The organism is Flavobacterium circumlabens (assembly GCF_004345565.1).
Lineage (GTDB): Bacteria > Bacteroidota > Bacteroidia > Flavobacteriales > Flavobacteriaceae > Flavobacterium > Flavobacterium circumlabens.
On the sequence record NZ_SLWA01000004.1, the window covers coordinates 1 to 57,671 of the forward strand.

Genomic DNA, 57,671 nt, shown 5'->3' on the forward strand with positions numbered 1-57,671 from the left:
ATTTGTTCTTTTGATAAAAGTCCGTCCGGAACATGAGCGTTTTCAGGTAAAATATCGACGTGGTCAAACAACAATTCTTTCATAAAACGAACATAGCTGTTGATGGAATTGGGTTGCATCGGATAGTATTCATCCAGATTGAAACTGATGACATTTTTGAAACTCAGTCCTTCTTCCTTGTGCAAACGAACGAGTTCCGCATATAATCCTTTTGGGGAAGATCCTGTTGCAAGTCCTAAAATACAAGGCTTATTTTCTTTTTGTTTTGCCTGAATTAAAGCTGCAATTTCCCGGGCTACTGCTTTTGAAGCTTCATTTGAATTTTCAAAAACAACCGTATTGATGTTTTCGAATCGTTTCTCAAAACCTGTCGCTTTGTCTATTTTACTTTTTAACATGATATAGTTTTTTTACTTTTCTAATTATAATTTTCAAATAAAAATTTTATTTTTCACTGGCAAAATTTCACATCAATACATCGCTAAAAAATTAGCAAGCAGAATTATACAAAGATAAAATCTTTATAAAAGGAATTCAGTAAAATTTAAAATTATTGATTTGAAGCAGAATTTGGAAAACCTTTTTTTATCCTCCTATAAAAAAAATCCAAAATAAATATTGAAAACAGAATCTCATTTCAGCTTCAATATATTGCGTTATTTTTGCATTAAACTGCATTTTTTTTGCAAAACAAAGATACTACATTATATTTTTACTGACCAAAATTAGGTATGAATATTTTGTTAATTTTTTAGTACTATTAAAAAAATGCAAAAAAAAAGCCGTCAAAATAATGACGGCTTTCCATTTTATTTTATAAAATTACTTCCAGTTAAACGTAATTTTCTTTTCTATATCTGCATTCAGACTCAAAAAAACCGGGCAGGTCATAGCAGCACGTTCCAGAATGGTTCTGTTTTTTTCATCTTCAGTACCTTTCATTTCAAAAACAATTTCAATAGCACCAATTCGTCTTGGTTCAGCATTCATTATTTTAGTTACATCGGCTGTTGAGTCGTTAATATTGATTGCCATATCACGGGCTTTGATTCCCATAATAGTCATCATACAGCTTGCCAAAGCATTGGCAACGGTATCTGTTGGGGAAAATGCTTCTCCTTTTCCGTTATTGTCTAATGGTGCATCAGAAATGATTTCACTTCCTGACTGCACATGAATTGATTTTGTTCTTAAATCCCCTAAATAGGTTACTTTTGATGTCATTAGTTGGCTACTTTTAAAGTTAAGTCTGAATCGTAATATAAGATGTACACTCCTTTATTGGCGTGTCCTCCATCTTCTTTTTTGTAGTATTGAAATTTATTATCAACCTGTTCTGTTGTGATTAAATCTGTTGTTTCCTGATATGTTTTTCCCTGAACCAAACGCATCATGGTATCAAAAGTTACATCAAAACCACGGGTAGCGTACGTATTTGGATTCACTTTATTTTTCAGTCTGTATTCTTTTTCAAATATTAATACTGCTGGCTCATTACTCTCACGAGTTACTGATGGGTACATTAATTTCAGTTTCACCAGGCTTTCAAAACTAATTTCATCTGTATCCAGCGTACTGTTCGGTTCTAAAATCACCAGCTGCACCTGACACGTTTTTTGTGCATCTAACAAAGCTTTTATGGTTGTTTTCACCATGGCGGTATTACCGGTTTCCATGACTACATAATTCATTCTGTTAGGCAACAAAAGGCTTTTTAAATTGGCAACATCCAAGCCTCCCGTTTCCGATAAGGCAGCAAAAACAACTCCTTTTTGGTTTTGCTTTATGTAATTGATCACCGATTCTTTTTTCTTGTCTACAACCGCAACGATGTTTCCGTTTTTCGAACGCATATAATCAAAAACAGCACTTTTGATCACATCATTTGTTGGAATGGTCTGATACAAGTTATCGATTGGGTTAGCGGTATCTTTTGATAGTGGAGAAATCACAGGTATATTGTATAAACGAAGCGAATTCGCTGTACTCTCGGCATTACTTTGGTAAAACGGGCCGATCACAGCATTAGCTCCCTGTAATTTATTCTGAGAAATTAAACTAGAAACATTTGAGGTACTTTTTGTTTCCTGCGAATCAAAAATACTGACATCAATTGGTAATTTCAAGACTTTTGCCGAGTCAATTGCCATCATGGCCCCTGAATAAAAATCAAGCGTCATATTCAAAAACTTATCATTTTTAATTCGATTGGCCGAACTTATGGTATCCGATTGCATTTTTGCCAGATTAAAAGGCAGCAATAAAGCCAGTTTTTTACGCTCGTTTTGCCCTCTTACTTTTGTCAGTTCCACCACTTCCGGATCTGCAGAAACGGTTTCTGATTTTACTTTTTCAAGAATTTTAATCCCGCCCGAAGCTGAATTATCAACTGGTTTTTCTGCCGGTTTTTCAACCTGTTGTGGCTGTTGCTGGGCAATAATCGGAGCAGGTGCCAGGAATCCGGACGGAACTTTCAAAACCATTCCTTCTTTTACGCCTTCAGAAAGTGACGGATTCAACTCTGTTAATTCTGCCTGCGTTAACTGAAATGTTCTGGACAAACTGTACAAAGTTTCTTTTGGCTTCACCTGATAGTCCATATAAGTAGTACCTTTTTTTACAGCTTCATCCGCTTTTTTAATTTCGGCAGGTTTAGAAACATTGGCAGCAACAGCAGTAGTTGTATCTGTTTTGGGAGCCGTTCCTTTAATGGTTACGCGATATCCTACAGGCAAACTGGAAACAATTTCCGGATTGCGTTTTTCTAAATCTTCGACGGTCGTTTTATACTCTTTTGCAATTGAATATTTTGTTTCTTTTGCTTGTACATCGTGATATACATACTTTTCAGGACCAGCAGTTTTAACAGCTTTACCGGCTGTCGATGCAGCACCTTTTACGGCCGCTCCTTTTGAAGGAATGGTAAGCGTCTGACCTATTTGTAAACCATTAGTCACCAAAAACGGATTTGCCGCTTTTAATGCTTCATCAGAAATGCCATATTTTTTCTCTATGCCAAAAAGTGTTTCTTTTGGCTGCACTTCATGTGTAGTTGCTTTTCCGGAAGCAGTATTTTTTGTTGCTGCAACTTCTTTTTTTACGGCACTGGCTTTTCCTCCAGTTGGAATTAGTAAAACTGTATTAGGCACTAATCCAGTTCGCGCATCAGGATTTAAAGAGTAAATATCATAAGGCGTAACCTTAAATTTCTCTGCAATCTGATTGATGGTTTCTCCACTTGAAACTTTATACTTAACTACTTTTTCCTGGGCAAAAGCAGAACAAGTAAAAAAAACAAGAGATAATAATGCTAAATAATATTTCATAATAGGGCTTAAAACAATTAATTTTCAATTCAAAAACAAGTTACTAATTTTTGTCAAAGCAAGATTCAGTCCACTTGTTATTTTTTCGATTATTATCTCAGATCAATTTCAACCTTTGCAATAATAATGTTCTTATATAACTCATCTTCTTCATTTTTCTTGCCTTTATATAAAACTTCTTCCATATTTTGATACTTATCCGAGTAAACGTAGTACGAAAGACTGTTTATATTAAAGAAAAAACTAGCGTTAAAATCACCAGAATCAATAAGTTTCATAATCAGCTTATCCCTTGGTACCGCATCGGTAAATATACCTAAAACTAAGTAATAGCCGTTTGAAACTTCTTTAAGATTATCATAAACTTCTATCTTGACATTCTTTTCATTTTTAAACGGATTTTCTTTCAGTTCGCGTTTCATTTCTTCCGGCGAAACCAATTTTGAAGTGGCATCCGGATCTGTTTTTTGATTTTTAATCGCTTCGTCCTGGTATTTTTTTAATTTCATCAAAGCCACTTTATCATCAAATTTTCTGGCTTCCATACTGTAATAAGATGCCTTACTGATATGGCGTTTGATTTCGATGGTTTTCTGTGTATCCAGAGAATCAATTTTAGCAATTAACAATTGATTTTGCGCATCGCCTTGTTCCTGCTCGATTTTGTACCTTTTTATTTCGTCAAGCGAAAGACGCTGTTGCAGGGAAGTGACATTATTATTCTTTTCGCTTTCGCGGATTTTCTTCTTGTATTCCTGATTTTCCTCGACTGCAATTCGCTCTACTTTGTTCATTAAACCGGCATAAGCTTTTCGGTTTTCAGCCAGTTCTTTCTTGAGTTGGGAAGACAAATCACTGGTTTTGCTGATGCTTTCATACGATTTTTTTTCTAATCGTTTGGATTCATCCACATTCAAAACATCCATTCTTTTTAATTCTACTAAATCATTGTTCATCGTGTTGACTAACGAATCTAATTTGGCCATTAAAATATCCTGAACATTTTTATTGGCTTCCAGAACCAATCGTAATTTTTCAACCGAATTCTCTTTGGAACCATTCATATCATTCAGATTGACTTTCAGAGCATTGATCTTTATAATCTTCTGATTCATTTCTTTCTGAATAACCAATCGGTCTTTTAAATCTTCCAGTTCAACGGTTTTGGCTTTTCCTTTTTCAACTACAACTTGTTTTTCCGCCAGCGCCAGCATCAGTTCTTCCCTCTCGTTTGTTGGTTTAACTTCCTTTGTATTAATGGCCAGTTTATTGCCGACAATTAATCCGTTTACGATTTCAGGGTTTTGAGATTCCAGTTGCTCAATTGAAATGCCGTATTTTTTGGCAATCGAAAATTTGGTTTCTTTGGGTTCCACCACATGAAAAACAGTTTCCTGATTGATGACACGAACTCTTCCGTCTAATGTTTTTCTTTTGTTTGGAATTGAAATGGTCTGACCAATCTGCAATCCGTTTTGAAGCAGCTCTTTATTCAGATTTTCCAGATCCTGAACCGAAACATTATATTGTCTCGCAATACTGAATAAAGATTCTTTGGCCACTACCTCGTGGGTTACTTTTGAAGAAGCTGAAATTTCAGTTTTAGGAAGATTGGCAGTATGCTGCGGGATACTTAATTCCTGACCGATCTGAAGTCCGCCGGCAAGAATTGGGTTGGCATTCTGAAGCGCTTCAACCGAAACATTATATTGTTTCGATAAACCGAACAGTGTTTCTTTTGGACCAACAATATGGGTAATTTGCGGGTTTGATTTTTGCTGTTCTGCGGAGTGAACGGGAATCTTAATAATTTGATTGTCTTTGATTCCGTTCTGCGATTCGGGGTTGAGTTTGTAAATTTCTTCAACAGAGACCTTATATTTCTGGGCAATAAAATAAGCAGTTTCTCCTTTTTGAATTTTGTGTTCAATAATTGAATCTTGCGCAGTTATTCTGTTAAAAGACAAAATAAAGACAAGAGAAATCGTTAAAAGTTCTCTCATAAATAGTAGGTTATAAAAATTAAGGCGTTACAAATGTAACGCCTTAATTTGAAAAATAGTACTATTCCCATTCAATTGTTGCGGGTGGTTTTGAACTTATATCGTAAACCACACGATTCACGCCTTTTACTTTGTTTATAATGTCGTTTGAGACTTTCATTAAGAAATCATAAGGTAAATGAACCCAGTCAGCAGTCATACCATCTGTAGATTCAACTGCTCTAAGCGCTACTACTTTTTCGTACGTACGCTCATCGCCCATCACACCAACACTGTTTACCGGAAGCAGAATTGCTCCTGCCTGCCAAACTTTGTCGTATAATCCCCATGATTTTAATCCGTCGATAAAGACAGCATCAACATCTTGTAGTATTTGAACTTTCTCCGGAGTAATATCCCCTAAAATTCTGATCGATAATCCTGGTCCCGGGAAAGGGTGTCTGCCTAACAACTCAGGATCTATTCCTAAAGTAGCACCCACTCTGCGAACTTCGTCTTTAAACAACATTCGAAGCGGTTCTACAATTTTTAATTTCATATAATCCGGCAATCCGCCCACATTGTGGTGTGATTTAATCGTTGCCGATGGTCCTTTTACAGAAACCGATTCGATTACATCAGGGTAAATAGTTCCCTGCGCCAGCCATTTTACGTCTTCTATTAAATGTGATTCATCATCAAAAACTTCAATAAATACACGTCCGATTGTTTTACGTTTGGTTTCAGGATCACTGATTCCGGCTAATTCACCTAAGAAACGATCTCCGGCATCTACTCCTTTTACGTTCAATCCCATTCCTTTGTACTGATCCAGTACGTTTTGGAATTCGTTTTTACGAAGCAATCCGTTATTTACGAAGATACAGTATAGGTTTTTACCGATAGCCTGGTGTAATAAAACTGCGGCTACAGTAGAATCTACTCCTCCGGACAATCCTAAAACAACTTTATCATTCCCTAATTTCTCTTTCAATTCTCCTACCATTTCTTCTACGAAAGCACCTGGTGTAAAGTTTTGAGGCACTTCGGCAATGTTTACTAAAAAGTTCTCCAGCATTTTTGATCCATCCGTAGAATGGAAAACCTCCGGGTGATACTGAATCGCATACGTAGTCTCGCCTTCAATTTTGTAAGCTGCATATTCTACGTCATGCGTGCTTGCTAATTTTACCGCATTGGTTGGCAAAGCCTTGATACTATCGCTGTGACTCATCCAAACCTGACTGTTTTCTGAAACTCCGTTAAAGAAAACTTCATCCTCTTTAATATAGGATAAATTAGCCCTGCCGTATTCTCTGGTGTTTGAAGCCGCAACTTCTCCGCCACTAAAGTGTGCTAAATATTGTGCTCCGTAACAAACTGCCAGCATAGGAAGTTTACCTCGAATTTGAGATAAATCAGGATGTGGCGCATCTTCTGCACGAACAGAAAAAGGGCTTCCTCCTAAAATTACGGCTTTATAAGGTGATAAATCACTAGGAAAGTGATTGTAAGGGAAAATTTCGCAGAATATATTTAATTCGCGAACTCTACGCGCAATAAGCTGTGTATATTGCGATCCGAAATCTAAAATAAGTACGTTGTGTTGCATGCGCAAAAATACTTTTTATATTCGAATTTGAAAAATCAGAACACTGAAAAAAAAAATTTTTTTTCAGTGTTCTGATTTTAGCTGCAAAGGCTCAGAGGTACAAAGATGCAAAGGTGTGAAAATAGAGATACATTATTTTTCCCTTACATCTTTGAAACTTTGTACCTTTGTAGCTTTGTAGCTTTGTACCTTGAAAGAAAAAACCAAATCCCTCAAAAAATCGTATTTATACAAAACCCATATTATGAAATCAAAATTAATTGCCTTTTCTTTTTTCCTGTGTTTATTTTTAACATCTTGTAATGCTGTTGATGATTTACTGACTTTTACCATTTCGAATAATGCGTCAATTCAGATAAAAAGTACTTCACCTATTAATTTACCGTCGGAAATTATAACACCCGATGTGACTACAAATTCCTCAGCTGAATTTAAAAACAACAATACTCAGGCGAGTCTGGTAAAAGATGTAAAATTAAAATCGCTAAAATTGACAATTACAGATCCTGAGGGAGAAACATTTACGTTTTTAAAATCGATTCATTTATATATCTCGACAACTGATTCAGATGAAATAGAATTGGCCTATCAGGATAATATTAATTCAACCAGTAATACGATTGATCTGATTAGCACAGATGCCCGATTAGATCAATACATCAAAGCTGATAAATATAAAATCAGAACAAAAGTTACGTTAAAAGAAACACTTACAAGAGATGTAACGGTAAAGGCAGATATGAAGTTTAATGTTACTGCTGATCCGTTTTAATTTTTCTAAAAAGATTCTGAGGTGCTGAGTTACTAAGATTCTGAGATTTTTGAGCTCCAAAAAACATTAGTTCCTCAGCACCTTAGCAACTCAGAATCTGAATAAGAATTACTCTTTCGTCACTACGATTGAAGCTTTGAAACCGGCTGCAAGATTGTTCCAGTAATCATTTGTGATTAAAACACCTTTGTCATCATAAACGCGGATTTCAGCAGTATTTCCACCTAATGCACCAATATTTAAGGCTTCGAAATCCAATTTATTAAAACCGGGTGCCAGGTTAATTTTTACTTCCTGAAATTCGGAATCTAATAATACCTGATTTCTAACCACCGTATTATTATTGGAAACCTTTACCAAATCGCCATCAATAGCCCCAAAATCACGGAATTTCACTATAAAGAAATTCGACTTGGTTTTGAAATCACCTAAAGAAATATTTTTCTTGACCAATTCCCCCCTGCCTTCTCTAAGTCCTTCCGCTTTTAAGGCTTTATCAAGATCTTTTTCCATTTTCGCAACGTAGCGGTCTCCCGGATTAGCAAAATCAGTTTCCGTAGACATTGTAAAAGTACTTTTCTGCTCTCCTATCTGAAGTTTGGATTTTTGAGTTATAGTGGTGTTATCAAAAACATTGGGTGTTTTGATACTTGGAATATCTGAAGTGTTAGCTTTTGGATCTTTAACTTCCGGAATGGAAAGTTTTTTAGGTTTTGAGCTAAATTTAGGGGCCGGAATGGCCTTGAATTTTGTACTAAATTCAGTTTGGGCGGATACTGTTATAGCAGTAAAAAATAGTATGAAAAATAAAATGTGCTTCATTGAAAAAGTATTATCGAATGGGCATTTATAATTATTACAGAATTAAAGTATAGCTTCACAAAAATAGCATAATTTAAACAGGCGCTACAACTTTAAGAGTTTTATAACAATATATTAGGCTAATTTTTGGAAAACAAAAAACCTGCCAGAAATTAAAACCCATTTTTAAAGTTTTACGAAATTCTACATTTCAGAAATATAGCGTTTTGATAATTAGTAACTTATTCCTAACTTCAGTATTTTAATTTTCATTTAGTAAAAACCGGAAAAATGGATTATATAAACTACTACAAGATCTTAGAAATTACAAAAACTGCCACTGAAGCCGAAATAAAAAAAGCCTATCGAAAAGCAGCCCGTAAATATCATCCTGATTTGAATCCGAATGATAAAGAGGCGGAGAAGAAATTCAAGGAAATAAATGAAGCCAATGAAGTTTTAAGTAATCCTGAAAATCGAAAGAAATACGACAAATACGGCAAAGACTGGAAACATGCTGACGAATTTGAAAAAGCAGGCTACGACCCTAATCAACAGCAATCTTCAAGACAACAGCAAGGCAGTCAAAGTTATACTGATTTTGGCGGAGGAGATTTCTCAGATGGCGATTTTTCTGATTTCTTTAATTCCATGTACGGTTCTTCGGGAAGAAGTTCGAGAAGTCAGGCGAAATACAGAGGCCAGGATTTCAATGCCGAATTACAACTGGACCTTGCTTCTGCGTATACGACGCACAAACAAAACCTTACCGTTAATGGTAAAAACATCAGGATCACCATTCCTGCCGGAGTCGAAAACGGACAGATTATAAAAATTCCAAATCATGGGGCTCCCGGTGTAAACGGTGGACCGAATGGAGATTTATACCTTACTTTTTCAATCGATAACAATTCCGATTTCAAACGGGAAGGCCATAATTTGTATGCAGATGCCGATCTGGATTTATATACGGCAATTTTAGGCGGAGAAATTCATGTGACTACTTTTGATGGAAAAGTAAAAATAAAAGTACCCGCCGAAACCCAGCCCGGAACCAAAGTAAAACTGAAAGGAAAAGGGTTTCCGGTGTATAAAAAAGACAATCAGTTTGGAGATTTGTACATTACGTATACTTTAAAAATTCCAACGAACTTGTCCGCAAAAGAAAAAGAATTATTCCAAGAATTAGCTAAATTAAGAAATCATGAATAGTAAAGACTTAATTCAAATAAAACAGTTTTGTGTATACCACGAAATTGAAAATACCTTTATAACCGAGCTGCACAATTATGGTTTAGTACAGATCATCATGCTCGAAGAAGACGAATACCTGCAGCCGGAACAACTGCCTGCTGTCGAAAAAATGATTCGCCTGCATTATGATCTTAAAATTAATCTGGAAGGGATTGATGCGATTGCCAACCTGTTAAACAAAATCGAAGTATTACAGCAAAACCTTACTGCTGCTCAAAACAAACTTCGTCTTTATGAGCAGCATCAAATTGAACCATAAAAAATCCGATGAATCATAATATCACAAAAAAGAATGATTTTCTGCGGGATTTCAAATGAATAATTGGTTTTGTCAACCGTATATTTTATAAATTGCAGCGAAATTAACTAACCCGAATTTGATTTAAAAAAAATAAACAAATTCGATAAAACAGAAGAAATGAAAAGAGAAAACATCTTAACAGGATCTCCCTGGGAGGACAAAATGGGATATTGTCGTGCCGTACGAATTGGCAATATCATTGAAGTTTCGGGAACTGTTGCGATTGTTGACGGTGAAAAAGTAAAAGCCGACGATGCCTATGCGCAGACCTACAATATCCTGGAACGTGTTGAAAAAGTTTTGCAAGATTTGAATGTTGGAATGAAAGATGTTATCAGAACCCGGATTTTCACCACTGACATTACAACTTTTGAAGAGGTAGCAAGAGCGCACTCTTTCTTTTTTAAGGATGTTAAACCTACAACGGGTTTTTATGAAATCAGCAAATTGGTTGCTCCTGAATATTTAGTTGAAATTGAATTTACAGCTGTTGTGCAATAAGTTTTTTTGCCACTAATTTCACTAATTTTGCTAATTTTTTTTTGCCACTGATTAAGGGATTAAAACGATTATTTCATTTTTCTGTATTATTAACGATCTAATTCGTGAAAATTAGTGAAATTCGTGGCTAAAAACCTTTCCGAACTTATTAATGGACTTTCAAAACCCAAAACAAATACTTTTCACACTATTCAAATGGATTCTCATTTGCCTTTTGATTGGTGTTTTGTCCGGATCTGCCTCAGCATTTTTTCTGGTTGCTCTGGAATGGGTTACACAATTTAGAATCCACCACGATTGGATTGTATGGCTATTGCCCCTGGGCGGATTACTTGTAGGTTTGAGTTATCATTATTGGGGCGAATCTGTCGTAAAAGGCAATAACCTATTGTTGGAAGAATACGAAAATCCTAAAAAAACAATTCCGTTTAAAATGGCTCCTTTGGTTCTTTTAGGAACCTTAATCACCCATTTATTTGGAGGTTCTGCAGGTCGTGAAGGCACGGCAGTACAAATGGGAGGCGCCATTGCCGATCAGTTTACAACGCTTTTTAAGTTCGATAATTCGGAACGGAAAATTTTAATTATCCTCGGAATCAGCGCGGGATTCGCCTCTGTTTTCGGAACACCGCTGGCAGGTGCCATTTTTGCCCTGGAGGTTGTTTATTTTAGTCGAATCAATTTAAAAAGTGTTTTTCTGTCTTTTTTAGTTGCCTATTCCGGTTATTTTACGGTTGAATTCTGGCAGGTTAAACATACCCATTACAGCATTCCTGAAGTCCCTGAAATCAATCTGACCAACCTTTCTTATACCATCGTAATAAGCGTATTGTTCGGATTTGCTGCCTTATTGTTTTCCAGAACGACTCATTTTTGGGGTTCCCTTTTTTCAAAATATATAAAATTCCCGCCGTTGCGTCCGTTTGTGGGAGGAATTATTTTAGCCATTGCCATTGCAGGTTTCGGATTCACAAAATTCTCCGGACTGGGCGTTCCTGTTATTGTGGATTCTTTTTCGAATGTAAATCCGTGGTATGACTTTTTACTGAAAATTTTATTTACCGGTTTTACGTTGGGTGCGGGTTTTAAAGGCGGTGAAGTAACTCCGTTATTTTTTGTCGGTGCTACTTTAGGAAGCGCTTTATCACTTGTTGTACCTATGCCAATTGCGCTTCTCGCCGGAATGGGTTTTGTAGCCGTATTTTCAGGAGCTACCCACACTCCTATCGCCTGTACCATTATGGGATTAGAATTATTCGGCATGCAACCCGGACTTTTTATCGCGATTGCCTGTAGTATCGCTTACTTTTCTTCCGGTTCTGTAGGAATTTATAAATCTCAAATCGTAAAAGGTGCTAAGTATAAACTGTATCGAAAATTAAATTCCAATTTTTAAAATCCAAATTCCAAATACATATTTTCAACGGATTAAAATATGTTACTACAAAATAAATCGTTCCTCCAGAACTAAAAAAAACCGAATAAATCCGCATTTTGCTTTAGCGAGCCTGTTTCATCCGTGTATTAATTTAAATTCCCGGAATAAAATTCCAAATTCCAGAATAAAAACTCATAACTCATAACCCATAACTCATAACTTTATAAAACTGTGTTAATCTCGAAAATGTTTTCAGGTTTACATTAAAAAAATGTAAATTCGCACACTATGAAAATACAAGATATTCAGGCGATACAATTGTTACTCGCAACCCCAAAGAAAATCGCTATAATTCCGCATAGAGGTCCTGACGGTGATGCTATGGGCTCTACCTTAGGTTTATACCATTTTTTATTAAAAAACAACCACCTGCCAACGGTGATTGCACCTAATGATTTTCCTGATTTTCTGGCCTGGCTGCCAGGTTCCGAAACCGTAAAAATATTTGAAAAAGACACCGAAAACTGTACTAAAATATTAGAAGAAGCTGAAATAATATTTACACTTGATTTTAATGCTTTTCACCGTACCGGAGAAATGGAACATACTTTAGCAAAGCTAAAAGCTCCTTTTATTATGATTGATCATCATCAGAAACCTGATGATTATGCCACCTACATGTATTCCGACACTTCGTTTGGTTCTACCTGCGAAATGGTTTACAATTTCATTTCGTTTTTAGGCAAAAAAGAAGATTTAGACAAAACCATTGCAACGTGTATTTATACGGGAATATTAACCGATTCAGGTTCTTTCCGATTTCCGAAAACAACCGGAAATACGCATCGTATTGTGGCTGATTTAATAGATTTAGGCGTCGAAAATACGGAAATTCCCATTTTATTATTTGATAACAGCTCCTACAGCCGTTTACAATTATTAGGTCGTGCATTACAGAATATGAAAGTATTTGAAGAGCATAAAACTTCTTATACAACACTGACTCAAAGCGAACTGGATGCCTTTAATTATATAAAAGGCGATACCGAAGGAATCGTTAATTACGGATTAAGTATAAAAGGAATTGATTTTACTGCTATTTTTATAGAAAATAAAGACGAGAAAATCATCAAAATTTCCTTCCGTTCACAAGGAGGATTTGATGTGAATCAGTTTGCAAGAGATCATTTTAACGGTGGAGGACATACCAATGCCGCCGGCGGAAGATCGGAAGTTTCAATGGAAGAAACCATTAAAAAGTTTGAAGATTTAGTAACTAAACTAAAAATATAACCTACTATGAACTACTTAAAACTAAGCATTTCTGCCCTGCTGTTTGCTGTTTTATGTGTTGGCTGTAAACATCATGAAGAAGCCAGAAGACCTATTTCAAGAGCTTCGGGAACCTTCATGAAAAAATCGGCTGACCGGAATAAAAAACTGGTTGCGAGTGAAGAAGATGTCATTAAAAACATCATCAAAAGCAATCCGAAAATAAAGTATTTTGCGTCGCAGAAAGGATACTGGTATTCTTATGAAGAACAAAATCTGACTGATACTTTAAAACCGAAAAGAGGCGATATCGCTTATTATAATTTAGAAGTAAAAGACATCAAAGGCAAAGTTATTTATGCAGAAGCCGAACTGGGCCCGCAAACCTACCATGTCGACAAACAAGAGATCATGATGGGATTACGTGACGGTATTAAACTGATGCACAAAAACGAAACCGTAAACTTTTTATTTCCATCTCATATTGCATATGGTTATCACGGAGACAATAATAAAATAGGAACCAATGAATCCCTGATCTGTACGGTTACCCTTCGCAATTTTGTTCCCGAAGAAGCACCTAAGACAGCCGTTCCGGGAACACCAACTTCAAAACCGGCAGCTACAAAGCCGGCAGTTCAAACTAAAAAAGACACTTTAAACCCATAAAACAACATTTAAAAAAATGAAAAAGAGTATTTTAATATTATTATTAGCCGCTACCTCGTTTTATTCTTGTAAAGACAAACACAGTGACCTTCCGGATGGTCTGTATGCCGAAATTGAAACGAATAAAGGAAGTATTATTGTTGAACTGGATTATAAAAAAGCTCCCGTTACAGTTGCCAATTTTGTAACACTGGCTGAAGGTAAAAGTGAATTTGTAACGAACGAAGATCTTAAAAACAAACCCTTCTATAACGGATTGAAATTTCACAGGGTTATTGAAGATTTTATGATTCAGAGCGGTGATCCTTTAGGAACAGGTTCCGGTGATACAGGATACAAATTTAAAGATGAAATTACTGATTTAAAATTTGATAAAGGCGGCGTATTAGCCATGGCCAATAACGGTCCCGGAACAAATAGCAGCCAGTTTTTTATTACTCATGTTGAAACACCCTGGTTAGACGGAAAACATACTATTTTCGGTCATGTAGTCGATAAAGGAATGGAAGTAGTAAACAAAGTAGTGCAAGGTGACAACATTGTATCGGTAACGATTATCAGAAATGGTGAAGCCGCTAAAAAGTTTGATGCTGTAAAAGTATTTCACGACTATTTTTCTGAAATAGCAAAAGAAAAAGGGAAGTTTGCAGGAGTTCAAAAAGAAAAAGTAGCCTATTATGCTTCCTTAAAACCAAAAGCTACCAAAACAAGCAGTGGTTTAGAATATGTAATTACTGAAAAAGGGGCAGGTAAAAAACCGGCAACCGGAACTCAATTATACATTCATTATGCAGGATTCCTGGAAGACGGAACTTTATTTGATACGAGTATTGAAGATGTTGCCAAGACTTTTGGAAAATTTGATCAGGCAAGAGCCGAAGCCAAAGCATATCAGCCAATTCCATTTCAGGCTGGTCGTAAAGACGGTATGATTCCCGGATTTATTGAAGGGATCGAGAAACTTTCTTTTGGTGACAAAGCGGTTCTTTTCATTCCATCGCACTTAGCTTATGGAGAAGCGGGAGCCGGAGCAGTTATTCCGCCAAACGCGAATATCATTTTCGAAATTCAATTATTAGAGAAACCACAATAATTAACATAGACTTAAATTCGAAACGCAATGAAATTTAAATTTCTATTCTTATTCTGCCTTGCAGTACTAAACATTCAGGCGCAAACAACAAAGAAGACCACGGCAAAAAAACCGGCCGGAAAATCAACTACAGCTAAAGCAGTTACTAAAACCATAAATCCTGCGGAAGGGATTTTTGCAACCATTTCTACCACCAAAGGCGATATCGTTTTGTCTTTGGAATACGTAAAAGCTCCTGTAACGGTGGCTAACTTTATCTCTTTGGCAGAAGGTAAAAATCCTAATGTAAAAGTGGAGAAACTGAAAGGAAAACCATTTTATGACGGACTTAAATTTCACAGAGTAATCAATGACTTTATGATTCAGGGTGGTGATCCTGACGGAAACGGTTCAGGTGGGCCGGGTTATTCTTTTAAAGATGAATTCGTACCGGAATTAAAATTTGAAAAAGGAGGCGTTTTAGCCATGGCCAATTCAGGTCCGGCTACAAACGGAAGTCAGTTTTTCATCACACATAAAGATACACCGTGGTTAAATGGTAAACATACTATTTTCGGCCATGTGGTTTCAGGAATGGATGTCGTAAATAAGATTGTTCAGGATGATATCATGACCAAAATCACGATTACCCGTAAAGGTGCAGCGGCAAAGAAATTTGACGCTTTAAAAGTGATCAGCGATGATGCCAAAAAAGGAGAAGCTAAAAAAGCGGAAAGTAAAAAAGTAGTTACTGAAAAAGCAGCTTACTTTGCAAGCACTAAAGCAACTGCCACTGCAACCGCATCAGGCTTAAAATATAAAATTACACAAAAAGGATCCGGTACAAAATTACCGGAAGGATCTAACATTTACTTTCACTATGCCGGTTATTTTGAAGATGGAAATCTTTTTGACAGCAGCATTGCCAATGTAGCAAAAGCGTATGGTAAATATGATGCCAACAGAGATGCTCAGAAAGGATATCAGGCTTTTCCTTTTGTAGTAGGTAAAAAAGACGGAATGATTCCTGGTTTTATTGAAGCCTTAGACATGATGACCGATGGCGAAAAAGCCATATTCTTTCTTCCTGCAAATTTAGCCTACGGAGAAAAAGGTGCAGGAGGTGTAATTCCGCCAAACGCCACTTTGGTTTTCGAAATCGAAACGTATAACGCTCAGCCTGTAAAGTAATTATTGCACACTGAATTTTCATACCAAACCATCAGGATTTATTTTCTGGTGGTTTTTTTATTGCAATCTCTCCGTTGTTTTAGGGTTTAATTTTTTAATTTAAATTGAAAGAAAAATCGTATTTTATTTATATCTTGCGCTCTAATACCAAGGAATATTATTGGGAGCATTTCTAATATAAACCCGCAGCAAATTTGTTTTTTACCTAACTTGTATTTTTTTATTCATAATTATTATCTTTGAACTATGAGCACAGCAACAAAACCAAATCATATCGGCCGAAAAATCAGCCGTATTCGCGAACTGAAAGACATGAAACAGGAAGCATTAGCGCAGGCTTTAGGAACCAATCAGCAGGCTGTTTCTATTTTGGAAAACAGCGAAACAGTTGATGAAGAAAAGTTGATTGAAGTGGCAAAAGCTTTGGGTGTAAGTGTAGAAGCAATTAAAAACTTTTCGGAAGAAGGAGTGTTTAATTATTTTAATACTTTCAATAAGAGTCATGGTTACTTTGGTAATTATTGCACTTTCAATCCCCTTGACAAGGTCATTGAACTTTACGAGCGTTTGGTTCAGGCGGAAAAAGATAAAAATGAGTATTTAGAAAAAATTTTAAAGGATAAATAACCTTTATAAAAGCACCGAGAAAATGGCAAAGAGACTTCAAAAAAGTCTCTTTTTTTGTGTGAAAACGAAAATAAAAAGTAAGTTTCACACACTTTCTGTGTGAAACTGAAATAAAAAATAAAATTTCACACAGAAAGTGTGTGAAAATCAAAAAAATGATCAAGTTTCACACAAATTTCGTTGAAAAAAGTTCCTTCAAATTATTTCACAAATCCTTACGAACTCTGCGCTTTATAACCTTGCATTCCTTGCGGTTAAGCAATCTGCTATTTCCTGCCAAATCAATAATTTAAACCTCAAATTATACCTTCACACTATCACTATAACAAGGTTTTTCCAGATTTTATATTAAATCCTAAACAAAATATCTTACCTTTGCCGGCTTGAATTTTTAAAACTAAATGAGTTAGGATGTTACAAAATAATGTATTAAAAGGAGTCTTTTTTGTTGCTTTAGGAGCTACAACTTACGGAATGTTAGCCACTTTTGTAAAAATGGCCTATTCAGAAGGATATACAACTGCCGAAGTAACAACCTCTCAATTTGTACTTGGAATTATAGGTATTTTACTGATCAATGCCTTTCAGAAAATAAAACACAAAGACAACGTAGTAAAAGCTACTCCCAAAAATATATTTAACCTGATGCTGGCTGGTACTTCATTAGGTATGACCAGTATCTTCTATTATTTAGCTGTAAAATTTATTCCGGTTTCCATTGGTATTGTGTTACTGATGCAGACGGTCTGGATGGGTGTTTTGCTTGAAATGATTTTAGAAAAAAAATTACCTTCCAAACAAAAGGTGATCGCCGTATGTATTGTTTTAGTCGGAACTGTTCTGGCCACCAACATCATCCATAACGATATCGCACTGGACTGGAGAGGCCTTGCATGGGGAATTATGGCTGCTGCTTCTTTTACCACTACCATGTTTACTGCAAATCGCGTGGCTACCGAAATTTCATCGGCACAACGCAGCTTGTATATGCTTTTGGGTGGGGCAATAATTGTATTTACATTTGCTTTTTTCACTCAGGTGACTCCCTTCAATCTTGCTATTTTCCTGAAATGGGGAATTGTATTGTCCTTATTCGGAACTATCATCCCGCCTATGTTGATGAATATTGGTTTTCCGCTAACCGGAATTGGCTTGGGAAGTATTGTCTCTGCACTGGAACTTCCGGTTTCTGTAATGATGGCCTACGTTTTATTAGACGAAAAAGTAATTTTTCTGCAATGGGTTGGAATTCTCCTCATCATTCTGGCAATCATTATAATGAACGTAAATTTTAAGCGTAAAAATTAACTTATATTGTATAGTTCTAAAAAAACGAACTTAATAATATATTATTTGTTAATTTTTTTATAAATTCGTGATAAACTATACTATCATGAATTTACCGTGGCATTTATATGTAATGGCTTTTCTTTATATAATTGCCGGAATCAATCATTTTAAAAATCCGGGAATGTACATCAGAATCATTCCTCCCTTTTTTCCAAATCCCAAATTATTAAATATGTTGAGCGGAGTTGCCGAAATCATTCTGGGCATTCTGCTGACGCTTCCTTTTTTTACGCCTTATGCAGCCTGGGGAATTATAGCTTTGTTAATTGCTGTTTTTCCTGCTAATCTGTATATGTTTCAAAAGAAAAAGGGAGGCTTTTCTCTATTAAAATTTATTTTATTAATACGTTTGCCCTTACAGATTGTATTGATTTTATGGGCATACCAATACACTCATTAACAATCAACTATTAATTAAAATTATTTTATCATGAAAAAATTATTTGCTGAGTTCTTCGGAACATATTGGCTGGTTTTTGGAGGTTGTGGAAGCGCCATTTTTGCTGCCGGATTTCCCGAATTAGGCATTGGATTTGCAGGTGTTGCACTTGCATTTGGACTGACCGTTCTGGCAATGGCCTATGCAGTCGGACACATCTCCGGCGGGCATTTCAACCCTGCTGTATCATTTGGCCTTTGGGCCGGAGGTAAATTTCCTGTCAAAGATCTTATACCTTATATTATAGCACAATGCGTTGGAGCCATAGCGGCAGCAGGAACATTATATACTATAGCATCCGGAAAAGCTGGTTTTGTAATTGACAGCACCAAAGCAGGGGCTTTTGCCTCAAACGGATTTGGAGCTTTTTCTCCTGATGGATATACCTTACAATCTGCCTTTATAGCCGAATTTGTACTGACTTTATTTTTCATCCTTATCATTATGGGTGCTACAGACAAGTTTGCAAACAGTAATTTTTGCGGAATTGTAATAGGCCTCACGCTAACCGTTATTCACTTAATCAGTATCCCCATTACCAATACTTCCGTAAATCCCGCGAGATCTTTATCTCAGGCTCTTTTTGTGGGTGGCGAACCCCTATCTCAGGTCTGGCTGTTCTGGGTTGCTCCTGTTTTAGGTGCTGTCTTAGGCGGATTTATCTATAAAAATCTATTACAAAATCATTCTGAAGAATCAAAAATAAACAAATCAACTATTAACCCTTAAAACATAAATTATGGAATTTTTCTATTTCTTACTTATCGGACCAATCTCAGGCGGTTTCGGACCTTCCTGGTAATATTGTTGTTGGTATCATTGGCGGATGCACATGGAATTACAAAAGCATTCTGAAGAATCAAAAACAAACAAATCAACTATTACATAACGCTTAAAAAATAAACTATGGAGTTTTTATATTTCTTACTTATCGGAGCAATCTCAGGCTGGTTAGCTGGTCAATTATGGAAAGGCGGCGGTTTCGGCCTTCTTGGCAATATCGTTGTTGGTATCATTGGCGGAATCTTCGGAGGATGGCTGGCTCCTAAACTTGGCATTGGCGGAGGCGGATTGCTTTGGCAGATTGTTATAGCCGCCGGAGGCGCATGGATTTTGTTGTTTATTATTAGCCTGATCAAAAAGTAATACTAAAAACAGATCGTATTAAGTACGATATCCTATACAAATAGAGGGAAAGTGAAAATAAAATTTCACTTTTCCCTTTTTTTATACTTAATAGCCATAAACAACTCTTAAACAATTACATATCTGTTAAAATTCATACCTTTATTTCATTAAATTAATTAAATTTGATCGAATATACTATACGATCATGAATGAAATAATTGCATATTTTAGTACGATTCCTTCCTCTCATAGAAGTTTAATTCTGGTTGGGGGAATCACTCTTTTTTGGTTGATCGAGAATACGTTTCCCTTATTTCAGATGAATTATAAAAAATGGAATCATGCGGGGATTAATTTCTTTTTCACCTTTACGACCATTGTTGTCAATTTTATCTTGGCTTTTATTTTGATTAAAACGGCTGAATGGACGACTCAAAATCACTTTGGTATTTTAAACTGGCTGCCTGAAATTCCAATTTGGCTGTATACTATTATCGGATTACTGCTGTTAGATCTTATTGGCGCTTATTTAGCCCATTTCACCCAACACAAAGTGAAAATTTTATGGCGTTTCCATCTTATTCACCATACGGATACCTGGATCGATACAACGACGGCCAACAGGCATCATCCGGGAGAAAGTGTGATCCGGTTTTTATTTACTGCTTTTGGAGTACTATTCGTTGGAAGCCCAATGTGGATGGTCTTTTTGTACCAGTCCCTATCGGTTGTAGCGTCTCAGTTTAATCATGCCAATATTTCACTACCTCATAAACTCGATATAATGCTGAGCTATTTTATCGTTTCGCCCAATATGCATAAAGTACACCATCATTATGTTTTGCCTTATACAGACAGTAATTATGGGAATATATTTTCGATTTGGGATCGTCTTTTCGGAACTTTTACAACACTACCGAAGGAAGATTTAATCTATGGCGTAGACACACATATGCTGCCGGATGAAAATAACAAACTGCAAAAATTACTTCATATTCCCTTTCAAAAAACCAGATCTGCAAAAAACAATTAAAAATCATAAAAAAAGTAGCACCGATCGTACCAAGTAGTTATTTTTTTTATTAATATTGATATATAAATTGAAAATCAATCTACTAATCATTAACCCCTATTTTGAATTAATTTTCACGTGATGAAAAAGAGTAACCGCAAAGAATTGAATTGGGAACAAACGGAAAAACTGGTTTCGTTAGCCCTGGAAGAAAAAAATCCATTTGAAATTATAAAAAAAGAGTTTGGATTGGCAGAAAAAGAAGTACTGGAGATCTTGAAGAAGAAAATGCCTCTTGAAAAATTTGAGATGTGGAAAAAGAAAGCTTTAGCAACTAAACCAAAACCAAAACCCGTTAAAATAGATGATTTTGATGAAGATTTGGATGGCAAATATTATATAAAGAACAAATTAGACTAGAAAAAACTCCTGCAATTCAGGAGTTTTTTTTTATTTTTATAAGTTTTATAAGAATTCTGTAACAATTTTACGTTTTGTAAGTCAAACACAAATAACTAAACTCAAGCAAATGAAAAAAATAATTTACACGTTAGCGCTCGCAGTAACATTCTGGAGCTGTAAAACCGGTTCTGCCGGAGCTGCCAAAAAGAATACTGTAGACGTTAACATTAATCTTACTGATGTAAAAGACGATAAAGTTCTGGTAACCGTAACAGCACCGGAAATCAAAACAGATGAAGTAATTTACAGCATTCCAAAAACAGTACCCGGAACATACTCTACCGATAATTACGGTAAATATTCTGATGATTTTAAGGCATACGATGCTAAAGGAACTGCATTGACCGTAAAAAGAATTGACGATAATTCATGGTCGATTTCAAATGCAAAGACATTACAAAAAGTAACCTACCTGGTTGGGGATACTTTTGACACTGAAAAAGGAACCGGATTTGGTAATGATGACGTTTTCTCACCTGCAGGAACCAACATTAATGCCGGAGTTAACTTCATGGTGAACACACACGGTTTTGTAGGTTATTTTCAGGACAAATTAAATGTTCCTTATAAAGTTACCATTACACATCCTGAAACACTTTGGGGAGCGACTTCAATGACAGATGAAGATGCTAGCAAAACCAGCGATGTTTTTACAACACCGCGTTATGCCGTTTTGGTTGAAAATCCAATCATGTATTCTAAACCGGATTACACAACGTTTAACGTAAACGGAATGGATATCCTGATTGCTGTTTATTCTCCAACAGGAAAATTTACCGCAGAAAGCATCACTCCGGAAATGAAAACGATGATGACCGCTCAGAAAAACTTTTTAGGAAAGGTAAACGCTACTAAAAAATATACGGTTTTGTTGTATTTATCAAGCATGGCCAAAGACGATGCACATGGTTTCGGAGCTTTGGAACACCCAACAGCAACAACAGTTGTTTTACCGGAATCTATGCCGAAAGAAAAACTGGTAGAATCTATGAAAGACGTTGTTTCTCACGAGTTCTTCCATATCGTAACCCCATTGACTGTTCACTCCAAAGAAATTCAGTATTTTGATTACAATGCACCAAAAATGTCAGAGCATTTATGGATGTACGAAGGGGTAACGGAATATTTTGCCAATCTTTTCCAGATCAATCAGGGATTAATTAATGAAAGTGAATTTTATACGCGTATCGCAGATAAAATCCAACAGTCAAAAAGCCTGAATGATACTATGTCATTTACAGTAATGAGCGCTAATGTTTTAGAGCAGCCTTATAAAGACCAATACTTAAATGTATATCAAAAAGGAGCTTTAATCGGAATGTGTATCGATATTATCATCAGAGAAAAAAGCAACGGAGAAAGAGGAATTCTTGACCTAATGCACAAATTGTCGAATGAATATGGTATCGAAAAGCCTTTCAATGATAATGAGCTTTTTGCTAAAATCACAGAACTGACTTATCCTGAAGTGGGAGAATTTTTGAAGACTTATGTACAGGGAACAACTCCAATTCCTTACGATGTTTATCTGGCTAAAGTGGGTGTAACAAAATCACTGGAGAAAAAACCAGGTCCAATTTTCTTAAAAGGACAAACACCTTATATTAGTATCGACAAACAGACAAAAGAAATCACTGTTCGTCCTGATATTGAACCAAATGAATTTTTCAGGAATTTAAACTTAAAAGGCGGTGATATCATTGTATCCGTAAACAGTAAACCCTACTCGTTAACAAACATCTATGATTTAATTACAGAAAGTGAAAACTGGAAAGAAAACGATCCAATCACGCTGGAAATTAAACGTGGTGGTGCAGCACAAACGATAAAAGGAACCGTAAAATTACCATCTGAAGAAACAGAAACTTTTAAAGCTACAGATGCTTCAAAAGACAAACTTAGAAATGCATGGTTGAAAGGGTAATCTTTTAATCTTAAACATAAAAAAACCGACAAGTGATTGTCGGTTTTTTTTATGTCTTAATACTTCTGCCTGTCATTTCTACGCAAGGAGAAATCGCATTACGTATTTACAGTTCGTTGCTCTCTGGATGTGATTTCTCCTTACGTCGAAATGACATACATTGAGGATAATTTATTTCTTCACCGGGAACTTCCAGTCAAATTCATCTTTATCATTGATTATGGCTCCAATTTCAAACTTCACCACCTCATCAAACTCAGTCTGAAGAATAAACCAGTTGTCTTCGTTGAAATAATTCTCGAACGTATCAAAAGTCTCCTGAGTGTATTTCGTGATTCCTTTTGTAGCCAGATCTTTCTTTACATCTGCAATTTTTCTTCCGATTAGTTTGTATCCGAAAATTTCCAGATCATTTCCTGAAGCTACCAAATAACCTAATTTCAGGTCTTCTTCCTGATAAAAAGTCAATCTTACTTTTTGGGCATTGTATACGAAAATTACATTATCATCTTCGTCTGTATAATTTTTATCCGGTTTTCCCAAAGCAGCCGTTACATCATTTTGCTTCATTCCGAAAAGCAATTTATCAATTCCCGATTTTAGATTTATTTTCATATGGATTGTCATTTTATTTGAAGTGCAAATTTCGTGAAGTTTTTGGAAACTCTGTTATGTTTACTCTTTTTGTTTGCCACGAATTGCACAAATTTTCTCGAATTTTATCAGAAACCTGACAGGTTTTAAAAACCTTTCAGGTCTAGCTGATCGAACCTAATAATTCTTCTTATTCGGCTTAGCACTCATATAAAAAGTGATCTTACCACCATTTAGTAAATCCGAATGTTTCAGAAAAGGTCTATCTAATTGTTTTCCGTTCAAAAGAACTTTACTCACAAACACATTTTTATCGGACTGATTTACCGTTTCCACTTCGAAATTTTTACCGTTCTCTAAATTAAAGACCGCATTTTTTACCAATGGACTTCCTAAAGCATATTCATCAGAGCCCGGAGCTACAGGATAAAATGCTAAACTACTGAAAATGTACCAGGCACTCATTTGTCCGAAATCATCATTACCGCCCAGACCGTCTGCCCCGTTTCTGTACATTTTTTTCAAAATCATTCTGATCTTATCCTGCGCTTTCCACGGCGAATTAGTCCAGTTGTATAAATACACCACATGATGTGAAGGCTCATTGCCATGAACGTAGTTTCCAATGATTCCGTCTCTGGTAATATCTTCCGTGTTTTCGAAATATTTATCCGGAAGATGCATATTGAACAACGAATCTAATCGTACATTGAATTTGTCATTTCCACCCATCATTTTAATCATTTCTGCAGGATCCTGCGGCACATACAAACTGTAATTCCATGAATTTCCCTCAATGAAACCCTGTCCGTGCGTATCTAAAGGATCAAACTCTTTCTTAAAAGTTCCGTCATTTAATTTCGGGCGCATGAAACCTGTTTTGGCATCATACACATTTTTATAGTTTTTAGCTCTTTCTATGAATTCCTTATAAATTTCGGTTTTACCCAATTTCTTGGCGGCCTGAGCAATCGCCCAGTCATCATACGCATATTCTAAGGTTTTGGAAACTGATGCTCCGTTTTTGTCTTCGGGAACATAGCCCATTTTCATATAATATTCCAAACCATCATAATAAGGCACTTTGGCGGTATTGACGCAAGCCTGAAGCGCTTTTTCAGGGTCAAAACCGGTATTTCCTTTTACGATGGCATCAGCAATTACGGAAACGGAATGATACCCGATCATACACCAGTTTTCATTGGCGTAGTGGGACCAGATGGGCAGCATTTTATGTACACTCTGATCGGAATGCGCCAGCATCGAACTAATCATATCTGAATTTCGACCGGGCTGCACAATATTAAATAAAGGATGCAGAGCCCTGTAGGTATCCCATAACGAATAACTGGTATAGTTTTTAAAGTTTTCGGCTTTGTGAACATTCATATCCAAACCTTTATAGTTTCCGTCGAGATCCATGTATTCTGTAGGGCCTAAAAAGGCATGATACATGGCGGTGTAAAAGTTCACCAGATCTTCTTTCTGAAGGGTTTCGATTTGAATTTTATTCAGTTCTTTGTTCCAGACTTCCTGACTTTGTTTTTTAACACGTTCAAAATCCCAGTCCGGAATTTCTTTTTTCATATTTTCAAGAGCTCCGGCAGAACTTACAGGAGACAAAGCTATTTTTATTTTGATCTTCTCCCCTTCGGCTGTGTCAAAGTCAAAGAACAATTTGAGATTTTGCCCTGCCATCTCCGGAAAATTTTTGGTTTGGTCAAATCTTCCCCAAAAACCCCTGTAAACACTTTTTTCTAAAGCTGCCTGTCCGTAACTTTTAATGGGTTTACTGAAAGACATGGCAAAATAAACGGTTCTGGTTCTTGCCCAGCCATTGGTCTGGCGGTATCCGGTAATCAGGGTATCATTTTCGACACGAACAAAGGTCCAGACATTCTTTTTATCGTAGTTATAAATCCCCGAAGTTAAATCCAGAATAATATGAGCTTCATCTGACTTCGGAAAAGTATATTGATGCATTCCAACGCGCGTGGTGGCAGTAAGTTCCGCTTTAATGTTATGATCTTCCAGCAGTACGCTGTAATACGCCGGCGCTGCTTTTTCTGTAGCATGAGAAAATACGGAACGATATCCGGATAATGGTTTTGAAGCAGTTCCCGGATTCAGTTGCAATTTTCCGGTGGTTGGCATAATTAAAAAATCACCCAGATCAGAATGGCCTGTGCCGCTGAAATGCGTGTGACTGAAACCTACAATGGTTTTATCTTCATATTGATAACCTGCACAGTACTTATAGACTTCTCCATTGTATTTTCCGTTTAAGCCGTACGCGATGGTATCGGTTTCGGGGCTTAATTGTACACTTCCAAACGGAACGGTTGCTCCGGGATACGTATGACCCATTTTGGCCGTACCAATCATAGGATCCACATACTGAATTAAATCTTTAAGTGTATTTGCTTTTTTCTGTGCATGGATCGCAGTTACACCACACATTAAAATTAATGATCCAAAAAGGATTTTTTTACTGTTTACTATATTCATTAAGTAGTTTTTTTAAAGAATAATTATCCGAATTTAAATCAATAGCAATGAAATTACCACCAAAATTTAAATTCAGTTTCATGTTTGAAAATTACAATAAATTATGGCTTTTAAAAAATATAAATATGCTTCAATCTCTATTCCTTTTGAATATCTTTGGTCTGTTAACAAGACCATTCCATTCATGAAAAATTATATTTTAATCGTATTTCTTGCTTTTTCTACCTTCACTTTCTCGCAAAAAACAGACAGTTTCATATTAGATAAAGAGCAGATCATCCAGAGAGAACTCAATGGATTAAGTGATTTTCCTATTTACAGGGCTTACGAGTTTCAGGATAAAAGTGGTGTTTGTGAGTTGGTTTTATTTGAAAACAGGAAGGTTATTTCCAAAAAAGATACTTTAAACACTAAAATCCAGGCTATTTGCGCGATGAATGATCACGGTGGTTTTCGGGAGCGATGGGCTATCAACGATTTGGTTGATGCCGGAGAAACCAATATTTGGTTCTGGACTAAATATTGTTCTGCCAAAGATCTTGACGGGGACGGTTACACAGATCCTGTTATAGTGTATGGAACCAGAGATGAAAATGAGTACATCAAACGCGTTAAAATCATTACGGTTTATAAGGACAAAAAGTATGCGATAAGGGCGGTGGAATCTGATTTGGATTACGGCAGAAGTTTTAAAAAGGATGCCAACTGGAAATTATTACCCCAGAAAATACAAGTCTCTATTACTAAATTGGTGGAGAAAATAAGAAAAGAACAGGGTCTTCTTTTGAAAGACGGGTAAAATAAATTCCAAATTTTAAATTCCAAATTCCAAAATGGGAATGGTAAAAATCAATTGTAATGGCAAGGTAATTCGGTATTTGATTAATCCTGAAATTAACGTTTTACAGTTTTCTTTTTAGGTTTTCTTTTACTTCATCAAACCATTCGTTTCTTAGAATACTGAGAACGATGGAATCGCGGCGGATTTCGCTATTGGCAGTTGGCATGTGACTTCTTAAAACGCCTTCGACTTTGCAGCCGATGCTTTTCATCGCGGCAATACTGCGCTCGTTATTGTTATCGGCACGAAATTCTACACGTTCCATTCCGAGTGTTTCGAAAGCAAATTGCAATAACAGAAATTTACAGTGTTTGTTCAATCCGGTTCCCCTAAATGCAGAGCCGTACCATGTATACCCTAGTTGTACCGTTTTGTAGTCCAGCTGAATATCGTAAAAACGGGTTGAACCGGCATATTTCTGTGCTTTTTTATCGAAAACAATGAATGGGAATTCTTTTTTATCATCCCGGTTTTTTATTGCCGACTGAATGTAATTGATCAGATTTTCTTTCCCATCGGCACCGACTAAGGAATATTTCCAGGTTTCCGGTTCGTTGATCGAGATTTCTACTAAATTATCGACGTCTGTTTCTTGCAAAGGACGCAATAAAACGAAGTCGTCTTCTAAAATGATAGGGTCTGAGAAATTGAAATTTGATGTTGTGCTCATACTTTTTTATTCTTAGTGTAGCGCTATGATATCTTTGTGTGACTTTGTTTTATAGCTATTTCGCAGAGACTAAAGAATATCACGAAGTTTCGCAAAGTTTAATTATTCACTCATTTCATCATAGCGCTCCGGTACCTGCGGATCGTACAACGGACATTTGAATTCTTCCATCAGACTTACGAGCTGATTCATCGTTTTGCCTTCGGTTCCGTAGCAGTCGATTCTAACACTTTGTGGTGTAGTTATAACCTGAAAAGCGCCTTTCCCTGCGGTATTTTTCCAGCTGTTGTCATCTACTTTTTCCCATTGCGAAAATACCGATCTGATTCGGTTCATGATCACATCAACCGGAAGTTTCTCCAGGCCTTCTACCTCCTGTTCTTCTACAAGGGCTTCGTAAACTTCGTGATGGTTTAGGTAAATTTCGTCTAAATATCTCCAAAAAAGTAATTCGTACATATGTTTGTTTTTTTTACCATATTAGTGATTATAAGATAATATAAAGCCATTGGCATTCTAAACGAAGCTTACGTTCTTGTAAATTAAGAATGGGCTTCGACTTCTCTCAGTCTGACAATTGAATTCATTTAGTCTGACTTGCTCAATCCAAATTAAACTTCCATCACTCCTACATTTACCACTGAGCCTAATTCTTAAATGAACTTATAGTCTTATATGTTGAAATAAATTAATATTTAGAGCACTGCTGTGCGCCTCTACAGCGATTAACCTTAGAACCTTTGTGCCTTTGAACCTTTGCCCCTCAAAAAAACTAATATTCAAAAGTACCGTATTCGCTGGTAATGGTCAGCTTTTTAGCATCAGCGGCTTCTACTCTGCCTACGATTTGCGCCTCCACATTGAATGATTTTGAAATCGCAATGATATCCTGAGCAATGTTTTCGGGTACATAAATTTCCATACGGTGTCCACAGTTGAAAACCTGATACATTTCTTTCCAGTCTGTTTTGGACTGCTCCTGAATCAATTTGAACAAGGGTGGAACCGGAAATAAATTGTCTTTTATAATGTGTAAGTTCTGAACGAAATGCAGAATTTTAGTCTGTGCCCCGCCACTGCAGTGCACCATTCCGTGAATTTCGTTTGGAGTATACGTATCTAAAATTTTCTTGATAATCGGTGCGTAAGTTCTCGTTGGTGACAATACCAGCTGACCTGCGTTTATAGGGCTGTTTTCAACTTCATCCGTTAAATTTACCTGACCTGAATAAATTAATTCTTCGGGTACAAGCGCATCGTAACTTTCCGGGTATTTTGTAGCCAGGTATTTTCCGAAAACATCGTGACGTGCAGAAGTAAGTCCGTTGCTTCCCATTCCGCCATTATAGCTTTTTTCGTAAGTTGCCTGACCAAAAGAAGCCAGACCAACGATTACATCACCGGCTTTGATATTGGCATTATCTACTACATCGCTGCGTTTCATGCGGGCGGTTACGGTAGAATCTACAATTATGGTACGAACAACATCACCAACGTCTGCAGTTTCCCCGCCTGTTGAATGAATCGTTACGCCAAAAGATTTTAACTCGTTGATTAATTCCTCGGTTCCGTTAATGATGGCCGAAATCACCTCAGCAGGAATCAGGTTTTTATTTCTTCCGATGGTAGAGGAAAGCAAAATATTATCGGTTGCCCCAACACATAATAAATCATCGATATTCATGATTAAAGCATCCTGAGCGATTCCTTTCCAAACTGAAATATCACCGGTTTCTTTCCAATACATATAGGCCAGAGATGATTTTGTTCCCGCTCCGTCTGCGTGCATAATCAGGCAGTATTCTGAATCCTGAGTTAAATAATCCGGGACAATTTTGCAGAATGCCTGAGGAAATAAACCTTTATCGATATTTTTTATGGCGTTGTGTACGTCTTCTTTTGATGCCGAAACACCTCTTTGTGCGTACCTTTTGCTAGAATCTGAACTCATGAAAATTAGTTTGTGTTGATGTGGTGCAAAGATAATCCCTTTTTTTAATTCTTTGAATGATTCGCAGGTTTGATTAAAAAAAAGTTTTGCCACAAATTACACGAATTTTCACTAATTTTTTTCTTTTCAAAAACAAAAATCATCCTAGGCGGATGATTTTTGAGTATTTAGGATTTCCTTAGAGAATAAAAATAAAATTCGTGGCTTAAAAAAACTATTTCGTAAACAACAATTCCCTGTATTTGGTTAAAGTCCAGCTTTCATCATCGACCAATAATTCTAATTTGTCACAGTGATTGCGGATATCTTCAAAATACGGTTTTACTTTATTGCAATAGGCCTCTGCCATTTTTTGCGCATCCGTGAGCTGATTGGCTGTTCTTCTTTCATCTGTCATGGCCAATACTTTAGAATTGATTCCTTCAATATGACCTGAGATTTCTTTTATTAAAACAATTTGTTCTTTAGCAATCGTTTCAAACTCTTTTCCGAAGATTTCTTTTAATCCTTTTACGTTTTCGATTAGAGTATTCTGGTACCGAATGGCAGTCGGAATGACATGATTTCTGGCAATGTCTCCCAAAACTCGTCCTTCAATCTGGATTTTCTTAGTGTATTCTTCCAGTTCAATTTCATAACGGGCTTCGGCTTCAATATGGTTTAAAATCCCTAACTCTTCAAATAAATCCAAAGCTTGTTTCGAAACTTTAGCTTTAATGGCTTCCGGTGTGGTTTTAAAATTACTTAAGCCTCTTTTTGCCGCTTCTTTTTCCCAGGCATCGCTGTAACCGTCACCTTCAAAAAGTATTTTTTTAGACTGTTTAATGTATTCTCTTAAAACATTAAAGATGGCATCATCTTTTTTCATGTCTTTCGAATCAATCAAATGGTCAACTTCTGTTTTGAAATCTTTCAATTGTTTGGCTACGATGGCATTCAGCGTCGTCATGGCATTCGAACAGTTAGCATTGGAACCCACAGCCCTGAACTCAAATTTATTTCCTGTAAAGGCAAAAGGCGATGTTCTGTTTCTATCGGTATTATCCAGAAGAACGTCCGGAATTTTACCCACTACATTCAGTTTCAAATCTGTTTTTTCTTCAGGAGATAATTTTCCGGTAGTCACGCTTTCCAGCTCTGACAATACTTTTGTCAATTGTGCCCCGATAAAAACCGAAATAATGGCCGGCGGTGCTTCATTAGCCCCTAGCCTGTGATCGTTACTCGCCGTTGCGATCGAAGCTCTTAACAATGTTTCGTAATCATTAACTGCTTTAATAGTATTAATAAAGAACGTTAAAAACTGCAAATTACTCATTGGTGTCTTACTCGGACTTAATAAGTTGACTCCTGTATCGGTTGCCAGCGACCAGTTGTTGTGTTTTCCGGAACCGTTTACGCCTTTAAAAGGTTTTTCGTGAAACAGTACTTTAAAATCATGACGCTCTGCCACTCTTTGCATAACATCCATCAGTAAAGAGTTATGATCTACGGCAAGATTGGTTTCTTCAAAAATCGGAGCCAGCTCAAACTGATTGGGTGCTACTTCGTTATGGCGTGTTTTTACCGGAATTCCCAACAGCATACATTCCTGCTCTAAGTCTCTCATATACGTTAAGGCACGAGTTGGAATAGATCCAAAATAGTGATCGTCTAATTGTTGCCCTTTTGCCGAAGTATGTCCCAATAAGGTTCTTCCGGTCATCATTAGATCGGGACGGGAATTGGCTAATGCTTTATCAATCAAAAAGTATTCTTGTTCCCAGCCTAACGTTGCGGTTACTTTTTTGACATTTTTATCAAAATATTTACACACTTCTGTTGCCGCCTCATCCATAGCCGATAAAGCTCGTAATAACGGAATTTTATTGTCTAATGCTTCTCCTGTGTAAGCAATAAATACGGTTGGTATACATAAAGTTGTTCCGTAGATAAATGCCGGAGAAGTCGGATCCCAGGCGGTATAACCCCTGGCTTCAAATGTATTTCTGATTCCCCCGTTCGGAAAACTGGACGCATCGGGTTCCTGTTGTACCAGTTGTGCTCCGCCGAATTTCTCTACAGGATCACTTCCGTCGTAAGAGGTCTCAAAAAAAGCATCATGTTTTTCTGCCGTTGTTCCTGTAAGTGGCTGAAACCAGTGGGTATAATGAGTAACACCTTTTGCAAGAGCCCACTCTTTCATTCCCATGGCAATGTAATCGGCCAGTTTTCTGTCTATTTTAGTTCCGTGCTGAATAGCATCCCGTACTCCTTTTAAGGCATCTGAAGTTAAATATTGCTTCATTGCTTTTTCATTAAACACATTTGAACCAAAAATGTTAGACTTTCTGTCTATTTCTTCAAAATGTACCGGCTTTCTGGTAGAAGCTTCTTTTAAAGCTTGGAAACGTAATGTTGACATGTATATAATTTTAAAATATTCGTACTGATTTTAACTAAAAAAAGAGGAACAAATATAAGCAATTAAACCCCCTGTTTTAAACATAAATAATAGAATTTTATGCGAAGATTTTTCAACAGAAGAAGCTTTTTACCAAGAATAATGAATTTGAATTGAAGAAATATAACAAATTATGATAGTATTCCTGATTAAATAAACAATTTTTCGCAATTGACGGAGCACTAAATTCAAAAAACACGCTTAATTATTACGAATTTATTTTTAATAGCTATTAAAAATTGCTTTTTTAAAAATATACCCCTCTGAAAATTGCGCTTATCCAAAAAATTATAGTCAGCTAAACAAAATAGCCCCCTAATTTTTAGGACTAAAAAAATAAATCTATATTTGACCCAGCGAAAAAACAAAAAAAAATAAATTTATATTATTATGGCTAAAATTAAGTTAGAGTACATTTGGTTAGATGGATATGAACCAACTCAAAATCTTAGAAGTAAAACTAAAGTTGAAGAACACGAAAATTTCAAAGGAACATTAGAAGAACTTGGAAACTGGTCATTTGATGGTTCATCAACAAAACAAGCTGAAGGAGGATCTTCTGACTGTTTATTAGTGCCTGTTGCAATTTACCCGGATCCAACCCGTATTAATGGTTGGTTGGTAATGACAGAAGTTATGTATGCTGATGGTACTCCACACGCTTCTAACGGTAGAGCTACTATTGATGACGATGGTGATTTCTGGTTCGGTTTTGAACAGGAATATTTCATTATGGACACTAAAACTTTATTGCCATTAGGTTTCCCTGTTGGAGGATATCCTGCTCCACAAGGTATGTACTACTGTTCTGTAGGTGGAAAAAACACACACGGAAGAAAATTAGTAGAAGAGCATGCTGATTTATGTATTGCTGCAGGAATCAACTTTGAAGGAATCAACCAGGAGGTTGCTTGCGGACAATGGGAATTCCAATTATTTGCTAAAGGCGCTAAAAAAGCCGGAGATGAGATCTGGGTTGCCAGATACTTATTAGATCGTTTGACTGAAAAATATGGTTACTATATAGAATATCACCCAAAACCACTTGGAGATACAGACTGGAATGGTTCAGGTATGCATGCTAACTTCTCTAACGAGGTGTTAAGAACATGTGGAGACCAGGCTACTTACGAAAGAATTTGTGAGGCTTTCAGACCTGTTACTGCTGAGCATATCGCAGTTTACGGAGCTTACAACGACCAACGTTTAACGGGTAAACACGAAACTGCTTCTATTCACGATTTCTCTTATGGAGTATCTGACAGAGGTTGTTCAATCAGAATTCCTTTAATGACAGTTCAAAAAGGATGGAAAGGCTGGTTAGAAGACAGAAGACCGGCTTCAAACGGTGATCCATACAAAATTGCTGCAAGAATTATCAAAACTGTAAAATCAGCGCTATAATTCATCGCTCAAATAATATCCGAAAGTGCCATCATTAATTGATGGCACTTTTTTTATAAATAAATCCGACATGTTTTTAAAACCTCCCCTATTTATAAAATTTCGAAGTAAGTTTCTTATATTTAATTTTTAAGTTTAGTTTCAAAAACTATCTTTGTAAATCATTAAAAAAAAATACCATGATAGTCTGGATTCTGTTTTTGTTAGCCGTTGTTTTTATTCTTGCTTTAGACTTGGGAGTCTTCAATAAAACACCCCATATTATCAGCACTAAAGAAGCCAGCAAATGGACGCTGATCTGGGTAACGCTTTCTTTTCTGTTCTCCGGTGTAATTTACTGGCTGTACACAACCGATTATATTGCAAATCCGGATCATCTCAAACCTGCAGTCGCTTCCATGAAGTTTATCACAGGTTATCTGATCGAATTGTCGTTGAGCGTTGATAATATTTTTGTAATCGCTATTATTTTTGCCTCATTCAAAATACCTCAGAAATACCAGCACCGTGTTTTGTTCTGGGGAATTTTAGGCGCTGTGATTTTCCGTGGATTGATGATTTTCTTTGGTGTAATGCTAATTAATAAATTTGCATGGACTACCTATATTTTTGGTATTTTCCTGGTTTTTACCGCTGTAAAAATGTTATTCTCGGGAGAAGAAGAGGATTTCCACCCCAAAGATTCTTTTATATACAAAGCACTTGGGAAAATTATTCCGATCACCTCAGAAATGGATCATCAGAAATTTTTCATTTTAACCGAAAAAGGGAAAAAAGCAGCCACTCCGCTATTTGTAGCTTTGATTGTTATTGAAGTTATGGATGTACTTTTTGCTGTAGACAGCGTTCCGGCCATTCTTGCCATTACGTCTGATCCGTTTTTAGTATTCAGTTCTAATATTTTTGCGATTCTTGGATTGCGTTCTATGTATTTCTTCCTGGCCAATATGCTGGCAAAATTCAGTTATTTAGAATACAGTCTGGTAGCTATTTTAGCCTTTGTGGGTCTAAAAATGCTATTGCATGATTTTATTCAGGTTCCGGAATGGGCTTCTTTGGCGTTTATTGCCTTGTCACTTTTGGTAGGGATTTTGGTTTCTTTAAAATTTGGAAAAGAAAAAGAACTTACAGATTCAGATATGGAATAGTTTCTTGAAAAATATAGATATAAAAAAAAGGAAATCGTAATGATTTCCTTTTTTTATTAAATTAATTTTTAATTTAGTTTTTTAACATTACTATCATCAATATTATATTTTGCAATAACCGCATTATAATCTGAATAATCTGCTTTTACTTTTTTTGCATTTACTCCATCATCTCCTGGAATAATAACAACCCTGAATGTTTTTCCTAACCTAAAACTAGCTGGCAACTGAGATAGATCACTTAAACTTCCATCAATAAAAACCGTAACTCTGTTTTTAGAAAAGTTAAAGTTATATTGAGCAGTTTCTAAACCATCATTAAAGTAATATATCTGAGGCAACAATGCCCAGCTGTCTACTCCCGTTTTGCTAACTAGCTCATATACCAAAACATTATCTCCCGACAACATTCCTGTCGGTGTGCTAGTCACAGCAAAATCTGGCCCAGCAAAGTTAACATTATTCATTTCATAAACATAAGGGAGTAAAATTCCGCCATCTTGTCCCGGAGGCCCTTCTGGTCCTTCACAGCTTGAAAACGCTATTAATCCAACAACTGCGAAAAGGGTAAGTATCTTTTTCATAATTTATATATATTTTAAGGTTTATATATAAAGGTATTCCAAAAATCAAACCAAAAAAAGCAAATGCAGTTAATTTGTTATAAATTTTATTACTTTTTACTATTTCTTATTATATCCTTTAGTATTATTTTTTGACAACTACCTGATTTTTAAGCAATATTTTATTAAAAAATAACACATGATACGGCAATGAATTTTCCCAATACTCCCAGGTATGCGCTCCCGGACGTTCGGTATAATCATGGTCTACCTTATTATAAACCAATCTTCGGTGTAGTTCTCTGTTGGGTTCTATTAAAAAATCATCAACACCGCAATCTATAATTAAAGATAATTTGTTGGCTTTTATTTTGTCCAGCATTCCTAATACGGAATTCTGCTCGTACAATTCAGAATTACTGCTTTTATCACCAAAAACAGGCTGCATTAATTTTATCACCTGAGCCGAGGAGTCCCTGTTGAGCATCGCGCCCATGTCTACCGCTCCGCTCATGCTTCCGGCAGCACAAAACAAATCAGGATGCCTGGCCGACAAATACAACGCGCCATGACCTCCCATAGAAAGTCCTGTAATCACACGACCGCTTCGGTTACTTATAGTTCTGTATGTTTTATCTACTTTCTGAATGACTTCCTGCGTAATAAATGTCTCAAACTGACTTTCTTTATTTACCGGACTGTCCAGATAAAAACTAAAATTCTCTCCCTCCGGCATCACAATAATAATATTGTATTGGTCGGATAAGCCCTGTACTAATTTTTTGTTTGGCGTGCTTTTTAACCAATCGCTAAAATGCCCGTAAGCACCGTGTAATAAATACAGCACCGGAAAGGTCGATTTGCTTTTCGTATAAGAACCCGGAAGTACAACTGCGGCTTTGTAGGTTTTGCCCATAGCTGTACTTGCAATTTGTAAAGTATCTACTTTTGCAGCATAACTCATTGAGGAAATGCACAATAAAAATGTAAACACTAAAAATTTAAAGTTTTTCATATTGATATTTTTTCTGATTAGGGATTGTAAATATAACTTTTTCAGAATATAGTATATGAAAAATCTGATTCCTTTTTTTGATAAAGAATGAGTAGGTTTGACAGCAAAGGTCGCAAAGATGTTTAATTACGTTGTGAGTTTAACCGTAAGGTACGCAAGGCTGGATTTTAAAAAACTTTGCGAACCTTGCAGTTAAAAAAAAGCCTTGTAGTTAACCAAGGCTTTATTTAATAATGATCTTGTGCTCATTTCGGTATTGCGAGGCACTTTTACCGGTATACTGTTTAAAAGACTTACTAAAGTGGCTGAAATTATTAAAACCACTTTCGTAGCAAACTTCATTTATCGTAATCGGTTTCTCGGCCAAAAGTTTGGAGGCGTGCACCAAACGATATTCATTTACAAACTCCGTAAAGGTTTTGTTGGATATTTTCTTGAAGTAGCGGCAGAAGGATGGTGTTGTCATACTTACCAGACTAGAAACTTCGTCTATAGCGATCGATTCCTGAAAATGATCTTTTACGTAATTGAAACCACATTGATCCGATCATTGTCCTGCGTATTCAGTTCGAGAGAAAAGCCATCGGCATTTAGTATCGTGTATTCGTCTGAAGATTCTAATTCATCCAAAATACTCAGGAGCGTCATCAGACGTTCTAACGGAAGCTGGTTTTCCATCATTTCGATCTTCTCCCCTATTTTCTTTTTGGTTTCTCCACCAAAAGCGATTCCGGCTTTCGACTGACTCAAAATGTTCTGAATCTTTTTCATTTCCGGTATGGCAAAAAAGTCATTTCCTAAAAATTCAGGTTTAATGTGAATAACCACTTCATTTATATTTCCTGTTTGTTCATTGGTGAAACCACAATGAGGCAAATTAGAACCGATCAAAAGCAGACTTCTATTGGTATAATAAGAAACATGACTTCCAATTTGTCTTTTTCCGGCGCCACCATTGATATAAACCAATTCAATTTCGGGATGATAATGCCACAAATGCGCTTTACTATTGGTCTTCTGAGCATGTTTCGTATACGCAAAAGAGCTTCAGTACGAGTTAGAGATGACTTCAAGAGCCGGGGCGATAGTCTTCATGATGAAATCTTTAAAAAATAATAACAAATTTAACAAAATCACCTAAAATAATTCAAACTTTAACCTATAACGGTTTCGTAAATGAGAATAAAGCATAAAATTGTTTAATTGTTTAATTGTTTAATTGTTTAATTGTGAATTATCGGCAAAACTGTCATTTTTTTGAGGTCTCATTTTTTTTCCTGCTTATTTTTTTATAAATCGTATTTAATTGGGTGTTTTTATGTGTATATGACATAATTGTAAGAAAAACAGAAAATTTTAAGAAAGTCCATTTTTTAAAAAACATTGAAAAATAATAGCCGAATTAACAAAAACACCTCCAATAATTCAAATTTTAACCTATAACGGTTTCGTAAATGAGAATATAGCATATAAATTGGCAAATAGAGTTGTGATAAAAATTGTATTGTTGAAGTAATTTAGCATCAACAAATAAGAACAACAATTTAAAAAAATAAAGCCATGAAAAAGATTTTAAAACTTAGTATAGTATGTGCAGTACTTTTTACAGGAATGAGCACTTATGCAATTGACGGGAATGAAGACTTTAATCTTCATGTATTAAAAGGAAATGGTAAACTAATAACATTTGCTCTTAATCAGGTTAAAAAAGCAAACCTTGCTATATATGATACAAACGGAACTCTACTTTATTCTGAAAGTGCTTCAGGTAAAGACGGGATTCTTAGAACTTTCAGCTTAGAAGAATTTCCGGCAGGAACTTACTTCTTAGAAGTGGAAGACAATGCAAAAAAAGTAAGACATGAAATTATTGTAACTGATGAAACATCTGTTTTATCTACTAAAGCAGTTTCATCAATTTATAAAGCAGATTCTGCTAAAAATACAAGCGTAGCAACACGCTAGAAAAGTTTATACTCGCATACAGTATAAAAATGAGGTTAGATAGTTAGTAAAGTTTAAAAACATTCAATTGTTTTTTAGAACAGCTCTTTGTGGTTATTGAGCTGTTTTTTTTATGCCTTTTTTTAACTGCAAAGGCGCCAGGCTTAACACAAAGTTCGCAAAAGTTTATAATGATAAGCTTTGCGAACTTTGCGTTTTATTTTATTGCGGCCCTTGCGGTTAAATTTTACAATGATGTTTTTTTTGTAAGAACCACAGGTTAATTTACATTCTCTTAATTCAAACAAAATATTGAAAAATAATAACGTAATTAACAAAAACGATAAATATAATTCAAATTTTAACCTATAACGGTTTCGTAAATGAGAATACAGCATCGAAATCAGCTAATAGAGTTGTGCACGATTCTGTAAGATATAAGTAATTTAGCATCAGAGAATTAGAACTATTAATTTAAAAACAAAAATCATGAAAACAAGTTTAAAATTAAGTTTAGTATGTGCAGTGCTTTTTGCAGGAACAAGCTCTTATGCAATCGACGGGAATGAGGATTTTAATCTTCATGTATTAAAAGCGAATGGAAAACTAATTACGTTTGCCCTTAACCAGGTTAAAAAAGCAAACCTGGCGATCTATGACAAAGAAGGTACTCTAATTTATTCTGAAAGCGCTTCGGGTAAAGATGGAATTTTGAGAACTTTTAGTTTAGAAGAATTTCCGGAAGGAACGTACTTCTTAGAAGTAGAAGATAATGTAAAAAAAGTGAGACATGAAATTACCATCACTGACGAAACATCTGTTTTATCAAAAAAGGCAGTTTCATCGGTTTACAAAGCTGGTTTTAGTGCTAAAAACAGCAGTGTAGCAGCGCGCTAAAAATTTTATACCCGCATAGTATAAAAATGAGGTTAGATAGTTAGTAAAGTAAAAACTGATTGTTTTAAGAACAGCTCTTTGTGGTTATTGAGCTGTTTTTTTATGCTCAAATTCCACTAAACGATCATCGTTATTTTTCAATTGAAAAATTATTCTTAATAATTTTAAAGAGCTGTATTTTAAAGTATTAAAAAAAATCACTTTAAAAACATCCAAGAGCCCAGCAATTGCGTACATAGTTCAGACAAAACACAGAAAGAGTTTTAATTCAGCAACTTATGTCTGTAAAAAAGATATTTTTTTGCATAAAATTCAATTTCTTTTTCTAGTTTTGCGCCACCACGATTAATACTAAAATTTAAAAAAAACATGACAAAATTTACCAAATTTGGCCTAGTTGTAGCCGTATTTTAACAACTGTTTTAACCTACGCAATTGATGGAAAAGGGGATTATATCTTGTATATAAAAACCGGTAACGGAAAAGTAATCAGCTTTACTTTAAACACCGTTGAAAAATCAAGTTTTTCAATCTTCGACGTAAATAATAATTTATTGTACACAGGAACATCTGTTGCAGATAAATTAGAAATTTCAAAAACATTAAGTTTAGAAGCTTACCCGGCTGGAACTTATACTTTGGAAGTTAATGAAAATGGCAAAATTGCAAAGCATGAAATCACCGTTTCAGCTAAAAAATCAAAAACAAGTAAACTTGACGAATCTGTAAACGAAAGTCCGGCATTCCGTCGTTAATTTTTGGTTTTAACGAAAACGTAAAAAGACAGCTTTTCCAGAGCTGTCTTTTTTTATTATTAGAGTTTATTACTAATTAACTATAATATTCCCCTGAGCATCATAAACAAATGTCCAGCCCGTTTCGTTTGTTGAAACATTGTCATAGTAATATAAAGTCTCGGTATATTTTCTGAAATTATTTCTGGAAAGTGAACGATAAAAATATTCTTCTAATAATTGCATCCTCTTAAACGGATTATAAGAAGTATCATAATCTTCAAAAGTCCTTACGATTCTTTCGCCTTCACTCTTTCCGTTATGCAACTCTGTATATTCGGTCTTGGTCAGGTTGTTGTTGGCGTCGTAGAAGAATTTCTCAGAGAATGTCAGTACATAATCGGTGGGATCCTCCGGGTAGTAGGTCATATTAGGATAGCTTGTTACCACCTCTGTAAGTTTTCCTTCTGCATATTTATAAACCTGTTTTTTGGTATTAATAGCAATCGTGTTGGGAACTTCTTTTTCGGCAATCAGATTAGCGCTGTTTAAGGTATAATAAATGGTTCCTTTACTGACTGCATAAATATCCGAATCATAAAAATTTTCAACAGTAACCTTATTACTGCTATATACTAAAGAGGTATATAACTTATCAGAAAAAATTCTATCAAAACCTGTAGCAGCACCAAGTGCTAAATAACCGCCCACTTTTTTGGTTAACCTTTTAGTATTGTCATATTCAAAAAGAAAGTTTATCTCGGAGGGATTAACAGGAAAGCCGTTATTACTACCATCAAACTTTATTTGTTTCACCAAAGGATCCGTATTTGTATCCGGTGCGTCCTCATCAGCACTGCTGCAGGAAGCCAGACAAATTCCGGCAATTAAAATTGTAAATAAATGTTTTATACTTTTTGACATATAGGCTGTTATTTTTTAAGCAAGATAATAATTACTGTCAGAAAAAAACTGTGGCAAAAAATTAATTTATTTTTATTTGCAACACAAATTGTGGCAAAAATTAATTCTATTTTATTTTGCAACATAAATCGTGGCAAATTTAATTTCTTTTTTATTTTGCCACGGCCTGACTTTTTTCTTTAATTGGTTTCCGTAATCATTTTATACAATTCCTGACAATACGAAAACTTGTCATTTTGCTGGTTTCGTTTATTTTCCTGCCCGGTTTCATAAACCGAAACCTGAAACCAATTTAATATGCGGATAGCCATATTTTGAGCTAATGGATTTTTGTCGTCTGCTTTCATCACATTCAGCTCGTTAATTTCAGATTTCCAGAACTTAAAATTAGTTGTAGGCTCGGCCGATTTTAATTCCTGGTCAAAACGATGCCAGAGTTTATCTAAAATTTCATTTTCTAAAACCTTTACCTTCTCTGTTTTTGCTGTTTCCTCTTTATATGCTTTGGATTTTTTGATTTCGGTTATCTGGGCTCTTATAAAATTATCATCAGTTGTATTCAAAAAAGTAATCCCTTTTTCATAGGCATTCATCGAAAGGACCAGTTCATTATTCGACTTTAGACTATCGGCTATTCGCAGATTGGCATCATAAATTCTCTTAAGAACGGTTTCATTTTTGGGCCTTATATTTTTCCTGTAGGCCTGAATTTCGAGCCAGTGAAAGGCGCGAAGCATTTCAGAGGGTTTAGGCCAGACATGTTCTTCATGCGCAATAAAAAGCGTGTTTACAATCTTTGCATTGTCCAGCCATGCTTTGTTATCTGTCATTTCCTGATAATTCATATCTCGGTCTCCCACCATACCCACATAAGAGAAATTATTAGAAGGCGGTATAAACTTATCCATATCATTAAAAGAAGCGCCACAAGCAATTACGCCCTGAAAAACGCCCGTGGAGATCCCGAAATAACTGGCCAAGCGCGCACCACCCGAAAAACCGGCTATATACAGTTGTGAAGTATCAATCCTGTAACTTTCCAATACAGCATCAAATAATCGGTTGGCGATGGCAATATTGTTTTGGGTGGATCCATTCTTTAACGTATTCGAGCATACCAAAATATACTGGTACGTTTCGGCAGCCGGAATAAAGGGTGCAATTCCTTCTTTGCCCCTTGCAGCCGGTTCAAAAATAAAAACCACTGCCAATGGGGTTTTTCCATCGTATTTTTTAGGGAAATATAGGGCATACGATTCTGTTGGAGCAGTGGCCACTTTCACCGAATCGATAATAACGCCCGTTGGTAGCGATGGCTTGTCCTGCGTATACCCAAAAACCGTAACCAAAAGAAAGAGAATAGAATAGACCGCGTTTTTCATAACACTAAAATAAAAAAACCTTTCATTTCTGAAAGGCTTTTGATTTAATATCTTTATTTCTGCTGTAGTAATTTTTCTAAATATTCGATTTTATCTTTTTCGGATTGCAGTAGACGTTCGTACAGTTTTTTATTTTCTTCTACTGTTTCCATCAATTTATCTAAGGGATTGAATGTGCAATGATTAAGACCAAAATAATTATTAGGACTTTCATTGAAAGTATTGAAATAATTAATTGCGGCTTCTTCCGAAAAGTTCTTAATGGCTTCCACCGTTACACCCAATGCTTTTGCTACTTCAATAAGTCTTTCTTCCTCTACGCTTTCGCTGTTTTCAATAGCCGATATGGTTTGCTGGCTTATGCCTAAAGCCTGCGCCAAAGCTTCCTGTTTCATATCACGAAGTTCACGAATACGGCTTATTTTTCGGCCTATGTGGTTTGGTTTTGTTAGTGTGCTCATAATTCAAAGATAATAATTAAGTGTGAAAAACCTCAACTGGTAAAAAACTTATTTAAACTGTGCAATACCAGCCAAATCGGTTTGGTAAAAAACAATGTAGTTCTTTCTTCGCTGAGTTAAACAAAAGTACAATTTTTCTTATAATAAAATAATAAAAGTCGAATTGTAAAATGATTACTAACTAAAAAAATACATGCCATGGAAACCAACGAAATTAAAAAATTAGAGAATCTCAGAAATTTAACTGCTCAATATTGCAGTACTTTAACGCCGTCTACTGATAAAACGGGAACTTATACTGCTCAAATCAAAGTGCACAATTATCATGAGCTGGGTTGTACGATTACCGAAATGCTAAAATTATGTATTGTAGCCTTAGATCACGACGTACATCAGACAACTGCCATTAAACAATCACCTATTAATGTGGCACTCGTTTTAGAAATGGTGCTGGAAATGTTTCCTTTGGATGAATTGGAGTTTTTAAGTAATGTCGCGGAAATCGTTAGAGAGGAATGATGATTATGCATTTCTATTTTACGCTGGCACGAGGAAAGGGAATAATCCGTTAGCACAACCACAATAGTGTCATTCCGAGGAACAAAGGAATCATACTAGTACTGCTGCAAAGATAAGTGATTTGCATTGCAGAGCTTCGAGTGTGATTTCTCCTTCGTCGAAATGACAAACTGTGTGGAATTTTATTTTTTAGCTATTAATTTTCTTTTCACAATCCCCGCTCGACTAATTGTCCGCAATTGCTGTGCGAAGTCTCCCGACTTCGTACTCGCCACTATATTCCGTTCCAATTATTTTTTTATTCTCTTTGTGGATTATTGGAGCGGGTACGAAGTCGGGAGACTTCGCACAGCCGGTGTAATCCATTAATTATTGTTTTCGCGCTTATATTTAACAAAGTAAAAAATACTTCCTACTAGTAAAAAAACTAAAACGAGATAAAAATAATTGATGTTATAAATGGTATCATAAATAAAAACATCAAAATAGTAATTTGAAAAAAAGAAAAAAACAAATAGTAAAATACAAATGGTTAGAAATATTAAAAATCTATTCTTCATTTTTTTCCAGTATTAAATTATTAAAAAAAGCATTAAACATTTTAAAATGCCCGAATCCTGCATCTTGAAAACTGACATCTTCGATTTCAAAGTTAATTATTTCGTTTGGTAATTTTTTATATAACAACTTTTCTTCCACAATAGCTTCTATTTTCAATATTAAATCATTCAATTTTCTAGTTTCCTTGTTAGCTTCTTGTAATTCTATAATTTTTGATTCGGAAAACAATAATTCAATTTTATTTTTTTTGCATTCGATTACATAATAAGGAATTACGACACTTAAAAGCAATGAAATTGTATATAACTCTCCGTCTTCTATGATGCTCAAATTAAAAGTCATACATCTATCGCCCCAATCAAACAACGTGAAATCTGCAAAGTTTTTTAAAGAATAATCCTTTTCAAATTCTTTTAGAATGTTTTCTGATATATCTTGCCTATACTCAGAATCAAACTTTGTAATTATTTGATTCAATCTCACATATTCATCACTAACAATATACTTACCATTTTCGGTATTAAAACATATATTTTTAGGATAATATAAATACACTAAATTTTTTAAAACTTTATAAATCATAACATTATTTTATTTATCTACAATCTGCTGAAAACAAGAAAGTTGTTTTATAATCAGTCGCTGGTAAAGTTGTAGTGGAATTAAATTGTACTCTACCCCCAGGAATAGATAAAGGATAATTTTTCGTTAACTGCGTCCTAAAGTATTGATCAACTATTACATCAGACACCGATGTTCTTGCGTATTTAGCATTAACCTCGTCCATTGTATCGTGAAGAACCTTCGCAGAGGCATTGGCTGCTAGTCCTGCAGTAATATTTGTATTACCAACCTTTACATTTGTGGGTGTTCCAAAAAGTATTGGTTGCGGATAGCTAATAACGTGAACTATTTCAATTCCCTTCTCATTTAATAAAACTATCCTAAGATAAATATTTTTAACCGCAGATTCTTGCCAAATAGTACCTGTCTTTGATTTAAAATTAAAACTTTCACAACTAGGTGGAGCACTTTCTGCATTTGACGCTCCACTTCCACCTCCGCTACTTGCACCCCCACCACCAGTCGGTGATGTATATCCTCCCGGAGTTGTCCCTCCAATTACAGGGCCGCGTGGGGTATAAATCACTGGCGTTCCTGTACTGGGCCCCGTTACAATAACTTCTCTTAATGGAATTGCAGCACCGTCTCCACCATCATTATGACATCCATCATCTAAATCAGAAAAAATACAATCACCAGTTTCCGGAGCTTTGTTTGTTTTGTTTCTATCAATCGAAAATTCGGCGACACCCTCTTCAACTACCTGATTATTTAAAAACTTAGCACCTCTTACAAAACCTTTTTTCAAATCCCAAACGGTCATGTAACCCGTAAAATCTCCACCGTCTACAGACTGACTCTCCGGTTTAATATCCTTATTGGAATAGACTTCGAACAATAGGGCTGAATATCTACCTTCATCTGATTTATAGATATACAATTTCTGTTCCCAATATTCTCGCTGCTCTTTTTTACGTTCCGCAACGGGTACAATAATCGTCTCTGTACCGTCTTCTGATCTTGTAACACTTGCCTGATTCCATTCATAGTGCATATTCTGAAATAAATCATAATTATCACTAGAAGATTCATACTCTTTAAACCAATTTTTAGCGAGGGAAAGTTGGTTTCCTTGAGCACTAGGTAAATCATCATCTTTCTGACACCTTGTAAAAAGGATAGAAAATATTAAAATAAAACTTAAAACAACAATTTTTTTAATTTTTTGGCTCATAATGTATTTTTATAAGAGGTTACAACAAAACAAACATAATAAATAATTTCTTACAATATTGTATTAAGCAAAAATAATTCTAGTGCTGTTCTTATATTTCAAAAAAAATTTGCTCCCCCAATTCCAAACAGTCAAAATTTACAGCTTATTATTTTAGACAATTAAATTTTTTAAAAAACAAAAAACCTCCCATTATCTGAGAGGTTTTTCCATAACTATAAAAAAGTAAATTCTACATATTCCTTCTATACTGCCCACCCACTTCAAACAATGCCGAAGTAATCTGACCCAGCGAACAAACCTTCGTCGCTTCCATTAAATGGGCGAATAAGTTTTCGTTTTTAATGGCGGCTTCCTGCAGTTTGTTTAAGTGCTCGTTTACTTTTGCTTCGTGAAACTGGTGCAGGTTATCGAGCATGGTAATCTGATATTGTTTTTCTTCTTCGGTGGCACGAATGACTTCTGCCGGAATTACCGTTGGTGAACCTTTGGAACTCAGGAAGGTGTTGACCCCCACAATTGGGAAATCGCCGTTGTGTTTCAGGGTTTCGTAATACAAACTTTCTTCCTGGATTTTAGAACGCTGGTACATGGTTTCCATGGCTCCAAGAACTCCGCCACGTTCTGTGATACGGTCGAATTCCTGCAGAACGGCTGCTTCTACCAAATCGGTTAATTCTTCGATGATAAACGATCCCTGAATTGGGTTTTCGTTTTTCGCCAGTCCTAATTCTTTATTGATAATCAACTGAATCGCCATGGCTCTGCGCACTGATTCTTCGGTTGGTGTGGTAATCGCTTCGTCGTAAGCATTGGTGTGCAGGGAATTACAGTTGTCGTAAATCGCATACAAAGCCTGCAAAGTGGTTCTGATATCATTGAAATCAATTTCCTGTGCGTGCAATGAACGCCCTGAAGTCTGAATATGGTATTTCAGCATCTGTGCTCTTTCGTTGGCGCCGTATTTGTTTTTCATGGCTTTCGCCCAGATTTTACGCGCCACACGACCAATTACCGAATATTCAGGATCTACTCCGTTCGAGAAGAAGAACGATAAGTTTGGTCCGAAATCATTGATGCTCATGCCACGGCTCAAATAATATTCCACGTAAGTAAAACCATTTGAAAGCGTAAAGGCCAATTGTGTAATCGGGTTGGCTCCTGCCTCGGCAATATGGTACCCTGAAATCGAAACCGAATAAAAGTTACGAACGTTTTGGGTAATAAAATATTCCTGAACGTCACCCATCAATCGCAAAGCGAATTCGGTAGAGAAAATACAGGTATTTTGCGCCTGATCTTCTTTCAGGATATCGGCCTGAACCGTTCCACGAACTTGTGACAAGGTTCTGACTTTGATTTCATTGTATACCTCCGAAGGTAAAACCTCATCTCCGGTAACCCCCAAAAGCATTAAACCTAAACCATTGTTTCCTTCCGGTAAATCGCCCTGGTATCTCGGGCGTTCCAAACCTTTGGCTTTGTAGATCTGGTTGATTTTAGCATCAACTTCTTTTTCTAATTCGTTCTCCTTAATATAATACTCACATTGCTGATCGATTGCGGCATTCATAAAGAAACCTAACAGCATAGGTGCCGGTCCGTTTATGGTCATACTTACCGAAGTCATAGCATGCACGAGATCAAAACCGGAATACAGTTTTTTGGCATCGTCCAGACAGCAGATGGAAACTCCGGCATTCCCGATTTTCCCGTAAATATCAGGACGGATATCAGGGTCATTTCCGTATAAGGTCACACTGTCAAATGCGGTTGAAAGTCGTTTTGCAGGCAAGCCCGCACTTACGTAGTGAAAACGTTTGTTGGTTCTTTCCGGTCCGCCCTCGCCCGCAAACATTCGGGACGGATCTTCGCCTTCACGCTTAAACGGATACAATCCTGACGCAAAAGGAAATTCACCCGGTACATTTTCCTGTAAATTCCAACGCAGGATATCACCCCACGCCTCATATTTAGGTAAAGCAATTTTTGGTATTTGCAGGTGCGATAAACTCTCGGTATGGGTGGCGATTTTGATTTCCTTATCACGAACTTTAAACGAATATACCGGATTTTTGTATTTGTTTACTTTCTCGTCCCAATTCAGGATAATTTCCCAATTGTACGGATCTAAATCCATTTTTACTTTATCGAACTGATTCAGTAAAAGGTTTAGGAAGATTCTGTTTTCGTCATGTTCCTCGACTCCACCCGGAAGGACAGTAGTGTCATCGATTCCGGCTTTGGTAATTTGCGGTACTTTTCCGGAAACAGATTCTATGGTTTTAAAAATTCCGTATAGTTTCTGTGCTACTTTTTGCTGTGAAAGGGCCGTTTCATCATATCCTCTGTTGCTCTCGGCAATTTCAGATAAATAACGCGTACGGTGTGGCGGAATCACAAAGATTTTCTCGCTCATTTCACGCGTAATTTCAAAAGTCGAATGCAGGTTGGATGCTGTTTTTTCGACGATTTTATCCATAATCGCTTTGTAAAGCGTATTCATTCCAGGATCGTTAAACTGCGATGCAATCGTTCCGAAAACCGGCATCTCGTCCGGATTTTTATCCCAAAGATTGTGATTGCGCTGGTATTGTTTTTTAACATCACGAATGGCGTCTAACGCTCCTCTTTTATCAAATTTATTCAACGCTACGAGATCAGCAAAATCAAGCATGTCGATTTTCTCCAATTGGGTGGCGGCACCAAACTCAGGCGTCATTACATATAAAGAAACATCGGAATGATCCATGATTTCGGTATCCGATTGTCCGATTCCGGAAGTTTCCAGAATAATCAAATCGTATTTGGCGGCTTTCAAAACCTGAATCGCTTCGGCTACATATTTAGATAAAGCCAGATTGGACTGACGTGTCGCCAATGAACGCATATAAACACGCGGATTATTAATGGCATTCATACGGATTCGGTCTCCTAACAATGCTCCTCCCGTTTTTCTTTTCGACGGATCGACAGAAATTAACCCGATTGTTTTTTCAGGGAAATCAATTAAAAAACGGCGAACCAGTTCATCTACCAAAGAGGACTTTCCGGCTCCACCCGTTCCGGTGATTCCTAAAACCGGAATTTTAGAATCGGCGTTATTGGTATGAATCTGATCGAAAACCGGTTTGGCAATTTCAGGAAAATTCTCTGCTGCCGAAATCAAACGGGCAATTGCGGTTGGAATTTTATTTTCGATATGATCAATCTCTCCGTTTAGTTGGTCTCCAATCGGATAATCGGAACGTTCTACCAAATCGTTAATCATTCCTTGTAAACCCATAGAACGGCCATCATCGGGAGAGTAAATTCTGGTAATACCATATTCATGTAATTCTGAAATCTCGCTTGGCAGGATGACTCCGCCTCCGCCGCCAAAAATCTTGATGTGTCCGGCTCCTTTTTCCTGAAGCAGGTCGTACATATATTTAAAGTATTCGTTATGCCCACCCTGATATGATGTCATGGCAATCGCATTGGCATCTTCCTGAATGGCGGTATTGACCACTTCTTCAACACTTCGGTCATGACCCAGGTGAATTACTTCTACACCGGTTGACTGAATAATGCGTCGCATAATATTAATTGCAGCGTCATGTCCGTCAAACAGTGAAGCAGCTGTGACAATTCTTACTTTATTTTTAGGATTATATGGTTTTTGTTGTTCCATTTTATGAATATGATAATTTTAAGGGAGCAATTTACAAAATATTATAATATTTGATCATCGTTATATCTTTTTGTTAACAAAAAAAAAGAATCTTTTTTTAATTACAGGGGTAACATTTTAAATATTGGGCTGATTTATCTTATATCAGTCTTATAGAAATGTTAACAACATGGAAATTTCGAAACATTTAAATAAAATACAACAACTTGTTTTCCAGTGTACTAACATAATTTAGCAGTGTAGAAATGCCCCAAATTTTTACCCAAAACTTTTCTTCCTATAAAGTAGAAACGTAAAAATTTAATACAATGAAAACAGTTTATCCAATCGCCATAATTCTATTCCTTGGATTTATAACTTCTTCCTTTGAGTTGAAAAAAAATGATGTTACCGCAAGTAAAAAATCATATGACTTTTATTCTGACTTCGTTCATGATTCTGATCCTGTGATAGATAATGACGTATTGAATGATTTTTTTAAACGATATGCCGATTTAAAAAAATACCAAAACAAAGTAGCCGCCTTATACCAAAACAGATCTTACGAATCTATCTGGTATGAAGACAATAAAATCAATGAATTTGGCAAACTTTTGCACCAAAAACTAAAATTGACACATGAGGAAGGACTGGAAATCGAAATTCCTTATGAAAATGAAATTGATAAAATCTTTACTACAAAAGGTAAAGAAAGACCATCAAAATCAGATTCAGACCTTTTATTAAGTACCGCTTATATTATTTATATGAGTCAGGTTTATGAAGGACTTGATGCCGAAACGGTAAAAAAGACGGGCTGGATGCTGCCTAAAAAACAATTGTCTTACGAGACTTTACTAGATTCTCTTATTGTAAATCCTGCTTTACTAGAGAAAAATAACGAATTGCTTTTTGATCAGTATTATAAATTACAAGGCGCATTGGAAAAATACAGACAAATTGAAAAAGACGGTACATGGACGCCTATTGAAACGGCAACTCCCTATAAAGATTTACGTCCCGATGCTGTTTCCAAAACAATTGCCCAGGTCAGAACGCGATTGGTTGTAATGGGTGATTTACAAAATGATTCTAAAAGCGATGTCTACGATCGTGAAATGATGGATGCAGTGATGAAATACAAATTAAGAAACGGTTTTAAACCCAACTATATATTGGCCGAAGAGCATATTAAGGATATGAATACGCCAATTGCCGATAAAATAAAAACACTGGCGGTTAATATGGAACGTTATCGCTGGATTTCTCCAAAATTGGTAAAAGACAAAGAATATATTATGGTGAATGTTCCTTCTTTTGAATTGGTGTATGTGAAAAACGGAAAAACAGAATTGGCATCACGTGTTTTTGTGGGTTCGGCATTGACAAAAACATCCATCTTTAGCGGAAATATTGATAAAATCGTTTTCAGTCCGTACTGGACCATTCCGCAAAGTATTGTGGATAATGAACTGAAATCAAAAATAGCCTCTGATCCCAATTATCTGGCAGAACACAATATGGAGATGAAAAACGGTCAGGTGAGACAAAAACCAGGCCCTGAAAACTCTCTTGGATTAGTGAAATTTATTTTCCCGAATCCCGAAGATATTTACATGCACGATACACCGGCGAAAACATTGTTTGACTTTGAAAAAAGAACTTTCAGCCACGGTTGTATTAATGTAAAAGAAGCTAAAAACCTGGCTATTGCCATGCTGAAAGATTATCCGGAATGGACTGCTGACAGAATAGACACAGCAATGGAAGGTAAAGAGGAAATTACATTTAAATTACCAAACAAAGTACCAATTTATATTTGTTATTTTACTTCATGGGTAAATGAATCAGGCGAAATAAGCTTTTTTCAGGATGTCTATGAAAAAGATAATGATTTGAACAAAATCATGTTTCAGGAATCTATGGCGTTTAACAATTAGTATATAGATTTTTTAAAACTGATATTTAAGTTTTTTACCGGGTAATTTTAGGTTTGATTTAGAATTTGAAAGAAAAAAGAATATCTTTCAGGTACTAAACTCAAATTTAAAATTACCCTTTTTTTATTATGGAAGAAAATTATACTGAAGTTAAAAAAAATTGGTGGGACAGAAACTGGAAATGGTTTGTTCCAACCGGATGTTTAAGCCTTATTGTCCTTCTTGGACTTTTTATAGCAGGATTTTTTTTCGGAGTCACTTCGCTTATGAAAGATTCTGATGTTTATAAAGACGCGATGCATCAGGTGACACAAAACAAAGTAGTGGTGCAGCAATTAGGCAGTCCTGTTGAAACGGACGGAATGCCTTCCGGAAGTATCAATGTGAGTAATAATACAGGGGAATGTGATCTGGAAATTCCGATAAAAGGACCTAAAGGAACCGGTATTTTATTTGTAACAGCACATAAAAAAGTAAAATGGACGTATGATGAATTGTCTGTTTACATTAATGCCACAGAGAAAGAAATTAATTTACTGGAGAAATAAAATTACAACATTCAGATCACTTTCAATTTATGAATACACACTTTCTCGCCCTGCTCCTCTTTTTAAGTCTTAATGCTGCTGCTGCCTCTAAAACATCATTCAGGCATCAGGTTCTTCCTTTACATAAGAAATCTTACGCTCCGATACTTTCAGACCAGGATGTTAAAATATTCTGGCTGGAAAATGATACTTTCCATATAAATGAAAGTTATCTTAAAACCATAACCCAGCAGCAACGTGCCGCTTTGGGATATATTACGACTTTTGTAGGCAATGATTGTGACTGGGACGGGGATAAAAAAACTGATGAAAGTAATTTAAAATGTAAATTACTCGCAGCTCTTGATCTGGGGTATCAGTGTTCGGAGAAACATTTGTCTTTTTTAAGAGAATGGTTTAAAGGAGATCAAAAAATTCTTGAAGATTTACAGACTTGCAAAAGAACGCCCGCTTCGGCCAATATTCAGGACAGTTTTATCGAACTCCGCATGCTTACCGTTGATAATACCATTACCATCACGTACAGTGCCGTTGGTTTCGATTTTAATGCAAAACATACATGGAAATGGACTGAAGAATCGATCTTTACTTTCACTAAAAATGAAATCAAACGCACCGGCAGAAAAAACATTGAAGGCGGATTTAATTAACGATCCGCAATTTAAAATAACATCCTATGAAATCATTATTACTTTTATGTATTGCCCTCCTGAACACTATTTTAGGATCAGCACAATCTGATGCAAGATATCATACCCATACCGAACGAATTGCACAATTTCCAAAACCCAATAAACTTTTATCCAGTACCATCGATGCGGAAGGAAATGGGTCGCTGGAATATACCAATCCTAAAAATCAGGTGCTCCGTTTTCGATTATTGAATCATAGACTTCAAATACAACATGGCGGCATTGCTTTCCAATTGTTTTCGTACCAGAATAATGAACTGCAAAAAATAGAAACTTTCGATCTGCAGGGAAAACGAGCCGGTGAAAGAGAATCTCAAAATGAAGCCGTAGTGCAATTTATAGTAGAGAAAAAAAACGAATATCTCCAAAAAAAGAAATTGATAGACGATGCTGAAGGAAATATCGATCTGAAAGACGATAGCAAAGAGCAAATCATCAGAATTAAATTGTTTGACACTAATAATCTTCCCTTACCCGAAAAAGAGCCTGCTTACATTTCAAGCAAAACCTATTGGGAATGCAATGTGAGAATGTATTGGCCTTGAAAAAAAACGCTCCGTTTTACCGACATTCTGTACAAAAAACAGAAATCTGCTTAGTAATGTTAATTCTAAAACAAATTGTTTCTGCTGCTGAAATAAAATTGTGGCTTTGTTTTTGAATAAGTAGTATTTTTGAAACTTAATAAATCCCCAATAAATGAAAAAGATCATCATTCTGGCATTTGCATTTTCGCTTACTTCATGTGCCCAGGTACAACAAACATTAAACCAACTACCACAATTATCTTCACAGATTCCCGGAATTGGAGTTGGCGGCGTTGATATTGCTTCCGGTTTAAAAGAAGCTTTAAATAAAGGAATTACACAACAGGTAAGCAAACTGACCGCTGTTGACGGTTTTTACAAAAATGAAGCCGTAAAAATCTTAATGCCGGAAGAACTTCAAAAAGTGGATGCTACTTTACGAAAAATAGGATTAAGCTCTCTTGCAGATGAAGGGATCAAAGTGTTGAATCGCGCAGCAGAAGATGCCGTAAAAGAAGCAACCCCGATATTTGTTTCGGCAGTAAAAAATATGTCTTTTACAGATGCTAAAAATATTTTGCTTGGAAACGACAGTGCTGCAACCAGCTATTTGCAAAACAGTACAACAACAGCTTTGTACGGAAAATTTAATCCGGTGATCAAAAGCTCTTTCGAAAAAGTAGGTGCCGATGTGGTATGGTCTAAGATCATCAACAAATACAACACTATTCCATTGGTTAAAAAAGTAAATCCGGATCTGACTGATTACACCACTAATAAGGCTTTGGTGGGTGTTTTTAAAATGATTGCCGTTGAAGAAAAAGAAATCCGTAATAATATTAGCGCAAGAACAACACCTTTATTAAAAAGTGTTTTTGCCATGCAGGACGGGAAATAATTTTTTAGCTGCAGAGGTTGGAAAGGTGCAAAGGTGCAAAGGTTTTAAAACTTTGTGAGCCCTGCACAAAGCCTCGCTAACTTTGCGGTTAAAAAATAAAATCAAAAAACAACCAGAAAAATGCAAAAAATAACGATTCTGATTCACTGCAAAGACCAAAAAGGAATTATTGCGGCAGTTACTACCTTTATCGCCAAAGTGGAAGGAAATATTATTTATATCGATCAGCATGTTGATGTGGAGCAAAACGTTTTTTTCATGCGTCTCGAATGTGAATTTGCCAATTACAGCAGCAGCATCGATGCGATAAAAAAAGAGTTCCAGGAAACCATTGCTACCGATTTTAATATGTCGTGGGATTTGTATAATCAGGAGCAAAAGCCTAAAATGGCTTTGTTTGTCTCTAAATACGATCATTGTTTGTTTGACATTCTGGGCCGTTACAGTGCCGATGAACTGAATGTTGAAATTCCGGTAATCATCAGTAATCATAACGATTTACGATCGATTGCAGAACGTTTTGATATTCCGTTTCACTGTGTGCCGTTTACAAAAGACAATAAAGAAGAAGGCGAAGCCAAACAAATTGAATTACTGAACAGGTATCACATTAATTTTATCGTTTTGGCGCGTTATATGCAGATTATCACACCCAAATTAATTTCGCTTTACGAGAATAAAATCATCAATATCCACCATTCGTTTTTACCTGCCTTTCCGGGTGCAAAACCCTATCATTCGGCTTTCAAACGTGGTGTGAAAATTATTGGTGCCACCAGTCATTATGTAACAGAAGAATTAGACGAAGGTCCGATTATTGAACAGGATATTGCCAGAGTTTCCCATATTCATTCCGTTGAAGATTTTATCATGAAAGGACGTGACCTGGAACGAATTGTCCTGGCACGTGCAATCAAACTTCATGCAGAACGTAAGACGATGGTTTACAGCAATAAAACGGTTGTTTTCTCTTAGAAAATTTAACAGACGACCTTAACAAAAACAAACCCGACAGACTTTAAAAACCTGTCGGGTTTTATTTTTGAAGCTTCGGTACAGAAAACACATGTAAATTCAGAACTTAAAAACCTTTGAACCTTTTGCCACTCTGAACCTTTGTGCCTGATTTTAAACACCTTATAAATCGTATTTCTTCATTCAATTGTTAAATTCCATAAGAACCCATACTTCTGACTTTTAGCATTTTACCAACTGTACACAAAAAGCCTTTCGATATTCATAAGAAAATTTGATTGTTATTATATTTTAATAATTAAAAGTAATTTAATGCTACAGATTACTCAAACGGACAGATCGAAAAATCTTAACTTATGTCCAACAAAGTAATAACAAAACCTTAACAGCTTACGATTCATATATGTCTGATCTTTGTAATGTAATAAACTGGTTATTTATTATTTTGGTTTTGGTTAGTTAAATGATGCCGGCGTCTTCGAGATGCCGGCATTCTTTTTTTGTATAAGTTTTTGTTTTTTTGTTTCAGGTTTAAAGTTTCAGGTTGCAATACTTTACGAGATTTAACCGTAAAGCACACAATGCTTTTTCGCAAAGTTCGCAAGGTTATCACATAGCTTTGCGAACTTTGCGCTTTAATGAGACCTTCCATGTAAAAAACCTTTGCGTGCCTTGCGGTTCAATACACAATCCAACTTTCCTCATTTTGGATACAACTACACGAGATTTAGATACTTTATAAAACTAATGTTGTCAGATCTTTGCTGTATTACTTTTCGATCTAAAAATTTAAAACAGCAATTATGAGTACAATACAAAAATTTAAATTAGGAAATCAGGGCCTTATTGTTCCGAATATTGGTCTGGGCTGCATGGGTATGACGCAGATTGCCGGAATGGATATTTACGGGAAAGCTGATGAAACCGAAGCAATAGCCACTATACACCGTTCGCTCGAATTAGGAGGTAATTTTCTGGATACAGCAGATTTATATGGTCCGCTACACAACGAAAGACTGATTGCAAAAGCCATAAAAGGCAATCGAAACGCCTATACCATCGCCACAAAATTTGGGTATGAAATTGACGATAACGAACAACTTACCTGGCAATTTAATGGTAAAAAAGAATATGTAAAAAAAGCCGTAGAACGTTCCCTGAAAAACTTAGGAACCGACTATATCGATTTGTACTATTTACACCGCCTCGATCCTAATACTCCGATTGAAGAAACCGTTGAAGCAATGTCCGATTTGGTAAAAGAAGGTAAAATAGGGTATATCGGACTTTCTGAAGTTTCATCGGAAACGATTCGTAAAGCACATCAAATTCATCCTTTAACAGCGGTACAAACAGAATATTCTCTATTCGAAAGAAGTGTTGAGGAGTTTGGTATTCTGGATACACTGAAAGAATTAGGAATTGGATTTGTAGCGTATTCGCCGCTGGGAAGAGGTTTTATTTCCGGAGACATTAAAAGCCCGGATGATTTTCCTGACAATGATTTCAGAAAAAGCATCCCGCGTTTTCAGGGAGAGCAATTTCAGAAAAACATTGAATTAGTAAACGAGATACAAAAATTAGCGCATGAAAAACAAATTACAGCCTCTCAGCTTGCTCTTTCGTGGATTGCTACTAAAAATATCCTCGCAATTCCAGGAACTAAACGGGTAAAATACGTCGAACAAAACATTGCTGCGGCACAAATGGTTCTGACCGAAGATGAAATGAAACGTTTAGAAAATATTATTCCGCTTGGTACGCAAACCGGCGCCCGATATGACGAAGCCAATATGGCCGGAATTGATCAATAAAAATCATCAGGAAAAGTTATCTTTACGATAGCTTTTCCTTTATTATTTCTTCAACTATTTCTTTAACTATTTTGCTATGAAAAAAGAGGCCATCACCCCCTATACGATTCACTCGATTTCAGAAATGCATTCGCTGCTAAAAATTCCAAAACCGGAACATCCTTTAGTAAGTTTTGTAGATCTGAGCAAGATCACCTGTCATTTTGATGATAATTTAAAAAGTGTGGTCTACTCTTTTTATACCGTCTGCATCAAAAAAGGTTTTACGGGAAAAATGAAATACGGACAAAATTTTTATGATTTTGATGAAGGAGTAATGACTTTTATGGCTCCGGGACAAGTAATTTCGACCGAAGTTACCACAGACAGTGCTGTCTATGGCGCTATGTTGGTCATTCATCCCGATTTCATTCAAAACTATGCTTTGGCGAAAAAGATAAAAGAGTACAGCTATTTTTCTTATGCCGTGAGTGAAGCACTCCATCTTTCTGAAAAGGAACAAACCATGATTACCGGAATTATGAAAAATATCGAGCAGGAATATCGTTCTTCTATCGATGCTTTTAGTCAGGATGTAATGGTTTCGCATATCGAATTGCTTCTTAATTACTGTAACCGATTTTACAACCGACAATTTATTACACGAAAAAATGCCAATAACTCGCTCTTAAGCAAACTGGAAAATCTGTTATCCGATTATTTTGAAACTGATAAAGTACAAAGATTAGGTTTACCCACCGTAGCGTATCTTTCTGATGAATTGAATGTATCCCCCAATTATTTAAGCGATATGTTACGTTCTTTAACAGGCCAGAGCACACAGCACCATATTCACGATAAAATTATAGCGAAAGCAAAAGAGCTGCTGACCACCACTTCCTTAAGTGTCAGTGAAACGGCTTTTCAATTGGGTTTTGAATATCCGCAGTCGTTTAATAAATTATTCAAAAGCAAAACCAATCTTTCGCCTTTAGAATTCAGAAGTTCGTTTAATTAGATTTAACCGCAAAGTACGCAATCCCGATAGCTATCGGGATACGCAAGGTTCGCAAAGTTTTATACAAAAAGCTTTGCGAACTTTGTGGTTAAATCACCACAATCAAAAAATTGGAATTTAATCCCTTAATCTTTCGTGTAGCAATTTAAAATACGGGAAAGCTTTTAGCAACCGGCTTCCGTGCCAGGAGAACATTTC

General features: G+C 36.0%; 53 protein-coding genes and 1 pseudogene (1 of these 54 running past the window's edge). 32 read left to right on the forward strand and 22 right to left on the reverse strand.

Annotated features, from left to right (window positions below; genetic code table 11):
* From EV142_RS11115 to guaA, 5 genes are all read right to left on the reverse strand, one after another.
* A partial coding sequence (locus EV142_RS11115) for a 6-phosphogluconolactonase (protein ID WP_209443530.1) occupies nt 1-398 on the reverse strand: 398 nt, incomplete at its 3' end.
* A gap of 424 nt (nt 399-822) precedes the next feature.
* Nucleotides 823-1,224, reverse strand: a complete 402-nt coding sequence (locus tag EV142_RS11120; RefSeq protein WP_132035587.1) for an OsmC family protein — start codon at nt 1,222-1,224, stop codon at nt 823-825.
* A complete protein-coding gene (locus tag EV142_RS11125) occupies nt 1,224-3,326 on the reverse strand; it encodes a PBP1 and LysM peptidoglycan-binding domain-containing protein (protein WP_132035590.1) in 2,103 nt (700 codons plus the stop codon). Before EV142_RS11125 ends, EV142_RS11120 begins: the two co-directional genes overlap by 1 nt.
* Nucleotides 3,327-3,418: 92 nt before the next feature.
* Nucleotides 3,419-5,329 (reverse strand): lytic transglycosylase, encoded by a 1,911-nt coding sequence (locus EV142_RS11130; protein ID WP_132035593.1) that lies wholly within the window; start codon nt 5,327-5,329, stop codon nt 3,419-3,421.
* A gap of 61 nt (nt 5,330-5,390) precedes the next feature.
* Nucleotides 5,391-6,920 (reverse strand): glutamine-hydrolyzing GMP synthase, encoded by a 1,530-nt coding sequence (gene guaA, locus EV142_RS11135; protein WP_132035595.1) that lies wholly within the window; start codon nt 6,918-6,920, stop codon nt 5,391-5,393.
* A gap of 244 nt (nt 6,921-7,164) precedes the next feature.
* On the opposite strand from guaA, the gene EV142_RS11140 reads away from it, so the two are divergent.
* Nucleotides 7,165-7,692, forward strand: coding sequence for a hypothetical protein (locus EV142_RS11140; RefSeq protein ID WP_132035598.1), 528 nt, complete (start codon nt 7,165-7,167; stop codon nt 7,690-7,692).
* Nucleotides 7,693-7,800: 108 nt separating this feature from the next.
* Here the strand turns inward: EV142_RS11140 and EV142_RS11145 are convergent, their stop codons facing one another.
* On the reverse strand, nt 7,801-8,514 hold the full coding sequence (locus EV142_RS11145) for a hypothetical protein (RefSeq protein WP_132035601.1): 714 nt from the start codon (nt 8,512-8,514) through the stop codon (nt 7,801-7,803).
* A gap of 270 nt (nt 8,515-8,784) precedes the next feature.
* On the opposite strand from EV142_RS11145, the gene EV142_RS11150 reads away from it, so the two are divergent.
* The 16 genes from EV142_RS11150 to EV142_RS11225 all read left to right on the forward strand — a co-directional run bounded on the left by EV142_RS11150 (nt 8,785) and on the right by EV142_RS11225 (nt 23,073).
* Nucleotides 8,785-9,705, forward strand: a complete 921-nt coding sequence (locus tag EV142_RS11150) for a DnaJ C-terminal domain-containing protein (RefSeq protein WP_132035604.1) — start codon at nt 8,785-8,787, stop codon at nt 9,703-9,705.
* Complete coding sequence (locus EV142_RS11155) at nt 9,698-10,006, forward strand: chaperone modulator CbpM (RefSeq protein ID WP_132035607.1); 309 nt, start codon at nt 9,698-9,700, stop codon at nt 10,004-10,006. Before EV142_RS11150 ends, EV142_RS11155 begins: the two co-directional genes overlap by 8 nt.
* Before the next feature lie 159 nt (nt 10,007-10,165).
* On the forward strand, nt 10,166-10,549 hold the full coding sequence (locus EV142_RS11160; RefSeq protein ID WP_132035610.1) for a RidA family protein: 384 nt from the start codon (nt 10,166-10,168) through the stop codon (nt 10,547-10,549).
* Between the two features lie 151 nt (nt 10,550-10,700).
* Nucleotides 10,701-11,945: a chloride channel protein gene (locus EV142_RS11165; protein WP_132035613.1), complete on the forward strand. Its 1,245-nt coding sequence runs from the start codon at nt 10,701-10,703 to the stop codon at nt 11,943-11,945.
* A 270-nt stretch (nt 11,946-12,215) separates the two neighbouring features.
* Nucleotides 12,216-13,220: a DHH family phosphoesterase gene (locus EV142_RS11170; protein ID WP_132035615.1), complete on the forward strand. Its 1,005-nt coding sequence runs from the start codon at nt 12,216-12,218 to the stop codon at nt 13,218-13,220.
* Between the two features lie 6 nt (nt 13,221-13,226).
* Nucleotides 13,227-13,868, forward strand: coding sequence for a gliding motility-associated peptidyl-prolyl isomerase GldI (gene gldI / locus EV142_RS11175; protein ID WP_132035617.1), 642 nt, complete (start codon nt 13,227-13,229; stop codon nt 13,866-13,868).
* A gap of 16 nt (nt 13,869-13,884) precedes the next feature.
* Nucleotides 13,885-14,961, forward strand: coding sequence for a peptidylprolyl isomerase (locus tag EV142_RS11180; RefSeq protein ID WP_132035620.1), 1,077 nt, complete (start codon nt 13,885-13,887; stop codon nt 14,959-14,961).
* A 27-nt stretch (nt 14,962-14,988) separates the two neighbouring features.
* Nucleotides 14,989-16,131, forward strand: coding sequence for a peptidylprolyl isomerase (locus tag EV142_RS11185; RefSeq protein WP_132035623.1), 1,143 nt, complete (start codon nt 14,989-14,991; stop codon nt 16,129-16,131).
* A gap of 246 nt (nt 16,132-16,377) precedes the next feature.
* A complete protein-coding gene (locus tag EV142_RS11190) occupies nt 16,378-16,758 on the forward strand; it encodes a helix-turn-helix domain-containing protein (protein ID WP_132035626.1) in 381 nt (126 codons plus the stop codon).
* Nucleotides 16,759-17,169: 411 nt separating this feature from the next.
* Complete coding sequence (locus EV142_RS11195; protein ID WP_132035628.1) at nt 17,170-18,066, forward strand: EamA family transporter; 897 nt, start codon at nt 17,170-17,172, stop codon at nt 18,064-18,066.
* A gap of 85 nt (nt 18,067-18,151) precedes the next feature.
* Complete coding sequence (locus tag EV142_RS11200) at nt 18,152-18,508, forward strand: DoxX family protein (protein ID WP_132035631.1); 357 nt, start codon at nt 18,152-18,154, stop codon at nt 18,506-18,508.
* Nucleotides 18,509-18,538: 30 nt separating this feature from the next.
* Nucleotides 18,539-19,276 carry an aquaporin Z gene (gene aqpZ / locus EV142_RS11205; RefSeq protein WP_132035634.1) on the forward strand — a complete coding sequence of 246 codons (738 nt, stop codon included), beginning with the start codon at nt 18,539-18,541 and terminating at the stop codon, nt 19,274-19,276.
* A 177-nt stretch (nt 19,277-19,453) separates the two neighbouring features.
* Nucleotides 19,454-19,693, forward strand: coding sequence for a GlsB/YeaQ/YmgE family stress response membrane protein (locus EV142_RS11210; protein WP_132035637.1), 240 nt, complete (start codon nt 19,454-19,456; stop codon nt 19,691-19,693).
* Between the two features lie 187 nt (nt 19,694-19,880).
* Nucleotides 19,881-20,708 carry a sterol desaturase family protein gene (locus tag EV142_RS11215; protein WP_132035640.1) on the forward strand — a complete coding sequence of 276 codons (828 nt, stop codon included), beginning with the start codon at nt 19,881-19,883 and terminating at the stop codon, nt 20,706-20,708.
* A 120-nt stretch (nt 20,709-20,828) separates the two neighbouring features.
* The gene (locus EV142_RS11220; protein WP_132035643.1) at nt 20,829-21,107 is read left to right on the forward strand and encodes a DUF2805 domain-containing protein; all 279 of its coding nucleotides are present in this window, start codon (nt 20,829-20,831) and stop codon (nt 21,105-21,107) included.
* A gap of 109 nt (nt 21,108-21,216) precedes the next feature.
* A complete protein-coding gene (locus EV142_RS11225) occupies nt 21,217-23,073 on the forward strand; it encodes a M61 family metallopeptidase (protein ID WP_132035646.1) in 1,857 nt (618 codons plus the stop codon).
* 171 nt (nt 23,074-23,244) lie between these two features.
* Here the strand turns inward: EV142_RS11225 and EV142_RS11230 are convergent, their stop codons facing one another.
* Nucleotides 23,245-23,688: a hypothetical protein gene (locus tag EV142_RS11230; protein WP_132035649.1), complete on the reverse strand. Its 444-nt coding sequence runs from the start codon at nt 23,686-23,688 to the stop codon at nt 23,245-23,247.
* A 156-nt stretch (nt 23,689-23,844) separates the two neighbouring features.
* On the reverse strand, nt 23,845-26,175 hold the full coding sequence (locus EV142_RS11235) for a GH92 family glycosyl hydrolase (protein ID WP_132035652.1): 2,331 nt from the start codon (nt 26,173-26,175) through the stop codon (nt 23,845-23,847).
* Nucleotides 26,176-26,359: 184 nt separating this feature from the next.
* Between EV142_RS11235 and EV142_RS11240 the strand changes: the two genes are divergently transcribed.
* A complete protein-coding gene (locus EV142_RS11240) occupies nt 26,360-26,974 on the forward strand; it encodes a M949_RS01915 family surface polysaccharide biosynthesis protein (RefSeq protein WP_132036274.1) in 615 nt (204 codons plus the stop codon).
* A gap of 103 nt (nt 26,975-27,077) precedes the next feature.
* On the opposite strand, the gene EV142_RS11245 is transcribed toward EV142_RS11240, so the two are convergent.
* The 4 genes from EV142_RS11245 to EV142_RS11260 form a co-directional block, all read right to left on the reverse strand.
* Nucleotides 27,078-27,686: a GNAT family N-acetyltransferase gene (locus EV142_RS11245; RefSeq protein ID WP_132035655.1), complete on the reverse strand. Its 609-nt coding sequence runs from the start codon at nt 27,684-27,686 to the stop codon at nt 27,078-27,080.
* 102 nt (nt 27,687-27,788) lie between these two features.
* Nucleotides 27,789-28,145 carry a hypothetical protein gene (locus EV142_RS11250; protein WP_132035658.1) on the reverse strand — a complete coding sequence of 119 codons (357 nt, stop codon included), beginning with the start codon at nt 28,143-28,145 and terminating at the stop codon, nt 27,789-27,791.
* Between the two features lie 313 nt (nt 28,146-28,458).
* Entirely contained in the window at nt 28,459-29,637 is a 1,179-nt protein-coding gene (locus EV142_RS11255) for an AIR synthase related protein (protein ID WP_132035661.1), read from the reverse strand.
* Between the two features lie 214 nt (nt 29,638-29,851).
* On the reverse strand, nt 29,852-32,041 hold the full coding sequence (locus EV142_RS11260) for a glutamine synthetase III family protein (protein ID WP_132035664.1): 2,190 nt from the start codon (nt 32,039-32,041) through the stop codon (nt 29,852-29,854).
* A 429-nt stretch (nt 32,042-32,470) separates the two neighbouring features.
* Between EV142_RS11260 and EV142_RS11265 the strand changes: the two genes are divergently transcribed.
* Together EV142_RS11265 and EV142_RS11270 are read left to right on the forward strand one after the other, a co-directional pair.
* On the forward strand, nt 32,471-33,484 hold the full coding sequence (locus tag EV142_RS11265) for a glutamine synthetase beta-grasp domain-containing protein (protein ID WP_115847512.1): 1,014 nt from the start codon (nt 32,471-32,473) through the stop codon (nt 33,482-33,484).
* 179 nt (nt 33,485-33,663) lie between these two features.
* On the forward strand, nt 33,664-34,632 hold the full coding sequence (locus tag EV142_RS11270) for a TerC family protein (protein WP_132035667.1): 969 nt from the start codon (nt 33,664-33,666) through the stop codon (nt 34,630-34,632).
* 68 nt (nt 34,633-34,700) lie between these two features.
* On the opposite strand, the gene EV142_RS11275 is transcribed toward EV142_RS11270, so the two are convergent.
* The 3 genes and pseudogenes from EV142_RS11275 to EV142_RS11285 form a co-directional block, all read right to left on the reverse strand.
* Nucleotides 34,701-35,216: a hypothetical protein gene (locus EV142_RS11275; protein WP_132035670.1), complete on the reverse strand. Its 516-nt coding sequence runs from the start codon at nt 35,214-35,216 to the stop codon at nt 34,701-34,703.
* 124 nt (nt 35,217-35,340) lie between these two features.
* Nucleotides 35,341-36,210, reverse strand: coding sequence for an alpha/beta hydrolase (locus EV142_RS11280; protein ID WP_132035672.1), 870 nt, complete (start codon nt 36,208-36,210; stop codon nt 35,341-35,343).
* 223 nt (nt 36,211-36,433) lie between these two features.
* A pseudogene (locus tag EV142_RS11285) lies at nt 36,434-37,305 on the reverse strand (AraC family transcriptional regulator).
* A gap of 465 nt (nt 37,306-37,770) precedes the next feature.
* On the opposite strand from EV142_RS11285, the gene EV142_RS11290 reads away from it, so the two are divergent.
* The 3 genes from EV142_RS11290 to EV142_RS11300 all read left to right on the forward strand — a co-directional run bounded on the left by EV142_RS11290 (nt 37,771) and on the right by EV142_RS11300 (nt 39,806).
* Entirely contained in the window at nt 37,771-38,175 is a 405-nt protein-coding gene (locus tag EV142_RS11290) for a T9SS type A sorting domain-containing protein (RefSeq protein ID WP_132035675.1), read from the forward strand.
* A 468-nt stretch (nt 38,176-38,643) separates the two neighbouring features.
* Nucleotides 38,644-39,051: a secretion protein gene (locus EV142_RS11295; protein ID WP_132035678.1), complete on the forward strand. Its 408-nt coding sequence runs from the start codon at nt 38,644-38,646 to the stop codon at nt 39,049-39,051.
* Between the two features lie 458 nt (nt 39,052-39,509).
* Nucleotides 39,510-39,806: a secretion protein gene (locus EV142_RS11300; RefSeq protein ID WP_238698703.1), complete on the forward strand. Its 297-nt coding sequence runs from the start codon at nt 39,510-39,512 to the stop codon at nt 39,804-39,806.
* Between the two features lie 72 nt (nt 39,807-39,878).
* Here EV142_RS11300 and EV142_RS11305 read toward each other — a convergent pair whose 3' ends face one another.
* From EV142_RS11305 to EV142_RS11315, 3 genes are all read right to left on the reverse strand, one after another.
* Entirely contained in the window at nt 39,879-40,709 is an 831-nt protein-coding gene (locus EV142_RS11305; RefSeq protein WP_132035681.1) for a hypothetical protein, read from the reverse strand.
* A gap of 179 nt (nt 40,710-40,888) precedes the next feature.
* Entirely contained in the window at nt 40,889-42,091 is a 1,203-nt protein-coding gene (locus EV142_RS11310; protein WP_132035684.1) for a hypothetical protein, read from the reverse strand.
* Between the two features lie 53 nt (nt 42,092-42,144).
* Entirely contained in the window at nt 42,145-42,552 is a 408-nt protein-coding gene (locus EV142_RS11315) for a helix-turn-helix domain-containing protein (RefSeq protein ID WP_132035687.1), read from the reverse strand.
* A gap of 198 nt (nt 42,553-42,750) precedes the next feature.
* Between EV142_RS11315 and EV142_RS11320 the strand changes: the two genes are divergently transcribed.
* Nucleotides 42,751-43,071 carry a hypothetical protein gene (locus EV142_RS11320; RefSeq protein ID WP_132035690.1) on the forward strand — a complete coding sequence of 107 codons (321 nt, stop codon included), beginning with the start codon at nt 42,751-42,753 and terminating at the stop codon, nt 43,069-43,071.
* Between the two features lie 549 nt (nt 43,072-43,620).
* Here the strand turns inward: EV142_RS11320 and EV142_RS11325 are convergent.
* From EV142_RS11325 to EV142_RS11335, 3 genes are all read right to left on the reverse strand, one after another.
* Nucleotides 43,621-44,214 (reverse strand): hypothetical protein, encoded by a 594-nt coding sequence (locus EV142_RS11325; protein ID WP_132035693.1) that lies wholly within the window; start codon nt 44,212-44,214, stop codon nt 43,621-43,623.
* Between the two features lie 13 nt (nt 44,215-44,227).
* Nucleotides 44,228-45,430, reverse strand: coding sequence for a hypothetical protein (locus EV142_RS11330; RefSeq protein WP_132035696.1), 1,203 nt, complete (start codon nt 45,428-45,430; stop codon nt 44,228-44,230).
* A 232-nt stretch (nt 45,431-45,662) separates the two neighbouring features.
* Complete coding sequence (locus tag EV142_RS11335) at nt 45,663-49,103, reverse strand: methylmalonyl-CoA mutase family protein (RefSeq protein WP_132035699.1); 3,441 nt, start codon at nt 49,101-49,103, stop codon at nt 45,663-45,665.
* A 308-nt stretch (nt 49,104-49,411) separates the two neighbouring features.
* Here EV142_RS11335 and EV142_RS11340 point away from each other — a divergent pair, with 308 nt between their 5' ends.
* The 8 genes from EV142_RS11340 (at nt 49,412) to EV142_RS11375 (ending at nt 57,473) form a co-directional block, all read left to right on the forward strand.
* The gene (locus tag EV142_RS11340) at nt 49,412-51,022 is read left to right on the forward strand and encodes a L,D-transpeptidase family protein (RefSeq protein WP_132035702.1); all 1,611 of its coding nucleotides are present in this window, start codon (nt 49,412-49,414) and stop codon (nt 51,020-51,022) included.
* A 128-nt stretch (nt 51,023-51,150) separates the two neighbouring features.
* On the forward strand, nt 51,151-51,570 hold the full coding sequence (locus EV142_RS11345) for a cytochrome c oxidase assembly factor Coa1 family protein (RefSeq protein ID WP_132035705.1): 420 nt from the start codon (nt 51,151-51,153) through the stop codon (nt 51,568-51,570).
* A 29-nt stretch (nt 51,571-51,599) separates the two neighbouring features.
* Nucleotides 51,600-52,220, forward strand: coding sequence for a hypothetical protein (locus EV142_RS11350; RefSeq protein WP_132035708.1), 621 nt, complete (start codon nt 51,600-51,602; stop codon nt 52,218-52,220).
* Nucleotides 52,221-52,246: 26 nt separating this feature from the next.
* Nucleotides 52,247-52,807, forward strand: coding sequence for a hypothetical protein (locus EV142_RS11355; RefSeq protein ID WP_132035710.1), 561 nt, complete (start codon nt 52,247-52,249; stop codon nt 52,805-52,807).
* Nucleotides 52,808-52,961: 154 nt separating this feature from the next.
* Nucleotides 52,962-53,687 (forward strand): DUF4197 domain-containing protein, encoded by a 726-nt coding sequence (locus tag EV142_RS11360; protein WP_132035713.1) that lies wholly within the window; start codon nt 52,962-52,964, stop codon nt 53,685-53,687.
* Between the two features lie 120 nt (nt 53,688-53,807).
* Nucleotides 53,808-54,662: a formyltetrahydrofolate deformylase gene (gene purU / locus EV142_RS11365; protein WP_132035716.1), complete on the forward strand. Its 855-nt coding sequence runs from the start codon at nt 53,808-53,810 to the stop codon at nt 54,660-54,662.
* 803 nt (nt 54,663-55,465) lie between these two features.
* Nucleotides 55,466-56,476: an aldo/keto reductase gene (locus EV142_RS11370; RefSeq protein WP_132035719.1), complete on the forward strand. Its 1,011-nt coding sequence runs from the start codon at nt 55,466-55,468 to the stop codon at nt 56,474-56,476.
* Nucleotides 56,477-56,552: 76 nt separating this feature from the next.
* Nucleotides 56,553-57,473: a helix-turn-helix domain-containing protein gene (locus EV142_RS11375; RefSeq protein ID WP_132035722.1), complete on the forward strand. Its 921-nt coding sequence runs from the start codon at nt 56,553-56,555 to the stop codon at nt 57,471-57,473.
* 117 nt (nt 57,474-57,590) lie between these two features.
* On the opposite strand, the gene EV142_RS11380 is transcribed toward EV142_RS11375, so the two are convergent.
* On the reverse strand, nt 57,591-57,671 hold the end of the coding sequence (locus EV142_RS11380) for an ABC transporter substrate-binding protein (protein WP_132035725.1). 720 nt of this gene lie beyond the right edge of the window; 81 of the gene's 801 nt are visible here — the last part of the coding sequence; its start codon lies beyond the right edge, outside the window; it ends in the stop codon at nt 57,591-57,593.

Coding starts and splice junctions, on each gene's coding strand:
- EV142_RS11120 (WP_132035587.1), bottom strand. CDS start 1,224: ATGACATCAAAAGTAACCTATTTAGGGGATTTAAGAACAAAATCAATT.
- EV142_RS11125 (WP_132035590.1), bottom strand. CDS start 3,326: ATGAAATATTATTTAGCATTATTATCTCTTGTTTTTTTTACTTGTTCT.
- EV142_RS11130 (WP_132035593.1), bottom strand. CDS start 5,329: ATGAGAGAACTTTTAACGATTTCTCTTGTCTTTATTTTGTCTTTTAAC.
- guaA (WP_132035595.1), bottom strand. CDS start 6,920: ATGCAACACAACGTACTTATTTTAGATTTCGGATCGCAATATACACAG.
- EV142_RS11140 (WP_132035598.1), top strand. CDS start 7,165: ATGAAATCAAAATTAATTGCCTTTTCTTTTTTCCTGTGTTTATTTTTA.
- EV142_RS11145 (WP_132035601.1), bottom strand. CDS start 8,514: ATGAAGCACATTTTATTTTTCATACTATTTTTTACTGCTATAACAGTA.
- EV142_RS11150 (WP_132035604.1), top strand. CDS start 8,785: ATGGATTATATAAACTACTACAAGATCTTAGAAATTACAAAAACTGCC.
- EV142_RS11155 (WP_132035607.1), top strand. CDS start 9,698: ATGAATAGTAAAGACTTAATTCAAATAAAACAGTTTTGTGTATACCAC.
- EV142_RS11160 (WP_132035610.1), top strand. CDS start 10,166: ATGAAAAGAGAAAACATCTTAACAGGATCTCCCTGGGAGGACAAAATG.
- EV142_RS11165 (WP_132035613.1), top strand. CDS start 10,701: ATGGACTTTCAAAACCCAAAACAAATACTTTTCACACTATTCAAATGG.
- EV142_RS11170 (WP_132035615.1), top strand. CDS start 12,216: ATGAAAATACAAGATATTCAGGCGATACAATTGTTACTCGCAACCCCA.
- gldI (WP_132035617.1), top strand. CDS start 13,227: ATGAACTACTTAAAACTAAGCATTTCTGCCCTGCTGTTTGCTGTTTTA.
- EV142_RS11180 (WP_132035620.1), top strand. CDS start 13,885: ATGAAAAAGAGTATTTTAATATTATTATTAGCCGCTACCTCGTTTTAT.
- EV142_RS11185 (WP_132035623.1), top strand. CDS start 14,989: ATGAAATTTAAATTTCTATTCTTATTCTGCCTTGCAGTACTAAACATT.
- EV142_RS11190 (WP_132035626.1), top strand. CDS start 16,378: ATGAGCACAGCAACAAAACCAAATCATATCGGCCGAAAAATCAGCCGT.
- EV142_RS11195 (WP_132035628.1), top strand. CDS start 17,170: ATGTTACAAAATAATGTATTAAAAGGAGTCTTTTTTGTTGCTTTAGGA.
- EV142_RS11200 (WP_132035631.1), top strand. CDS start 18,152: ATGAATTTACCGTGGCATTTATATGTAATGGCTTTTCTTTATATAATT.
- aqpZ (WP_132035634.1), top strand. CDS start 18,539: ATGAAAAAATTATTTGCTGAGTTCTTCGGAACATATTGGCTGGTTTTT.
- EV142_RS11210 (WP_132035637.1), top strand. CDS start 19,454: ATGGAGTTTTTATATTTCTTACTTATCGGAGCAATCTCAGGCTGGTTA.
- EV142_RS11215 (WP_132035640.1), top strand. CDS start 19,881: ATGAATGAAATAATTGCATATTTTAGTACGATTCCTTCCTCTCATAGA.
- EV142_RS11220 (WP_132035643.1), top strand. CDS start 20,829: ATGAAAAAGAGTAACCGCAAAGAATTGAATTGGGAACAAACGGAAAAA.
- EV142_RS11225 (WP_132035646.1), top strand. CDS start 21,217: ATGAAAAAAATAATTTACACGTTAGCGCTCGCAGTAACATTCTGGAGC.
- EV142_RS11230 (WP_132035649.1), bottom strand. CDS start 23,688: ATGAAAATAAATCTAAAATCGGGAATTGATAAATTGCTTTTCGGAATG.
- EV142_RS11235 (WP_132035652.1), bottom strand. CDS start 26,175: ATGAATATAGTAAACAGTAAAAAAATCCTTTTTGGATCATTAATTTTA.
- EV142_RS11240 (WP_132036274.1), top strand. CDS start 26,360: ATGAAAAATTATATTTTAATCGTATTTCTTGCTTTTTCTACCTTCACT.
- EV142_RS11245 (WP_132035655.1), bottom strand. CDS start 27,686: ATGAGCACAACATCAAATTTCAATTTCTCAGACCCTATCATTTTAGAA.
- EV142_RS11250 (WP_132035658.1), bottom strand. CDS start 28,145: ATGTACGAATTACTTTTTTGGAGATATTTAGACGAAATTTACCTAAAC.
- EV142_RS11255 (WP_132035661.1), bottom strand. CDS start 29,637: ATGAGTTCAGATTCTAGCAAAAGGTACGCACAAAGAGGTGTTTCGGCA.
- EV142_RS11260 (WP_132035664.1), bottom strand. CDS start 32,041: ATGTCAACATTACGTTTCCAAGCTTTAAAAGAAGCTTCTACCAGAAAG.
- EV142_RS11265 (WP_115847512.1), top strand. CDS start 32,471: ATGGCTAAAATTAAGTTAGAGTACATTTGGTTAGATGGATATGAACCA.
- EV142_RS11270 (WP_132035667.1), top strand. CDS start 33,664: ATGATAGTCTGGATTCTGTTTTTGTTAGCCGTTGTTTTTATTCTTGCT.
- EV142_RS11275 (WP_132035670.1), bottom strand. CDS start 35,216: ATGAAAAAGATACTTACCCTTTTCGCAGTTGTTGGATTAATAGCGTTT.
- EV142_RS11280 (WP_132035672.1), bottom strand. CDS start 36,210: ATGAAAAACTTTAAATTTTTAGTGTTTACATTTTTATTGTGCATTTCC.
- EV142_RS11290 (WP_132035675.1), top strand. CDS start 37,771: ATGAAAAAGATTTTAAAACTTAGTATAGTATGTGCAGTACTTTTTACA.
- EV142_RS11295 (WP_132035678.1), top strand. CDS start 38,644: ATGAAAACAAGTTTAAAATTAAGTTTAGTATGTGCAGTGCTTTTTGCA.
- EV142_RS11305 (WP_132035681.1), bottom strand. CDS start 40,709: ATGTCAAAAAGTATAAAACATTTATTTACAATTTTAATTGCCGGAATT.
- EV142_RS11310 (WP_132035684.1), bottom strand. CDS start 42,091: ATGAAAAACGCGGTCTATTCTATTCTCTTTCTTTTGGTTACGGTTTTT.
- EV142_RS11315 (WP_132035687.1), bottom strand. CDS start 42,552: ATGAGCACACTAACAAAACCAAACCACATAGGCCGAAAAATAAGCCGT.
- EV142_RS11320 (WP_132035690.1), top strand. CDS start 42,751: ATGGAAACCAACGAAATTAAAAAATTAGAGAATCTCAGAAATTTAACT.
- EV142_RS11325 (WP_132035693.1), bottom strand. CDS start 44,214: ATGATTTATAAAGTTTTAAAAAATTTAGTGTATTTATATTATCCTAAA.
- EV142_RS11330 (WP_132035696.1), bottom strand. CDS start 45,430: ATGAGCCAAAAAATTAAAAAAATTGTTGTTTTAAGTTTTATTTTAATA.
- EV142_RS11335 (WP_132035699.1), bottom strand. CDS start 49,103: ATGGAACAACAAAAACCATATAATCCTAAAAATAAAGTAAGAATTGTC.
- EV142_RS11340 (WP_132035702.1), top strand. CDS start 49,412: ATGAAAACAGTTTATCCAATCGCCATAATTCTATTCCTTGGATTTATA.
- EV142_RS11345 (WP_132035705.1), top strand. CDS start 51,151: ATGGAAGAAAATTATACTGAAGTTAAAAAAAATTGGTGGGACAGAAAC.
- EV142_RS11350 (WP_132035708.1), top strand. CDS start 51,600: ATGAATACACACTTTCTCGCCCTGCTCCTCTTTTTAAGTCTTAATGCT.
- EV142_RS11355 (WP_132035710.1), top strand. CDS start 52,247: ATGAAATCATTATTACTTTTATGTATTGCCCTCCTGAACACTATTTTA.
- EV142_RS11360 (WP_132035713.1), top strand. CDS start 52,962: ATGAAAAAGATCATCATTCTGGCATTTGCATTTTCGCTTACTTCATGT.
- purU (WP_132035716.1), top strand. CDS start 53,808: ATGCAAAAAATAACGATTCTGATTCACTGCAAAGACCAAAAAGGAATT.
- EV142_RS11370 (WP_132035719.1), top strand. CDS start 55,466: ATGAGTACAATACAAAAATTTAAATTAGGAAATCAGGGCCTTATTGTT.
- EV142_RS11375 (WP_132035722.1), top strand. CDS start 56,553: ATGAAAAAAGAGGCCATCACCCCCTATACGATTCACTCGATTTCAGAA.